Source organism: Paenibacillus sp. E222 (assembly GCF_013401555.1).
GTDB lineage: Bacteria > Bacillota > Bacilli > Paenibacillales > Paenibacillaceae > Paenibacillus.
The window spans coordinates 6,112,654-6,170,324 of record NZ_CP058552.1; the positions used below are offsets into that span (position 1 = coordinate 6,112,654).

Sequence of the window (57,671 nt, forward strand, 5' to 3'; positions counted from 1 at the left end):
GAGAAATTCACGGATACGCTCATCGTAGCCTTCATAATGTCCGCAAATAAAAATCAGATGATCTTCTTGTACAAGTTCCTCTGCTTTTTTCTGTGTGAACGTCTCACCTTGCGGACACATTAGAATAATACGTGGCGGTTTCATCGTTGCCGCAGCTTCGCCCCGCTGCTCTAATACATCTTCAACAGCAGCAAAGATGGGGTCTGGCTTTAATACCATACCTCCACCTCCACCATAAGGTGCATCGTCGACTGTATTATGTTTATTGGTCGCAAAATTCCGAAAGTTTGTTGCTCCCAGAGATACAAGCCCTTTGGTTTGGGCTTTACCCAGAATACTGGTTCCGAACACACCGTCAAACATTTCCGGGAATAGGGTTAATACATCCACTTTCATGTTACAGCAGCCCTTCCATCAGGTGAACCTTGACTTGCTTCTCTGTAACATCCACATCAAGAACAACATCATCAATAACCGGGAGCAGAATTTCTTTGCCTGCCGGCGTTTTGACAACCCATACATCATTCGCTCCAGGAGTCAAAATCTCAGAGATGGTTCCAAGTGTTTCACCCTCATCGGTGATGACAGAACACCCTACGATTTGATGGAAGTAGTATTCACCTTCCTCCAGCTCAGCCAGATTCTCTTTTAACACTTTGGCCATGCCGCCTTTAAACTTCTCTACTTCATTAATGTTGTCATACTCTTTCAGACGAAGAATATACATGTTTTTATGCAAACGTGCAGATTCCACGTTAACCATGACTGGATGATTATCGGGTGTAAAGAAAAACAACTCTGCATTTTTCGCAAAGCGCACTTCCGGGAAATCAGTTAAAGGCATGATTCTCACTTCTCCGCGAATGCCATGCGTATTGACGATTTTGCCTACATTCATAAACTCTGCCATACTTTCCTCCTACAATCCATTCATATTGGTACTCATATGTGATGATCTCCCTGCTGCCGTTCCGGTTATGGATTCATTCTTCGACTCGCTGTTATCCTAACGCTTCTTCAGTATCGATTCCATACCCTCACTACTTCCGCAGATCATCATATTTGACGAGCTATTTCAATTCTATGATTTAAGTTTCAGCATGCACGAAAAGGGGCTAGGACATGCATCCTAACCCCCTTTCGTATATCTTTAAGATATGATATCAACGGTTACCCGTTTATCCATCTTAACTGCTGCTGATGTGACGACTGTACGAAGAGACTTTGCGATTCGTCCCTGTTTACCAATCACTTTCCCAACATCGTCAGGATGAACGGTTAACTCATAAACGACAAGCCGGTCTTTCTCAACCGTCCGAACCGCCACATCTTCCGGATGATCGACCAAAGCCTTAGCAATTATGCTTACTAATTCTTCCATAGAGGACCCTCCGAATCAGCACCTTATTTAGTCAATTTAGACTCGTGGAACTTCTTCATCACGCCCGCTTTGCTCAGCAAGTTGCGGACAGTGTCAGATGCTTGTGCACCGTTTTGAAGCCATTGCAATGCTTTATCTTCATCGATCTTAACAACAGCCGGTTGTTCAACCGGGTTGTAGTAACCGATCTCCTCGATAAAACGACCGTCACGTGGGGAACGGGAATCCGATACCACTACGCGGTAGAAAGGAGCTTTGTGAGCACCCATACGTTTCAGACGAATACGAACTGCCATTTGAAAATTCACCTCCTTCAATGAAATCTGTATATCGTTCAGCTGCTCCCGGAATCAACGGAAAGGAAACTTCATTCCTTTGCCCAAACCTTTGAGCTGCTTCATCGCTTTGTTCTTGCCGCCTTTAGGTCCCATCATATCTGAGAACTGTTTCATCATGCGGCGCATCTCATCAAACTGCTTGATCAGACGGTTTACTTCGGCCAGGGATGTTCCACTACCTGTAGCAATCCGCTTCCGACGGCTATGGTTGATCATATCCGGGTTACGTTTCTCTTCGGTCGTCATGGAGTACACGATCGCTTCGATCCGGCCCATCTGTTTATCATCAACCTTCAGGTCCTTGGCTTGTTTCATCTTGCCCATACCAGGAATCATATCCATGATCTGATCAATTGGCCCCAGCTTTTTCACTTGGTCCATTTGCTCCAGGAAATCTTCGAACGTGAATTCTGCATTACGCATCTTCCGTTCCATTTCCTTGGCTTTTTCGGTATCAATGTTGGACTGTGCCTTCTCAATCAGAGAGAGCATGTCACCCATACCAAGAATACGTGAAGCCATACGTTCTGGATGGAAAGGCTCAAGTGCGTCCAGTTTCTCTCCAAGAGAAGCAAACTTAATCGGACAACCGGTGACTGCTTTAACCGAAAGCGCGGCACCACCACGAGTATCTCCATCAAGCTTAGTCAGAACCACCCCGGTCAGATCAAGCTGCTGGTTAAAGTGTTCTGCCACATTAACTGCATCCTGACCCGTCATGCTGTCTACGACAAGCAGTACTTCATCCGGGTTCACTACGCTGTGAATCTGACGAAGCTCTTCCATCAGTTCTTCATCGACATGCAGACGTCCAGCTGTATCGATAATGACGTAGTCATTACCGTTATCCTTGGCATGCTGCAGACCCTGACGTGCGATCTCTACAGGGCTTGTCTGATCTCCCAGTGTAAATACTGGCGCTTTGATCTGCTCGCCGAGCACTTGCAACTGCTTGATCGCTGCTGGACGATAAATATCTCCTGCAACAAGTAACGGTCTGCTATTTTGCTTTTGCAGCATTTTGGCCAGTTTACCGGATGTGGTCGTTTTACCCGCACCCTGCAAACCAACCATCATCAATACCGTAGGCGGTTTGTTGGCTTTGGCCAGCTTCGACTGGCTTCCACCCATCAAATCCGTCAGTTCCTTGTTTACGATGTCGATAATGACCATTCCGGGCGTGAAGCTCTCCATCACTTCTTTGCCGACAGCCTTCTCTTTCACCTTGGCGATGAATTCCTTGACCACTTTGAAGTTTACATCCGCTTCGAGCAATGCCAGACGTACCTCGCGCATCGCTTCGGCAACATCTTCATCAGACACCTTGCCTTTGCCGCGCAGCTTGCTGAACACATTCTGCAATCGGGTCGTTAATCCTTCAAATGCCATGATCCCACCTCCTTAAGCTGTAATACTGTTTTCAGGACCGATACGTTTCGTTCAACTCTTACAAACTACTCTCTGAGCTGATGAATAATATCGTTTATTTGTTGGTTGTTATCAATGGAAACGCCTGCGCGCTCCAATGCATTTTGCAAATCTTCAAGATTACGGTTGCGCCGTTCGTGCTTCTCCAGCAAGCCAAGCTTGCTTTCGTAATTTTCCAGCACTTGTTCGGCACGCTTGATATGCTCGTATACCGCCTGGCGGCTGATCTCGAACTCGGCTGCAATCTCGCCCAGCGAGAAATCATCATGAAAGTAATACTTTAGAAACGTCTGCTGTTTCTCGGTAAGCAACCGTTCATAGAAAGCAAACAGCAAGTTAATCCGGTTTGTCTTCTCAAGCCGGTTTTCTTGACTCATAACGGGGCACTCCCTTCGTCAAGGAAAAACACTTTACACTCTTGCAACGTTCCTAATAATACCTAAAACAAATCAGGTTGTCAAGCAAAAATACTTGTCACAATAAAAACGTTCATTTTGCACTCATTTTTCGTGCCTACACGGTTGATCTTAGCCATTCCTATACAGTAGAATACGACCTACTGCATCCTTTATATAGAACAAAAAACGAATGGGCCTCCACAGATGGAGCCGATTCGTTTTACGCTATCTACCGTGTTCTAGCGAAGTGGTGTCAGGTACAGCAGTACCATAAAGAAATGAAGAATACTGCCTGCTAACACAAAGAGATGCCAAATCGCATGGTGATACGGAAATCCACGCCACACATAAAAAAGCGTACCCAGTGTATACATCAGGCCTCCTGCAACCAGCAGCACGATTCCGCCTGTAGGAATGGCAGCCATAAGCGGTTGCCAGGCAATAACGATGAGCCAGCCCATCGCAATATAGAAAATCGTGGACATGAATAGAAACTTTTTCGTAAAAAACGCCTTAAAGATCACGCCGAATAATGCGATTCCCCAGATTACACCGAACAGGGTCCAACCAAGTGTGCCGCGAACAGCAATAAACAAAAGCGGAGTGTACGAACCCGCAATAAACAAATAAATGGAAGAATGGTCGAAAATCTCAAATAAATCTTTCATTTTTCCATCTTTCCATGCATGCACGAGTGTAGAGCTCGTATAGAGCAGCAGCATAGTGATCCCGTAGATCGTGAAACTGACCACATGCCAAGCCGTGCCTTTCATACTCGAAAATACAATCAACAGCACCAGTGCAGCTACACTGAGCGCAGCTCCGATTCCATGAGTCACCGCATTGGCGACTTCCTCACGGCGGGAATAGGTATAGGTATTGGCCATATCAACCGTCCTTTCTAGCCCTTTAGCCTTGCCTTCTTTATTCCCATTATACACGTATTGCCAGTGACATTACACGTGACACTTATCACGTATATCACTGGCAATACGGTTAACGCTATTCATTCATCCCACTTTATTAATGGTTCTAGGAACTGGCTTCCTCATCTTCAGCACTTTCAGCTGGCTGTTCCTGGATCAGTCCGGCAAACAACGCATGCACGAATTGCTCTGAGTCGAACGGCTGCAGATCATCAATTTTTTCACCAAGTCCGACCAGCTTCACAGGCAGATCCAACTCCTGACGAATTGCAACAACAATACCACCTTTGGCGGTACCGTCCAGCTTCGTCAGTACAAGTCCGGTTACCCCACTCTTCTCTCCGAAGAGTTTGGCCTGATTCAGTGCATTCTGACCAGTAGTTGCATCCAGCACCATTAATACTTCATGTGGTGCTTCCGGAATTTCACGTTGAATGACACGGTAAATTTTGTTGAGTTCGTCCATCAGGTTCGATTTATTTTGCAGACGGCCCGCAGTATCACAGAGCAATACATCAGCACCCCGCTGTTTCGCAGCCTGCACCGCATCATACATTACAGCGGCAGGGTCAGAACCTGATTGCTGCTTGATGACTTCCACACCGGCACGTTGTCCCCATACTTCGAGTTGCTCAATCGCTCCGGCACGGAACGTATCGCCTGCTGCCATAATGACCTTTTTACCCTGCTGTTTGAAGCGATGGGCCAGCTTACCAATCGTTGTTGTTTTACCCACACCATTAACACCGACAAACAAAATGACCGTAATGCCATCCGGATTCATTTTCAATTCATTATTCTGCTCTCCACGAAGCAAATCCGTCAGTTTCTCGGACAATACAGGCTGTAGTTCAGCCGCATCCTCAATTTTGCGTTTTTTGACTTCATCACGCAGATCTTCAATCAGTTTCATAACCGTATTGACACCTACGTCGGCTCCAATCAGAATTTCTTCTAATTCTTCATAGAATTCCTCGTCGATTTTTTTACGACGGATAACGAGATCCGACACTTTCTCTACAAGACCTTTACGCGTCTTTTCCAACCCGTCCTTGAACTGCTTGGTAACCGACTCTGTTTTGCTTGCAATGCTGTCTCTCAGCTTTTTAAAGAAACTCATAAAGCCCCTCCATCGTGTACATTTCTTAGTTTAAATGATATTAGATGAGTTCATGCGTGACCACCAACTCAAAGATTAGGCAATGACAGCTTCCTCATCTTCCAGTTTAACCGAAACGAGCTTGGATACTCCGCCCTCTTCCATCGTGACACCATACAGCACATCCGCTTCTTCCATTGTGCCTTTGCGATGTGTAACAACGATGAATTGTGTTTGTTCCGAGAACTCACGTAAATACTGGGCAAAACGCACCACGTTGGCTTCATCCAGCGCCGCTTCCACTTCATCCAGTACGCAGAACGGTACAGGCTTAACATGCAGTATAGCGAATAAGAGTGCCATTGCGGTCAACGCTCGTTCCCCACCGGATAATAGCTGCAGGTTTTGCAGCTTTTTGCCTGGTGGCTGGGCGACGATATCAATACCCGTATCGAGCAAACGCTCAGGGTCCATCAATACAAGATCCGCGCGCCCTCCGCCAAACAGCTTGGTGAAGACCGTGCCGAACTCCCGGCGAATCGCATCAAATGTTGCCTTGAATCGTTTGGCCATCTCGTCTTCCATTTCTCGAATAACCTGATATAACGTTGTTTTGGCTTCGACCAGGTCATTCTTCTGCGTGCTGAGGAACTCATATCGCTCATTAACCCGCTGGAATTCCTCGATGGCTCCCAGATTGACATCGCCGAGAGCCGCAATGCTGCGCTTCAGTTTCTGCACCTCAGCCTGTGTGCTCTCCACATCTTCCGGTACTGGATAACGCTCTTTGGCAAGTTCATAGCCGAGCTCATACTCATCCATCAGTTTGCGCAAAATGTTTTCCAACTCGACATCCAGTCTGTTCACGGAAATTTCCGTTTGTCGCATCTGTTCCTCCACAGCTTTCAGCTGTGTGCGCTGTTCCTTCGTTTCACTCTCGGCAAGCTCAAGCTTCTTCGACAGTTCGCTTCGGGCAGCACGCTTGAAGTCCAGCTCCTGTGCGGATTCCGCTTTTTTCAGCTTGTATTGGTTAAGATCTTCAATCTGTTTAACACTTTCAGTCTCTGTTTTCTTCAGATCGGCTTCCATGGAGGCCAGCAACGTACGATTTTGACGAAGATCCTTCACCAGTGAATCCACTTCGCGCTCCAGACGGCGTAATTGCTCCTCGTTGGAGAATCGCTCCTGATCCAGTTTCCCCTCTCGGACTTTCAGATCAGTGAGCTGAGTCTGCAATTCCTCCTTCGCGGATTCATTCGCTTTACGCGCAAATTCTGCCGCATGAATGGCACGATGGGTCGCCTTCTCTTCTTCCTCAAGCTGCTCCAGCTTCTTCACAGCGACATCACGGGCTGTATCCATCTCTTTGATTTCTTCAGTAAACCCGCTCTTCTCCTGCCCGGCTACGGCAACCTGTTCCAGTACGTGGCGCAGTTCATGCTCAACCTGCTTCATTTCCATTGAAGCCTGCTGTTCTGCATTCCGGGTGTCGTCTCCGGACTGACGCAGCTCGTCCAGCTTATCCTGGCACTGCTCCAGTTGGGCTTTTATATCATCCACACTGCGATGCAGTTTTACGATCTGATTTTCAGTATCCAAAATATCCTGATCCAACTGATCCAGCTGCCGTTTACGGCTGAGCAGACTACCATTTTTCTTGTGCTGGCTACCACCAGTCATGGAACCACCCGCGTTAACCACATCGCCTTCCAGGGTTACGACCCGGAAACGATATTGACAGCGAGCAGCGATCTTATTGGCATCCTCCAGCTTCTCCGCAATAATGACGTTACCGAGCAAGCTTCCAATGATCGCAGCATAACGGGATTCGTATTGTACGAGATCTGCACCAATTCCCACAAAACCATCCATGCCTTCAATCATCGAACGTTCACCCGCGCCAATGGTACGTGCACGAATAACATCCAACGGGAGGAACGTAGCTCTGCCCAATTGGCGTTGTTTCAGAAAAGCGATTGCCTGTCTGGAAACCGATTCATTTTCCATGACAACATGCTGCAGGGAAGCGCCCATCGCTGTCTCTACCGCAAGCTCGATCTTCTCAGGCACTTTAACGAGCTCTGCAACGGCTCCATGAACCCCGTTCAGTGTGCCTTTGCGTGACGCCTTAAGAACTTCTTTGACACCCAGCATGAAACCGTCAAAATCATCCTGCATCTCTTTCATTGTATCGCGACGGGAGACCTGGGCCTCACGCTTCTGCTCCCATTTACGAACAGTTCCCCGGCTTTCTTCAAGCAGCTTCTGCAGCGATTGGAGACGTTCACTTTCCGTAATATATCCACCGCGCAGATCACTGATTTCCTTGCCTAAGCGAACGACTTTCTTCTCAATCTCCGTTTTGCGGGCTTCCAGCGTTTCCTTCTGGCCTTCCCACTTGCCGGATTCCTCAGTCGCGCGATTCATTCGCCGTTCCAGCGTTTCTTTCTGTTGGTCCGCGTAACGAATTTCATTTCGTGTCTGAGCCATCTGATTCATCAGTTCCAGCAAGTTTCCCTTAAGGCTCTCCTCCTGCTGTTGGCTAATGCCACCAGTGACACCGATGAGTTTGGCCTCTTCTTCGGACAGACGGTTTCTCACGTCACTCAGTTCAAGCTCAAGCTTGGAAAACTTCTCGCGTAATGCCAGTAACTCAGCTTCACGCTCCCGATGTCTCTCTTCACTCGCTGCAAGCGTCACTTTAAGCTGTTCCTGGTTCGTCTGCAGATGACGCGAACGCTCCTTGAGCAGTTCCCCGAGGCCTTCACTTTTCTCCGTTGCTTCACTGAATTGCAATAAGGCCGATTGCAGCTGTTCGGTCTCCGTTTCCAGCGTCCGCAGTGCATTCCGGTCACTTTCCAGCTTGGCATCATGAGTGGAGACGATAGCCGCCAATCCGACTTCTTCCTGTTTCAACGATTCAAGTCGTTGGTTTGCTTTGCTCCATGAAGCGTGAATTTGTTCGATCTGATACACATACATGGAGATTTCCTGTGATTTCAACTGTCCACGCAATTCTTTGTAGTGGATTGCTTTCTCCGATTGTTCCTTTAACGGACCAATCTGGTCTTCCAACTCGGTCACCAGGTCATGAATACGCAACAAATTCTGTTCCGTCTCATCCAGTTTGCGAGTAGCATCCCGTTTGCGAGATTTATATTTAACAATACCTGATGCCTCTTCAAAGATCCCCCTGCGATCCTCTGAACGGGTACTCAGAATCTCTTCAATTCGTCCCTGTCCAATAATCGAATAAGCTTCCTTGCCGATCCCGGTATCCATAAACAATTCGGTAATATCCTTCAACCGACACGACTGCTTGTTAATAAAATATTCACTGTCTCCGCTGCGATGTACACGACGCGTCACCGTTACTTCACCAAAATCCAAAGCAAGCGCATGATCTTCATTATCCAGCGTCAACGAAACTTCACCATAATTAACAGCCTTACGTGCATCACTGCCGGCAAAAATGATATCTTCCATTTTGCCACCACGCAGTGATTTGGCGCTTTGTTCTCCAAGAACCCAGCGTATGCCGTCTGAAATGTTACTTTTTCCACTTCCGTTCGGGCCCACAACAGCGGTTATGCCACGAACGAATTCCATTTCCGTTTTGTCGGCGAATGACTTGAATCCACCCAGTTCAATCCGTTTCAAAAACATAGGGTTTCCCGTCACCTCCTCTTGCAAATTTCAATTGTTGCATTCAGCGCCTAGTTATCGAACAGGAAAAGAATATCCTGATCCTCCTTACAAAAAAAAGAGCAAAAAGCAGTCCGGCCGATAAATTCCGCCAGGCGGACCCGCGGGCTGCTCTTTGCTCTTCGTTTGTCTATGCGCTTACGGTAAAGCTCAGGCTTCCGGAAGCTTCAGTCGATCCAGTGCTGCGGATGCAGCCTGTTGCTCGGCTTCCTTTTTGGAACGTCCTGTACCTCTGCCAAGCCGTTCTTGACCCATATGGACCTCGGAGACAAACTCCCGTTCATGGGCAGGGCCCCGTTCCTCAACAATACGGTATTCCAGAGCTCCCATATTGTGATGCTGAGTGAGTTCCTGCAATTCCGTTTTGTAATCGCTCATTTGCAGCTTGCTGCCCAGAACAATTAACGGAAATACATGCTGATCCAGAAATGTCCGGACAGGCGCCAATCCCTGATCCAGATATAATGCACCGATGAAAGATTCAAACACATCCGCTAGCAAAGCCGGTCTAGTTCGTCCTCCCGTCAGTTCCTCACCTTTACCAAGAAGTACATACTGCCCAAAACCCAACGCTTCAGCAAATTTGACGAGGGAAGGCTCGCAGACAATGGATGCCCGCAGCTTAGTTAATTCACCTTCCGGCCGGTTAGGAAACAAGTGATACAAGTATTCCGACACAGTCAGTTCCAGTACCGCATCGCCCAGAAACTCCAGACGCTCGTTATCCTGATGCTGACTGAACCGGTGTTCGTTTACATAAGAAGCATGGGTAAACGCTTGTTTTAAAAGCTGCCTGTTGTCAAATTTGATTTGAAGTTTGTGTTGTAACTGCTTCAGATCTTCACTCAAACGAACTAGCCCCTTATGCTTCAAATTTTTTGAGAATAATGGTGGCATTGTGACCGCCGAACCCAAATGAATTGGACATGGCAATATTGACCTTAGTTTGACGTGGAACGTTTGGAACATAATCCAGATCACATTCCGGGTCCTGATTTTCCAGGTTGATTGTTGGAGCAAGCGTCTGATGTGTCAGCGACAATCCGCAGATTACGGCTTCCACGCCACCAGCAGCACCAAGCATATGACCTGTCATCGATTTGGTTGAACTCACCGCAAGCTTGTACGCATGATCACCAAACGCTTTTTTGATCGCAAGCGTTTCGGATCTGTCACCTACAGGTGTTGATGTACCGTGTGCATTGATATAGTCCACTTCTTCTGGTTCGATTCCCGCATTACGCAGAGCCATCTTCATGCAACGAGCTGCTCCGTCCGGATCAGGCTCCGTCATGTGATGTGCATCGCCAGTGAGACCGTAACCAATCACTTCGCCATAAATACGAGCACCACGTTTTTGAGCATGCTCAAGGGATTCAAGGATCAGAACACCCGCGCCCTCGCCCATAACAAACCCGTCACGCTCTGTATCAAAAGGACGGCTCGACTTCGCCGGATCATCATTACGTGTAGACATGGCACGCATTGCACAGAACCCAGCCAGACCAGTTGGTCTAATGGTTGCTTCCGCACCGCCACAAATCATCGCATCCGCATCACCGTTGGCAATCAGCTTGAAGGAATCTCCAATGGAGTGTGTTCCTGTAGCACATGCGGTTACCACGTTGATGTTAGGACCTTTCGCCCCGAGAGAAATCGACATTTGGCCAGAAGCCATGTTGGAGATCATCATCGGAATGAAAAATGGGCTTACGCGTTTAGGACCTTTTTGCAGCAATGCATTATGCTGGTCCTCCCAAGTACCCAATCCACCGATACCCGATCCGATGGACACACCGAAACGCTCTGCATCAATGTTCTCGTCAATTTTCAGACCACTGTCTTCAACGGCTTTGAAACCAGCTGCCACAGCGAACTGAACAAAACGGTCCATTTTACGTGCATCTTTGCGATCCATGTATTCTTCAGGGTTGAAATCCTTGATCTCGGCTGCAATTTGAGTGGTGTATTCACTTACATCAAACGCCTCAATCTGAGAGATTCCGGACTTGCCTGCCATTAAACTGCCCCAGAACGTTTCCAAATCTTTTCCGAGCGATGTCATTACGCCCATTCCGGTAATTACAACTCTTTGTTTCAAACCGACTCACCTCTATATCGACTGCATTACGCAATTATTTTGTGGGAATATCCGCAAGCAGACGTCTAGCCAAGCAGGACCCGAAGATCCGTTTGACCAGCGCCGCTTGCGGAATGAGAAAAACCAATGAATGATGAGAAGTCCCGCCTGTTCGAAAACAGGTGCGGGACTGAATTGACTTTAGGTATGAGATTGTATGTAGTTTACAACTTCACCTACGGTCGTAATTTTTTCTGCATCTTCATCAGAGATTTCCAAATCGAATTCATCTTCCAATTCCATGACCAATTCCACTACATCCAAAGAATCAGCACCCAAATCTTCTTTGAAAGATGCTTCAAGTGTAACTTCAGCTTCGTCTGCGCCCAAGCGGTCGACGACGATGCGTTTTACACGCTCCAATACATCGGACATCCGGTTCACCTCCTCCTTGGTATTATACGAGAATCGCAGGCAAAATGCCATAGAAGACATATGCGGCTCCCGGCCGGGGAACCCGGCCTTTTTCCGGCATTTCGGATCGTCCAGCGCCTGTTCCCCGACTATTGTTCAAGTCCGGGAAGAATTACATGTACATGCCACCATCAACATGCAGTGTCTGCCCTGTCATATAAGATGAAGCTTCTGAAGCCAGGAACGTGACAACACCGGCAATTTCATCCGGCTGGCCCAGACGGGACAACGGAATACCGTTCAACATGTTGTCCACGATCTCCTGGGACAATTCCTTCGTCATATCGGTCTCAATAAATCCGGGTGCAACGCAGTTAACTGTGATGCCGCGGGAGGCAAGCTCACGTGCAGATGCCTTCGTCAAACCGATGACCCCTGCCTTGGCAGCAACATAGTTTGCTTGTCCAGCATTTCCGAGCACACCCACAACAGAGGAGATATTGATAATTCTACCAGACCGTTGCTTCATCATTGGACGCGTAACCGCCTTAAGACAGTTAAACACTCCTTTGAGATTGGTTTCGATTACCTGATCAAATTCCTCTTCTTTCATACGCATGATCAGATTATCACGGGTAATTCCAGCATTGTTGACAAGAATATCAACGTTGCCCCACGCCTCAATCGTAGCTTTGACCATTTGTTCGGCTTCGTCCATCTGGCCCACATTCGCTTGAATCGTAATGGCCTCGACACCTTTGGCACGAATCGCTTCCGCTACTTCCTCAGCTGCCGCTTGACTGCCCGCATAATTCACGGCCACGTTGGCGCCAGCCTCAGCCAAAGCGAGTGCAATACTACGCCCGATACCACGGGATGCACCGGTAACGAGCGCATGTTTACCTTGTAATGGTTTAGACATAATCATTCCTCCTTTCCCCAAATCTAATCATGGTTAATCAAATTAGTGCAGCTGCTGTTGCTTCGAGCGTCTCAAGACTGTTTACATTATACAGTTTAACGGTTTTATCTGTTTTTTTAATCAAACCTGTTAGCACACTGCCAGAGCCAATCTCGATAAAGGTATCCACACCTTGCTCAATAAGCCATGTCACACTGTCTTCCCATAAAACCGGAGAATAGACCTGAGCTGTCAATAAATCCTGAACCTTACCGTCCTCCACAGGTCTTGCAGTCACATTCGCGACTACAGGGACCGACCCAGGTGAGAACGAAACAGTTTTCAATTTCTCAGCCAGCTTCTCTGCTGCATCCTTCATTAAGGAAGAATGGAACGGACCGCTTACTTCAAGTGTGATGGCGCGTTTGCCGCCTGCTTCCTTAACCCGTTCAGCGACAGCAGCTACCCCTTCCTTCACACCGGAAATCACGATTTGTCCCGGGCAGTTGATGTTGGCAAGTTCAACGGCATGACCACTTTCGGATACGTCCCGGCAAAGCACCCCCAGCGCTTCCCGATCCGCACCCAATACCGCCGCCATCGCACCCTGTCCACCAGGAACAGCCTGTTCCATGTATTGACCGCGTGCTCGCACAATGCTTACCGCGTCCGCGAACGAAAGAACGCCCGCCGCGACCAGTGCACTGTATTCACCCAGACTGTGTCCGGCCGTATAATCAGGCTGAATTCCTTTTTCTTTAAATGCCTCAAGCAATGCAATACTTGCTGTCAACAGAGCCGGTTGCGTATTTGATGTCTGTTTCAACTCGGTCTCGGGTCCCTCAAAAACAAGATTGCTCAGCGAGAAACCTAGCGTTTCATCGGCTGTGCGAAAAATCTCTGTTGCCGCAGGCACAGACTCATACGCGTCCTTGGCCATGCCTACAGTCTGCGATCCCTGTCCGGGAAATACAAATGCTATTTTACCCATCCAATTCATCTCTCCCAGCTGTCTAGTTTACCAAATGAGCACCGATGCGCCCCACGTCAATCCGCCGCCGAAACCAACCATAAGCACGGTATCTCCGGCTTTCATGCGGCCTTCTTCAGCAGCTTCTACCAGAGCAAGCGGAATGGAGGCTGCAGATGTATTGGCATATTTATCCACGTTGACTACAACTTTCTCTTCAGGAAGCTCAAGTCGCTGCATTGCAGATTGGATAATCCGGATATTGGCTTGGTGAGGAACAAACAAATCCACGTCCGTACGTTCCAGACCAGCCTTGCGCAGCACTTCGACTGTCGCTGTACCCATCACCCGTACTGCAAATTTAAACACTTCACGGCCATTCATGTAAATGTAATGTTTTTTGTTCTCAACCGTTTCTACGGATGCAGGCAGACGTGAACCCCCGCCTTCCATTTGAAGCAGGCTTCCGCCTGCACCTTCAGCTCCGAGATCAAATGATTTAAATCCACGGCCTTCCGGCACTTCACCAACGATAACCGCACCCGCGCCATCGCCAAACAGCACACAGGTATTACGGTCGGTATAGTCCGTAATGCGAGACAAGCAATCTGCACCAATAACAAGTGCATTATTGTACATGCCGCTTTGGATAAAGCTCGTTGCTGTTGCCAGACCGTATACAAAGCCGGAGCAGGCAGCAGACAAGTCAAATGCCGCAGCACCCTTGGCACCAAGCTTATCTTGCAAAATACAAGCAGTAGAAGGGAAGGAAGAATCCGGTGTAATGGTTGCCACAATAATCAGATCCAGATCACTGCCAGTCATGCCAGCCGATTCAAGTGCTTTAATAGCTGCCTCGTATGCCAGATCCGAAGTCGCCTGATCCGGTGCAGCGATATGACGCTCCTTGATCCCTGTACGACTGACAATCCACTCATCATTCGTATCAACCATTTTCTCCAAATCGCTGTTTGTCAAAATTTTCTCTGGTACATATTTACCTGTACCGATGACCCCTACCGGGCGCAAATTATTCATGTCGTCACTCACTTCCCACTAATTTCCTTAGATATGCTCTCCACCAGTTGGTTCTGTACTGCAATCCGTGCTTGGCGCACAGCATTTTTGATGGCATTGCCATCAGCCGATCCATGACTTTTCACCACAAGTCTGCTCAAACCGAGGAGCGGCGCACCGCCATGCTCGGTATAATCCAGCTTTCGTTTCAAACCGCGCAGTTCAGGCATAAGCACAGCAGCAGCCAGTTTGCTTTTGAGCGACGATGAGAATTGTTCCTTAAGCAGAGCAAAAATGGCACCTGCTGTGCCTTCGAGCGATTTGAGCAATATATTTCCGGCAAACCCATCACATACAAGTACATCACACGCACCTGTAAGCACGTCACGGGCTTCCACGTTACCAACAAAACGAATTGGAAGTTGCTCCAGCAACGGATAGGCATGTTTGGTCAACTCATTCCCCTTACCCGGCTCCGTTCCCACATTGAGCAGACCCACTCTTGGTGACGCGATCCCCTGCACTTTTTGCCGATACAAGCTTCCCATCAGACCATACTGTGCGAGGTGTTCCGGTTTGGCATCCATATTCGCGCCGAGATCAAGTGCAAGTACACCCACATCATCGATCGTGGGAATCATGGGTGCAAGCGCCGGGCGCTCAATGCCTTCCATACGGCCTACTACAAGCAAGCCGGCAGTCATCAATGCTCCGGTATTGCCCGCTGAGATCATGGCGTCTGCTTCACCTTCCTTAAGCATACGCCCCGCAACCACCATGGAGGCATCCTTCTTGCGACGGACTGCCTTCACCGGTTCATCATCCGAACCGATGACTTCGGAAGCATGCCGAATAGTCAGATTAGCAGGTTTGGCTCCTGACTGACTCAGAAGAGGTTCCAGCTTGGCTTCATCGCCGACCAGGACGATCTGTGTATCCGCCCATTCCGTAGCCGCGGCGATCGCACCTTCTACTGTTGCCGCAGGGGCATTATCGCCTCCCATGGCATCAATGACGATTTTCATCCCAAATGACCTCCTTCTACGCTGTCTTCTCCACCTGAACGGTAGATTACAAAGTTGCCTTGAAACACCATTTCTTCACCCACATAAGTGAACACTTCCACTTTGGCTTTGCCCTTTTGACCCGAGATCGATCGCACATAAGCCTTCGCAATACATTTCTCAGACAAATGGACCGAACGGACAAAACGAATGTCTGCGGAAGCCGTCAAAGCTATCTCGTCGTTAATAACGGCTACAGCCAACGAGTTGGCCTGTGCAAAAACATAGTGTCCCCTTGCAATGCCCGTTCTCGAGAATACGTGCTCTTCCTTAATCTCAAACAAGGATATCCCGCTCTTGTCCAGTTGCAGGTCCACAATATCACCGATAATCTCATGCAGGGGCAAGGAGCGCACCTGATCATAGGAACGCTCCGCCATCAGTTTCATCCGTTCCCGAAGCTCGGGAATCCCAAGCTCCAGTCTGTCGAGACGAATCGTCTGAATACTTACCTTCAATTGGCGTGTAAGTTCCTGATCCGTCACAAACGGGTTGTCTTCGATCATTTTGGTTAACTGCTGCTGCCTCTGTCTCTTCGGTACACGTTCGATGCCTGACACCCCCCGCTGTATCGTTTAAGGAACCACCTAATCCGGTCAGTTCAATATATTCTTTCACATTGCTTCTATAGTTGCATCCCTGTTCAGCAGGGGCGTTCTCACACGAATCATGGTTCATGTTTATGTAACGTCAAATCTTAGAACCTGGTACTAAACTATAGTATATCTCATCCCGTGTCAAAAAGAAAGGCTGGCAGAGCAAAAACAATCCTGCCTTGCAAAGCCCGGCTTCACAGCCCCAAACACAACCTGTAACGAGCCTTACTAAAATAGTAAAAACGTATATTGAACTTTATTCAAGAAGATAGAATACAGGTAGAAGTAGTCGTTCTTGTGATGTTATAGTTTAAAAAAAGTAGCACCTCATCGAAATGAAGTGCTACTTAATGTCTAGCTATTATTGAGAGATGATCTCTCTTGCTTTGTACGTTCCGCACACTTTGCACACGTGGTGACTAAGTTTAAGTTCGCCACATTGTTCACATTTCACCATGCCCGGTACAGCCAATTTAAAGTGAGTGCGACGTTTGTCGCGACGCGTCTTGGACGTTCTCCGTTGAGGTACTGCCATTATTCCCACCTCCTTATCAAAATCAACCTTTGCAGGTAGTTGTTACGTTCGATTTTCACTCATGCTCATTTAAAAAAATCCTTGAGCCCTGCAAGCCGCGGATCGATAACTTGGTTATCACAACCGCAGTCACCTTCGTTCAGCTCATGGCCACACTTGGGGCATAACCCTTTGCATGTATCGCTGCATAGCGGTATAAACGGAAGATCCAGCAGAAAAGCTTCCTCGGCATAACCTTTCAGATCAACGCTCTCTCCATCCACGTAGAAAGTATCATCGTCTTCGGGCAATTCCTCTGGCTGTTTCCCCTGCTTGAATTGCTCATGAAAATCAATATGAAAATGTTCATTAATCGGCTTAAGACATCGGGAGCATAACATGTCCACTCCTACTGTCAGTTTGCCATGAACATCCACAACGTCGCCCTCTCTGTGTTCTGCAGATAAATCCGCAGTCAGCGGGGTAACGGCTGTGATATCCTGTCGGTTAGAAACCAGTTCCTTGATATCCCACTGTTCATTGAACTGCAGGGGTCGGTCACTGGTAGCCACTTTGCGAAATGGCATTAACATTTCCCATCACTCCAAACGAAACCAATCTCATAATGTAAGTTAAACGCCTTACGACAGTTATACAGGTCAAGCCTGACTCTTGCAACACATCATATTCCTGACTGTATGTATTCTGACGATTCCTCGTTAAAAGTATTATGAAATTGACTTAACAAACAAAAATCATTATACCGATTTTTCAAGACGTTTGTCAACACTTTTAACTTTACACCCTTTTTGAAAATGACGAGCTAATCCGCATTCGATCTCTGAACCATTATAGGCTTACTGTAAGTTAAACTACAAGTCATGCATTTTGAGGGCGTGTTCGGGCTATATCGACCAGCAGGATTCTTTTCTTTTCCGGTGTATACACTGCGATATGATTTGAACAAAAGCATACCCATGTCCTATTATGGAACAAGATGAGCTCGTATATAATCGGGCTAGGAGTGAATGATTAAACCGCCATTGAATATTTACCGAAAGGAGCGCGTTCTCATATGAAAGCCGTTGGCGTCATTGTTGAATATAACCCTTTACATAACGGACATGTCTATCATCTAAGTGAAGCCAGACGGCTCAGTGGAGCAGACGTAGTTGTGGCTGTGATGAGCGGCCCTTTCCTCCAGCGCGGCGAACCCGCCATCGTGGGTAAAAGGGCCCGCACGGAGATGGCGCTCCATGCTGGCGCCGATCTGGTGATTGAACTGCCGGTTGCCTATGCTGTACAACCGGCCGAGTGGTTCGCCTTTGGTGCGGTGTCACTGCTGCACCGCACAGGCGTGGTGGACTCGCTCTGCTTTGGCAGCGAGTCCGGCGACCTGGACAGCCTGCAGCGCATTGCGCGCGTGCTGGCTGTGGAGCCCGCAGGGCTGCGCGAGGATATCGCGCGCCGCCTGCGGGAAGGCGCCAGCTACCCCGCCGCATACGCAGGTGCGGCGGCAGCGCTGGCGCCTGGCGGCGTCGATGCGAACGACGCCGCTGCACTGCTGGGGCAGCCCAACAATTCGCTTGGGCTGCATTACCTGATCGCGCTGCAACGGCTGGGCAGCGCGATCAAGCCCTTTACGGCGGCGCGTACCGGTGCCGCGTATCATCAGGCGACGCCCGGACCAGGGGCGATCGCCAGTGCAACCGCCGTCCGCCGCCTGCTGATGGCGGACGGGCCCGAAGCCGCCGCGCCATACGTGCCGGCGGCAACTCTTGCCATTCTGCGACGCGAATGGCAGGAAGGGCGCGCTCCCGTGCACTGGGAGCGCTTTGCACAGCCGCTGCTGCACATCGCGGCCACACGCCGTGCCTCCGAGCTGGAGCAGATCGCCGAGGTCACGGAAGGACTCGAACACAGGCTGAGCCGCACGCTCGCTCAGCTCCCGGAGCCTTCAGTCGAGGCGTTGCTGAATACACTCAAGACGAAACGCTACACCCGCACAAAGCTACAGCGCATGCTGACCCATATCCTGCTGAATCATACCAAGGCCGAATGTTCGCCCGAGAAGCTTGCTGAAGGGCCAGCATATCTTCGAGTGCTTGGGTTCAATGCACAAGGACAGGGCCTTTTGAAACAAATGAAAAAGACGGCTTCTCTGCCCGTTCTTCTGAAACCATCAACCTTTGTCCATAACCAGTTGGAGCTGGATGTACAAGCACAGGCAGCATATGCACTCGCCTGCAAACACACCAATACACGCATGATGTACAGCGACTACTATGACCCTCCTGTGAGGCTCTAACCCTACGTTCAGTCCTATCCTTAGCAGGCTCAACATAAACGATTTTTGAATTCCTCACACTATTTTATTTGGATCAACTTGTACGTTTTTTGCCTGGTGCGTGCCCAAGCTTGTATCTGGATTGATCCAATCCTGATCTGCGGGTATAAGCTTGTTCAAACTCTGTTGATCATGCGTTGTTTAATATCAATTACCCAAAACAAAATCCCCCTACTGCATACCGATTCGGCATCGTTGCAATAGGGGGATTTGACATTATTCTACTATTCTTTATTCAAGGCATACTGCTCACTAATGATAATTGTTTTAGGATTTAACAGACAAGGTTTTCAGATAAGCCAGCGCATCATCCACTGTGCTGACAGGAATGAGTTTCATTTTGGTACCAATCTGTTCAGCCTTGGCTTCGGCTTCTTTATAATTGTCCTTCGGCACAAAGAAAAACTCCGCTTCTTTCCGGTCCGCCGCAACAATTTTGTGCACAACGCCACCGATTGCACCAACCACACCTTCTTTGTTAATGGTGCCTGTGCCAGCAATCCGGTGACCTTTCGTCAAATCTCCAGGAGTCAACTGATTATAAATCTCCAGGGTGAACATCAGTCCGGCAGAGGGGCCACCAACCTGAGTATCCGTGAAGGATATCTGTTTATCCGGATCTTCTGCTTTCACCTTCTGAACCGCTCCGATCATGACACCCAGTGCCGGGCGAACTTCACCGGTTTTGCTATCTTTCACTTCAATCAATTGAACGTCGCGGCTGATGGTCTCTCCGCCTCGCTCCAATTGCATCTCAACCGTATCCCCGACCTTTTTGTTCTTTAACTGCTCAGACAACACCGTATTGTCTGGAGTTGCCGTTCCGTCCACACCCAAAATAATATCTCCGGGCTCAATATCTCCCTTAGGCTTTGGATCTTCGGACAGCCCGAATACAAAAATATGCTCAGGAACAATGGAGTATTTCACTCCCGCCTGCTCATAAGCCGCCTCCATGGCCGAGGATTGTGAATCACTCATGAACCAGACCTGTTCGGCAGAATATTCCGCTTCGCTTTTGCCGCGCAGCCGATCTTCTTTTTTATCCACTTGGGCATTTCGATTAAACAAGGAGGTTCCTAGCAAAAACACATTGGCGTATGTTGCCGACACTGTCGTCATCATAAACACACCGCGTTCTTCCTTATCCCCCTCTTTCACGGTAACCATGGGTTTTACCTCATCGGCACTGCCAGGCATATAAATGATATATGGCGTTGGCATATATACCGCAACATAGACGACTAGAGCCACCACGATCACAAAGATCGAAGCTCTGAATCCGCCAGATTTCCGAATCCGATTCATTGCTTGAGCCCCCGTTCTTTGCGTATCTTTCAATAATTATAAGTCTAACACTCTCATGCTTTTGCATACAATGGTACAGGCCGGATAGGCCGCTGTTTACAGTAGCTTATCCGGTCAAGGCCGAAGCGTCTACGGACGTCTTTCGGCCGTCCACAACTAATCCTGGCCGAGTGTATGCGGCACGATCCATATGAGGTGAAACAATGACAATGCAGAGCGAAGTTACGGGCTCAGGGCCGTTACAAACGGTACTTATGAGTACCGGCGCTTTAATGCTGGTAATTGCAGTAGTTGTATCTCCAAAAGATGCATTTGATGCCTCTATTCAAGGTTTGGACATTTGGTGGAAAATCATCTTTCCGGCCATGCTTCCATTCCTGATGTTATCCCAAATGCTGACTGCGTTCGGCTTTACTCACGCGCTCGGTGTCTTGCTTGGGCCATTGATGCAGCGCTGGTTCCGTCTGCCGGGCAAAGCCGGACTGGCTATTGCTGTCGGCATGTGCGGCGGCTTTCCGGCTGGAGCAGATACCGCCTCCCGCCTAGTGCAGGATCAACAAATTACCGCCAAACAGGCGGGCATTGTCGCTGCAGCATCTCATTTCGCCAATCCATTGATGATTATACTTGTCATTGGTGCAGCTTTTCTACACCAGCCTGTGGCCGGATATTTCCTTTTGATCGTTCACTGGGTTAGTGGCTGGATGGCCACCATGATCGGAGTACGACTCCTGCCCAAAGAATCAAAAGGGGAAAAACAATCAACTGCAAACCCTTCTTCGTCCAAACGACAGAGCCTATGGTCCCAGATGATGCTTGCAGCCCGTGCAGCCCAGGAACGTGACGGACGCGGGTTCGGCAAATTGCTTGGTGACACCGTCTCCCAAGCTGTACAAACCTTAATGATGACGGGAGGATATATGATTGTGTTTGCCGTGTTTGTTCGGCTGCTCACCCTCTATATCACCCCCGGTGCTTCAGTTGCTTTTTGGCCCTCCCTGCTGGAGCACCATCTGGGAACGTATCACCTGAGTCAGAGCCCATTAACGCCTGTTCTGCTCATGTCTTTGCTTGCAGCCGTCCTCGGCTGGGGAGGTCTATGCTCTCATCTGCAAGTTTCCGCCGTGCTGAAAGCTGCGGGACTTGCCGCAACGTCCATGATGTATTTTGCCGGAATCCGTCTGCTTCATGCATTGGTTGCAGTTTTCCTCAGTTTGCTGCTATGGCTGCCATTCAGCCGTTACAGCTCAGAAGTCTTGCCCACGTTTCAGACCAATCCAGGCAATGGTTGGGCACCATTCTTAACCAATCAATCTCTGGTAGGCATGAACACCTCCGACATTATCGAAGTCTTTTGGATTGGTTTCCCTGCTGCCTGTATCGGTCTGGCATTGCTGCTCACCGTCATGATCAGCCTGTCCGGGCTGACTTTCTGGTTTAACCGCCGGTTTTCTCGCTAATTTTCTGACGCAGCGCAGCTTCCACTTCAGGTGAGACCAGATCGGTGACATCTCCGTGGTAGTGGGCAATTTCCTTGACGATGCTGGAGCTCAGGTACGAATATTTCGGATTGGTCATCATAAAAATGGTTTCCGCATCCGGATTTAACTTGCTGTTCGTCGAAGCCAGCTGAAGCTCATACTCAAAATCCGTCACCGAGCGGATACCGCGGACGATGACCTGAGCATCTTTTTGCCTTACATAATTTGCTGTCAGATCACGGAAGCTATCCACTTCCACATTAGGCAGGTAACTCGTGACTTCTGAAATAAGACTTTTCCGTTCTTCCACCGTAAACAGTGGGTTTTTACTCATATTATTCAATACAGCCACGATGACGCGATCAAACTGCTTCGACGCGCGGGCAATAATGTCCAGATGGCCCATCGTTACGGGATCAAAACTCCCTGGATATACGGCAATTCGTTCCTGACGATGTATCATTTCACTCATGAGGAGCCTCCTCTTCCGCTGTGCTAGGTTGTCCATCTTCTGTTGCTGCAGCAGGTGCATAATGATAGATGGATACAGCTGTCTCCCCATACAATGCCTTGCGCGTTTGTTCAAACGGGCCGAATTGCTCAGGGTAATTATATTTGGATTCATATTCAAGCACGATGGTCGCTTCCGGTTCAAGCAAGCCCAGCTCGTGCATCGTAAGCATTAACTCGTCCCCATTTTTCATACGGTAGGGCGGGTCCAGAAATACGAGATCAAATTGTGTGCTTCGCTTGGCGAGCGCCTTCAATGCACGACTGGCATCATTCCGGTATATGGCCGCCTGATCTTCCAGCTTGGTTGCCTTCAGATTTGCACGAATCACTTCAATACTTTTCGATTCCAAGTCAACAAAAACAGCCTTGTCCATGCCGCGGCTCAGCGCCTCAATCCCGAGACCTCCACTGCCTGCAAACAGATCCAATGCTGTACCGCCCTCAAAATAAGGGCCAATCATACTAAACAACGCTTCCTTCACCTTGTCGGTGGTCGGCCGCGTTCCTGTGCCAGGAACAGCCTTCAGCGGTCTGCCTTTCGCACTCCCAGATACCACTCTCACTGATGAGTCACCTTTTCTCTCTATGTAAGTTTATTGATAAAGCTATCGTACCACAATCGGGTTCAGTTTGAAAAATAGTCCGTCTGCTTTCTCGCCGAAATATTGTTGACGAATTGTTGACGCATATGTATAAAAAGGAAACTTTCCGGCCATCCTGTAATTATCGACATCACAAGTGTCGTAGACAACCGCGGAGAAGACTTACGTTTCCCCATAAGCTCTTCGTCCGGTTTCTCCTCTCCCATGAAAGATAGGCCCTCGAAAGAGGGCCTATTTTTGTTGTTGGAACGTTGGTTGCTGATCATTTCCTGAATCATTTAATATGATCTACTTTTTTACGAACTGGAATCCACACTTCAGTGATGAAATCTTGCTGCTGATCATCAACCCATTCATATTTCTCGATACATGGTCCTTCCGCTTGTTCAAAACTCGTTGACGGAAACCACTCCGTGTAGATACGTTTCCAGATATTCATTATACTTAAATCAATTTCGACATCTTCAGTCATCGTCCCGCGACTGTCAAAGACCGCATAGATTTGACCAGGTACATGAAGAACGGTAAATCCATCAGGGACCTGAATACCATCTGGCACTTCTGCTCCCATTAAATAACGTTTTGAACCATCCTCATCAAAGTCAAAATGATAACCATACAGCAATGCGCCAGCATGTCTCCCTAAAAGCTTGTTAATCTGATCATGAGTACCATCTTTCCAAATTTCCTCCACAAATACAGGTATCTCTTTGTACGCATCCTTATGGACGATAACACTTTTTCCACATACAGTAGAGCCTTTTTCCTCAACCATTCGATAATTCATCTCTGTTTCCCCTCTAACCTGAATTTGAAAGGAGATTCGAGGGAAAGCTTTAAGTTTCACATTCATTTTCTTGGCTTCAAGCGGTGTTACCCCGTGCATTCTTTGAAATGCTTTCGTAAAAGCCGCCGGGCTGTCATAACCGTACTTCAGCGCAGCATCAATGACTTTACAATTCGTTCCCACTAAATCCTGTGCCGCAAGCGTAAGCCTCCTATTTCTCACGTATTGGGTCACGGTAACACCAGTTACTGCATGAAACATTCGCTGAAAATGGTATTTCGAACTCATAGCTGCCTTAGCAATGTCCTCAATCTCAATCGGCAAGTGCAGATGTTGTTCCACGTAATCAATGGACTGGCCAAGCAGTTTAAACATCTCCAGAAACTCTCATCTCCTTTCTCCTACAGTGTAAAAGAACCCCTGAATATCTTCTTGTTTAGGAATGCTCCAATTTGTCTATTCGTACAGCCAAGAGATTAACTCTCATATGTATTCGTTGCATTGTTCCATTTTGAAGATCGGAAGAACGAGAAGAGGAACTCCCCAGTCACATACCTCATGGGTAGCTGTGCGTTTCATTCTCGCCCGATTTCCACAATACAGATATTCACGATCCATACTTCTCCTTGAACTCAGCCAGCTCAGCTTCCTCTTCTATCAGTAACCATCCAATCTCCTTGAGCCAAACACCCATATCTGTAATAAATTCCTCAGTATTCAAATGCGCTATCTTGTACTTCTTTATCTTTTCACTCAAAAAAGTATAAAACGCATGGCTTAAGGCATGTCGCTGTTTGCTTACGCTCCAGGTCTTGTACTGGTCTTCACTCACCGTTTGATCAAAATAGATGACCTTCTCCGCCTTCACATGCCTGACGCTGGATTTACGTCCATAATCGTCAGGCAGGCAGCGGAATACAAAGTACAATTCAATATCACACAGAGCATACTTGTCGGCAGCTCTTTCAAAAACGGGCTGTAATTCATTTGATAGCTCCGCAACCTTGGTCAGCCCTGAAGTATCTGTTGTTTTGCCCAGAATCATAGCGTGCCCTCCTTATTCACTGCAAAGAAGCTGATTCCCGTTTAATGCGCTCTCTGTGCTTTCTATTCGAAATCCGCATATTCATTAATGGTATGATAAGGAAGACAGCAGGCAAGATCGTAGAAGATGACCACGATTTAATGCTATAAAATACAATAAATATCAAAGCAAGCCAAGTCATAATTTCTAAAATTTCGTATTTCGTCAACGTTACTTTAAACCCTTTTTTGGATATCAAACGGATTAAAAAATAAGCAAGCAAACTATAAAAAGCAAACATGCCGAGCAAAGCAAGAGCAACCAAGAAAATCATCATTCTGTATCACTCAATTCTCATTTTTTCCTTAATTTTACTATAGAAGTAGAGATATGTCTCCTCAAGTTGGTTGGCCTTGCTCTGGACCGCCCGAACACTCGTCACTTTCATCTATCTCTCAACCCTCTGCAAGCCTTTACTTCTCTTCCGTCACTACCGTTGCATTATAGATCACAATACGTTTGCCGTTCAGGTCAAACAGCACCTTGTTTCCATACTCGGTATCCTGCACATCGATCTTGCCTTCATAGGTCTGGATCAGCTCACCTGAGCTGCTGTACACCTTCACTACACGCTCCAGCCCTCCGGCATTATTGGATCTCATCGTTTTGAGTGCGCGCTCACCAGAAGCTGTATTGAAATACCAGATAAATGATCCAACAATAATGCCCAGAACGGCCAGCACCGTCAGCCACATCCCTGTTTTTGCTTTTCTGCTCATCCTGCCCCTCCTTCACCTCTTTGTTTCTGTACATTACGAGAACGAAGCGAGTACGGTTTCAATCATGCATATGCTCAGCTGCTCTGATTCACTCTTCTACACTCTCCGTTATGCAAAATAAAACAAAACAGAGGCCCTCATCATCGAGGAACCTCTGCTTCGGCTTTTGCTACAAACCATGGCATACAGACTTCATATAAGACTGTGCACCAAGTCTTATTAAGCCTCTCTCTTACAATGAACGGATGACAAATTCGAAGCTCAACTCACCATTGGAAGGAATTTGGTATTCCGGATGTACCGGAGCGCCCCAGCTGTCGTCACCGCCAACACCCATTTGTTTGCCGGCTACGGTCACTACCGTGTAGTGAACGGGCGGTAATTCATATACATGCTGCGCATTCTCCAGCTCAAATGCTGTATATGGTGACACATTCAGTTCAACCGGCGCGCCGGAAGCTTCGATCTTGAACCCACGTCCGGCATTGTCCGTCAGCTTGGCCCAGCGTACGCCCGTGCGGTTACCAGACTCCTGTGGTACAAGATACGGCGCCATCGTGTCCGCTACTTTGCTGCCATGGATGCCCAGACGTGCACCGAATGCACGATCGGAGTAGTTCTCCTCTGGTCCCATCGCCAGCCATTCCACATTTACATAGTCTGGAGACGTTCTGAACGAAAGAGCGTGGATTGGCAGGTTTGGCAGGCCCTCGGTGCCTTTGTACGTGTTATGCACATGTACACTGCCATCTGCAAGCACAGTATAAATCACTTTCACCTCTACATCTGCGGAGATGTTGAGCTTGTAAGTGAACTCAATGCGGTATTGATCCGGTTTCTGTTCATGCTTCCATTCTACACATCGCGGCAGCAGGCTGGCAGCATACCATGCGCCAAGCTCAAAGCCCATCGCTGTACCCTTATCATTGTCTGTCGTTGCACGCCAGAACAGTGGTGCGGGCGGGATTGCAATCGTTTCGCGTCCAGAGAATTTCAGGGAAACCAGTGTTCCAAATTGCTTGGAGAACAGAGCATGCGTTTGACCGATGCGAACACCGATGTTTACGTCACCTTCAACCACTTGTATATTGCTCACCAGATTTTGATCCACAGCTACAGCCGTTTGTTTGCCTTCTTGTGTGAAAACAAACTGTCCAAAGGCAACTTCCTCGCCTTTTTCTGCCCATAAAGTTGCTGCTTTTAATACAAACGCGGTATTCACTGCATATTCCCCACCAGCAAGAGATTGCACATCAAGAGGAAGTTTCACAACGGTCTCGCTTTGTGGGCCCACGTTTACCTCCAGCGTTCCACGCAGCACTTCTTGACCTTCACGATCCAGACTGTATACCAGTTCGAATTCAGACGTGTCCGCAAACAAATTACTGTTAACGATTTTCACACCTTCCCGATCCGGGAACAGCTTGATGTTTTGGTACAGGAATTTGACTTCCTGCATCTTGGCAGACACTTTGCGGTCTGCGTGCACAATGCCGTCTCCACAGAACGAATAGTCCGAAGGACGATCACCGAAATCTCCGCCATAAGCAAGGAACTCTTTGCCGTAACGATCTTTTTTGAAAATGGCTTGATCAATGTAATCCCAAATGAAGCCGCCCTGGTACATCGGATACTTGTCTTCCAGCTCCGTATACTTATGCATACCGCCAATGGAGTTACCCATGGCATGCATGTACTCACAGCTGATATATGGTTTTTCCGGATTCGCATTCAAGAATTCCTCAATGTCCGCCGGTTTGGCGTACATGCGTGATTCCATATCACTCGTCTCGTTGAAACGACGATCGTGGAACACACCTTCATAATGAACAAGACGTGTAGGATCAGCCGATTTGAAATATTGCGACACTTTATTGATCACTTCACCACCATGGGACTCGTTACCACAAGACCAGATCAGGATGGACGGATGGTTTTTGTCCCGCTCTACCATCGACACCGCACGATCCATAACAATATCATGCCACTCTGGACGATCACCAGGAATAACCCATGAAGGCTCAACTGCACCCAGTTTCTGCCATGATCCGTGCGTCTCCAGGTTCATTTCATCAATCACATACAATCCATATTCATCACACAATTCATACCATAGGCTTTGGTTTGGATAGTGAGATGTACGCACAGCGTTCATATTGTTTTGTTTAATCGTCTTCACATCCCACAGCATGTCTTCCTTGGTCACAGCACGTCCGCGACGCGGATTAAATTCGTGACGGTTTACCCCTTTGAAAACAATGCGTTTACCGTTGATGTGCATCACTTTGTCGATCATTTCAAATGTACGGAAGCCAACGGCCTGAGGTACAACTTCCAACAGCTCGCCTGCTGCATCATATACTTGAATGTACAGACGGTACAGGTAAGGAATCTCCGCGCTCCACAGGTTTACTTTGCCAATCTCCTCACGAAGACTCACCAGACCATTGGTAACTTCAATCCCACCAAATGTTTTCACCGTGTTGCCATCAGCATCCCGCAGTTCAGCCTTCACTTTGGCTCCGGCAGCGGCTTTCCCTTCAAGCTTGAGATCCACGTTTAACGTACCATGGGTATAAGACTTGTCCAGATCCGTCACAACCCGCACATCGCGAATATGCGCAGCCGGCACAGTATACAGATACACATCTCTGAAAATGCCGGAGAACCGCCAGAAATCCTGATCCTCCAACCAACTGCCTGTGCTGCGTTGATACACTTCCACAGCTAGTTTATTCTCTCCGTCCTGCAGGAATGGAGTCAGATCAAAATCGGATGGCGTAAAGCTGTCTTCCCCGTATCCGACGAACTGTCCGTTAAGCCATACATAGAATGCCGATTCTACCCCCTGAAACGAAATATATACCGGACTGTTCTGCCAGCCTGCTGGCAAATGGAATGTGCGAATATAACTGCCTACCGGGTTTTGGTCCTGCGGTAATGCAGGTGGACGCAGATCGTTTAATCCATCCCAAGGGTACTGGGTATTTACATATTGGATCTGACCATATCCTTGGAGCTGAATATGCCCCGGCACTTCAATATCATCCCAACCTGCACTGGAGAATTCCTGCTTATAAAAAGCTTCAGGGCGGCAATCCGGACGGATCGCATAATTAAATTTCCACGTACCGTTAAGGTTGTAGCGCATAGCCATTGCACCGGATGCTTTCGCTTCTTCCATAGTACGGTAATAGCGATGGTCCGAGTAAGCGTTAAGACGGTTTACTTCAAAAACGCTTACATCGCCCAGCCAGTTGATATCTGCATGTGTTGCTTTCATTCGGCTCTCTCTCCCTTTTGAAACAAATATATTTATTATTTATTCAGTACAGACGCTTGTTTTCCTTTTCCAAAAACCACAAACAATCCTTGACAAACAGAAAGGCAGAGGCACGCCTGCGGCGGCCTCCACTCTCATGCGGGAATGAATGTTATTCCATTATTTCACAGAACCAACCATTCCGGCGACAAAATGTTTCTGCATAATGAAGAATACGATTGCTGTCGGCAGCGTGGCAATAACGATCGCTGTCATAATTACGCCATAATCTGGAGCGTATCCCGAACCGAGATTGGAAATAAGCAGCGGAATCGTTTGTTGGTCAGGCGTTTGCAAAACAATCAGCGGCCACAGATAGTTGTTCCAGCTGCTCATGAATGTGATAATCGCGGCTGCTGCGTATGTGGTTCTCATCGTTGGCATGTAAATCTTCAGGAAGATTCCCAGCTCGCTCAGTCCATCAATCCGTCCAGCTTCCAGCAGATCTTTAGGGAACATTTTGGTGTTCTGACGGAAGAAGAAGATCAGAAACGCTGTCGTAATGGTTGGCAAAATGACGGATGCCATGGTGTTGATCCCGATGACCGGTGTAACACTTGAGATCGTTGCAAACATACGGTACAAAGGCACCATAATCGCTGCAAACGGAATCATCATGGATAACAGCAAGATGTTGAACACAACATCACGCGATTTCGTACGATATACCTCAAAGCCATAACCTGCCATCGAACCAATCAGCAGAGCCAGAATCGTTGAGACAATGGAGATGATAGCCGAGTTCCCCAGAGCCTGCACCAGATTGGTCGAGTCAATCAGTTTGTTGAAGTTATCAAGGAAAGCCGAACCTGGCAGCAATCTGCCTTTGGTAACATCGACAGATGCATTTGTAGAGCTGACCAGCATCCAGAAAAATGGAAAAATGGATACAAAGGCGACGATGGATAGGAAGACGTAAGTGAAAATCCGTTTTGCTTTAGCTTTAGCCATTTTTATTATCACCTGCCACTTTAAACTGGATGATGGACAATATTATGATCAAAATTACGATGGAGTAAGAAACGGTTGCCGCATATCCGAAGTCCGGTGAATATTTGAACGAAAGGTTGTAGATATATTGCGAAATGGACATGGTTGCGTTACCCGGACCACCTTTGGTAATGTTCATAATCTCATCAAAGATCTGCAAGGTACCGATGGTCGATGTAATGGATGTGAAGAGGATAATCGGTTTGAGCAAAGGTACGGTAATTTTGAAAAATTGGGTGAATGCATTCGCTCCGTCAATTCTGGCTGCTTCATAGATCGATTGATCGATATTTTGAAGAGATGACAGATAGAAAATCATGTTATATCCGGTCCAACGCCAAGTGACGGCGATTATGATCGTAATTTTAGCCCAGAACGGGTCCGTGATCCATTGAATTGGAGTGCCGATGATGTGCAAGCCCAACAATGCCTGGTTCACCATACCATCCGGTGCAAACAAATATTTGAATACAACCGAGTACGCTACGAGTGAAGTAACACAAGGCAAGAAAATAGCTGTACGGAAAAAGCTGCGGAAACGCAGTGTGCTGTCATTTAGCAATACGGAAATGAACAAACCGAGAATAATCATTATAGGTACTTGAATGATCAAGTAAATGAACGTATTTGATAGTGCTGTACGGAACGTTGTGTCAACCAACAATCTCTTGTAGTTCGCAAGGCCCGAAAATTCAAGGTTGGCACCTTTGCCAGACTTGAATGATAAGAGCAGCGCTTGAATCATCGGATAGAAGTAGAAGGCTACAATTCCGACAACAGCCAGCAAAACAAAAGCCCATCCAGTCAAATTATTTTTCTTTTGGAGACTGTCTCCTGTATTTATGGCTTTCACAGTATGGCTCCTCTCTCTCCATGGAACATGGGTAGAACCTACAGAGCCTCTCGCCTTGTCCGGTTCAGCTTGCGCCAGACAAGGGAGACGGCTCCGATGTTACTTCAGGTTCTATAAGTTACCTTGGGTATCTTAGTTTAATTGTGCTTCAGCTTGTTTTTGTGCATCGGCTAGAACGTCATCAATTGCTTTACCGTTCAGGTACGCTTGCATTTCAACAACCAGAATGTCTTCAATTGCATATGTGTTACTACCGTAGTTTACATTTGGAATTTCTTTCGTCCATGCTGCAAAATCACTAAAGATTTTTTGACCACCGAAGAACTCGTCTGGCTTGTTGTATGCATCACCATTTACAGCCGGTTTGTACGTACCGATGGCACCAATGTTCGTCAACAAGTCTTGATACAGTTGTTTGTCAGAACCAAATGTTTTTGCCAGGAAGTCAGCTGCTTGATCTGCACCAGGAACGTTATTCATAACATACCAGGAGCTACCACCCAGGTTGGATGCGTGTACAGAGTTTGGTTGGCCAGCCAGTTTTGGCATTGGAGCTACAGCCCATTTACCGGATTGGGAAGCTTCTTGACGTACAGATGGTGAGAACCAGTTGCCTGTAGGAATTGTTGCTACGCTACCGTTATTGGCATTGGCAACGAATTGGCTCCAGTCAGAGTGCAATTTAACAATGTTGGCATCCATCATTTTTTTGTACGTTTCGAAAGCTTCTTTCAATGCAGGGTTACTGCTAATGTCAGGTGTCTTGCCATCTTCTGCAGTGTACCATTTGCCTGCTGTTTGGATCATCATGCGAATGATTCCAAGATCATTCGGGTCAAGAGACAGCAGCTCTTTACCTGTTTTTGCTTTTACGTCTTTACCGATTTGGATGTAATCATCCCAAGTGATGTCTTGCAAGTCAGCAGCCTTGTAGCCCGCTTGTTCCAGCAAATCCGTTCTGTAGTACAAACCTGCTACGCCAGAGTCAAACGGTACGCCGTATTGTTTGCCTTCATACGAAGTTGGTCCAATTTTGTAATCTGCAAAATCGGAAGCTTTGATTGTGGAAGACAAATCTTTGAACGCATCAGGATATGCACTCAGGAAGCTTTGTGAACGATAGTCCTCAATCAGAACGATGTTAGGAAGACCGCTGCTTGTTCCAGAGTTCAGGCCTGTATTCAGCTTCTGAATAATCGCATCTTGAGCATTCTCAATGATGTTGATTTTCAGATCGGGATTTTGTTTCTGATATGCTTCTTTTGCTGTTTCAAGTGCAGCAACGTTAAATGCTTTGTCCCAAGCCCAGATTGTGATCTCGTTTGTTTTTTCGTCACCACCGCTAGCCGTTTTGCCTCCACCACCGGATGAACATGCGGACAACAACAGGACAGTAGCGAGCATCAATACCCACATTTTTTTCAAATCATTCAACTCCCCTTCAACCTCTTTGTGTGTAATTTGTTTGCGTTTTCTGAAAGCGGTTGCTTTCGATGTAATCATCTTATCATTCCCAAATCGCCATTCGTTAGTAATAATTTTGTGCCGATTTGTCATCTTATTGCCACAATGAAAACCTTTGCAGAAACCGCTTGCATTAATTTTGGATTATGGTAATTTCTTTTGAATTTGTACTCTCCCCATCTAAAATGTTTACCAATGATCCACTTTGCTTCATCCGATGGATATTATTTTGCATTAAAAAGAGCCCTCCTATTCTGCTACAATGCAGCGTTCGGAAGACTCTTTCGGAACGGTCTATAAAGATTCTCAGCACGTTGTGCCATTATTGAGTGATTAAAGGGAGCGTGACCGTCACTCTGGTTCCCTCGCCAGGCGTGCTCATGATCGTAACTCCATATGGCGTACCATAAAGCAGTTGAATCCGGTCGTGAACATTACGTATACCGATTCCACTAAACAGCTGTCGATTGTTCTTCGGATTGGGCAGCGACTCTCCCATGGAGAACCCCTCAATCCCGTCGCCATTGTCCATAATCTCACAGATTAGTGATTCACCTGCTCTTGACACCATCACATGAATCGTTCCTGTATCCTTCTTGATAAAGGCATGGAAGAACGCATTCTCGATAAAAGGCTGAATCACTAACTTGGGCACATGATAATGGGTACAATCCGGGGATATATAAAAAGCTGCCTTGATCCGTCCGCCGTACCTGACATGATTAATGAACACATAATTTTTTAAATTCTCCACTTCCTGCTCCACCGTGACCGTCTCGCTTACGTCGCTAATCGTATTTTGTAGGAGCGAGATCAATGCGTTGATGGTCTCGGCTGCACGATCCTTATTGCCTTGCTGTACCAATACCTTAACCGAAGCGAGTGTATTGTACAGAAAATGCGGATTAATCTGGCTTTGCAGAGCAGCAAGCTCCGCATTTCGTTGCTCACGTTGAGTCAACACCAGTTGATCCACATAATCATGCAGTTCGTCCAGCATGTAATTGTAAGCATGACTCAGTTGTCGGCTCTCATAGCTGCCACTGACCGGAATATAATTATCCAGATCACTTTTCGTAATATTGGACATCTGTTTCACCAGCCTGCGGAGCGACTTGGTAATCTGATTCGTAATAAGAAACACCAGCACAAGCGCTCCTGCAACGATAGCCGTACAGATGAGGACAATCGTCTTCATATCCAGCAGCTGCCCCATCGCCTGCTCCTTATCGACCACATTGACGATATAAAAGCGATAAATGGGTAAGTATTCCGACAGAACAACGCTATCTTGATCCATTACATGAGCGTTAACCCCTTTACTGTTATCATTGCTCATTTGTCTCGCATACGATAGCAGTTCCAATTGCCGAGTCCCGATCCAATCTTCCCGATTGGAGGAAACAATCTCCCCGTTTTCGTTCAGGATGACCACATCATTGCCCCTGCTCGTAAAGCTGCTGTAGAACTGACGGAACATACGCTCTCTCATCGTGACGTATAACATGCCATACATGCTGCCCTGGCTTCGATTGGTCAGCACTTTGGTCGCGGATATCATCTGCTCTGAACCCGAGCCCTCGTCGAGGCGATAATCGTCGAAAATCAATCGGCTGGGCAGCTTGGTCGCCTCCATCGTAATAGGCATCTGTTTCAGATCGTCGACCGACATGCTCAAGTGAGAACGATCGGTTGAATACGTGCGTCCGTTGATGCCACTGATCGTGATGCCCACCTCATACGATTCGGTGATGGTCTGAATTCGATCCATCGCCTCTCGCATATGATAGTAGGACTTCGCCATAGTAAGTGAATCGCCCTCACCTTCGGACAAAAAGCCGCGAATCGAGCCGCTCTGGCTTACGTTGTTGGCTACCGCTGCGATAGCATCATTAAAGGATTCAAAATTCGTTTTGATCTGGTTCAGCACTTTGGAATTGGTAATGCTGAACGTCTCGGTAAACAATCGGGTCGACATGTGAATGGTCGTCCACAGGATAAGTACCGACACGAGAACAATGCTGATCACCATAACCAGAAATAATTTTGGAAACAATCCAAGACGGGATAACGCATTGATCCATTTCTTCATCGTTTTGCCCTTCTGACTTCATGCCCAGAACTTGCGCCGGTATCGGCTCGGAGACAGTCCGGTAAATTTTTTGAACACCTTGCAGAAATAACTATGGTCTGAATAGCCCACCATGCTGCTGATTTCAGAGATTGTAACATGGTCCGATCGAAGAAGTTCCTCTGCCTTTTCAATCCGAATTTTATTCAAATATTCGTTAAAGCCTTCTTTTTTGTGTGAAGAGAAATAACTGGACAAGTACGATGGATTAAAATGAAAATGCTTGGCTACTTCGGCAAGTCCGAGCGGCTGATCAAAGTGCTCATGCATATATTCCAGCAGCATTTTCATATTTGGATCACTTCGTCGTCCGCCCTCTCCACTCGTGCACTCCTGCACCTCAGCCATGAACTGATCCAGTACGTTCATCGCTTCTGTCAGACTGGATGAACCATCAACATGTTTGAAATAGGCATACTTGCTCTCTTCCAACGCAGCAGACTGCACATCCATATCTGCCAGAGTAATGGTCACATTGAAGATCAGATTGCCCAGAAAGGACTTGATTTCAAACACATCGGCAATATAATCCCGTCCCAACGTAAGGGCATGCTCCTGCAAATATTCTCTTGCCGCTTCGGTTCGATTTCGCTTCACATGCTGCAAAAACATGTTCACATTGAACTGATACCCGGCAGGATGAAGAGGCGGAAGTTCGCTATACACCAGAATAGATCGGTCCTCATAATAAAAGCGATACTCCATGAGCTTGATCAGACGTGTTTGATATACGTTTCCCATCTCTTCAAATGAAGAGAAGCTGTCGCTAAGTACCCAACAAAGTCCACCCTGCCCATCCTTATTCTCGTTCGCCAACTCCTTGATCCGCTGCACCATCCATTCATCCTTGGCAGGCTCAACATTAAGGAGAACCACTGGCGAGGTTCCTTCGGCCGGAACGATTGCGCACTCCACGTCGGGGAGCAGATCACGTAATCTGGACTCCAGGTGCTCGTTATCCAGCTTGTGCACATGTGTGTGTGTATCCTGCGGCTTATATACGAGTAAGCGGAAGCAACGGTGGGGAAACGTCTCCCTTATCATATGCATCTCATTTTCCTCATCCAACGTAAATCCGGACAGCATCTTTTCCATCAGTTGTCCCAGCTTCCACCCATCATGTGAAGGCTCAAACTGCAATTCGGGGATTTTGCCAGCTGTACGCTGCAGTACTTGTAATAATTCATTGGTATCCAGTTTCGGTTTCAATATATAGTCTGCTGCCCCATTCTGGAGCGTTGAACGTACATATTCAAATTCACTGAAGCTGCTAAGAACGATAACCTCAATCTGCGGATGGCTGGCTTTTAACGTCCGTACAAATGTTTCCCCATCCATCACAGGCATCACGATGTCCGTAATGACAATATCCGGCTGTAATCGCTGTACCTGCTCAAGCCCTTCTTCCCCGTTGGAAGCTTCACCTACAATCTGAAAACCTTCAGCTTCCCAGTTCATATGGTGCTTAATGCCTTGCCTTACAAGAAACTCATCGTCAACAATCAGCACCTTACACAACCGGTTCATGACCCTTGACCCCCTTGTCTAATCTTTCATCTATGTCTGTACAGGTTATACCATTAATATATCGGATAGAATGGCCTCGCTGTGTTAGCGGTTACATTAACTTTAAAGTTTTGTACTTCTTTTTATATCTCAAAACGAACGTTTAAGCAATGGTAAGCATTTTGTATAAATCCAAAGAGCGTCTTTCAATAAGCAAGATATAGATCGAAATGCATTTATTCGTCTATGTCTTGTACCGGGAAGCGAAATGATTCGAATTATGCAAAATGCTAATGGAAACTCTCTTTAGTGTACACTATATTTCGACAAAATAAGAAGCCTCGGCCCGCCATGAATCATTTTGGCGAGCCAGGACTTCTTATCGATGCATGTTTAGATTAAGTCATACTTTCATTTCAAGTTGAAGTCTAAGGTTCAATCCCCCATTGAAGACTTCCGGCAATATATCCCGTTACCTTGGTCCATTCCGTGTAGGCTGTGTGACTTGGAGCAAACGAATAATCATCCGTCTGAGTGTAGTTGGTCCAGTCGGTTTTGGAGAAACGGGCTTGAATTTCAGTACTCTGCCCCGCTGCCAGTGAACCCGCAGAAGCCTTGAAGCCAATCTCCAGCACGGAATCTGCTCCGGTCACTGGGGTCGGCAGCGCACTAAAAGTGCCTGTAACATTGTCGTTTCCAGCTGTTGCCCAGTCACAGAAAAAGTTTTGGGTTTGAGCGCCATTGATCGTATAATAGTAACGAATTTTGACATCGGAAAGATTGATGGCCGAAGTGCCTGTATTCGTTAATTTAATCTTGGGATTAATGGAGTTCCCCGTTGCTGAAGTCGTTCCATTAAACATCTCAATTCGAATGGCTCCCGCGGGTACAGCTGTTGTGTCTTTGATCATCAGATTCAGGATCGCATCATTGCCTGCACTGAAATGGAAGGTTAACATTGCGCTTCCTTTGGACAACGAAGCCAGATAGGTTTTACTCAACACAACCTGATTGCCCGATACGGTATAATCCGTACCTGAAACCAGCGTTGTATTGCCATTCCGTATTGCGCTAAGGGTATTTCCGTTCAGTATCAACGTTACAGGAATATCTGACTGATTGCCTGTCTTTTTATCAAATTCCGCATTCACTGGTGTGATGGCTGAACTGGTCACCGGAGTCTCGCCTCCACCTTCTCCACCGCCATTGTTCCCACCAATACGGTCAGCATATAAAATGCCCCGTCCATTCGTACCCAGATACACTCTTCCATACAGACGTGGATCACCTGTAATCGTGGTCACACGTGCATATTGATGCTGATTATCGTTAATCCGTACCCAATTCGCCCCACCGTCATCGGAACGGAAAAATCCACGTGTTCCGTCGATCTTCGCAATTGTGTACAGCGCGACCACGTTCTGCCCAGGTGCCGCTTTACCAAAACCGATGCTGTCCGCTTCCTCCACATTCGCAAGCTTGGTAAAGGTCGCTCCTGAATCGTTGGAATGCCACAGACCATATGGCCCTTGCTCTTCACTGCCGCCTGCAAACCAAAGTTCACCTTCCTTACCTGGAACAGCGTCCAGATCCGCATTTCCTTCTACCGGAAGCCCGGTAGCCGCAGATGCAGTGAAGGAGGCACCACCATTGGTGCTTACATAGACTTTACCGACAGCAAATCCATAAAATTTGTTCGGATTCACCCGGTCAGAGATCACTTTTGCCTGCGCAGGTATACCTGTGCTCGCTGTCCATGAGTTGCCGCCAGTGGAATAATGCACACCCTTGTCTGACGTGCTCCATACAAGTCGGTTACCATTTGCAGAGATAGCTACAGTCCCTCCTCCGGTTGTACCGGCAGGCTCTGCGTTCGCCTTATACCACGTCGTTCCACCGTCGCTGGATAAACCAATGGATTTTGCATTCGGATCAGCACTGTAGTCTGCTTTCCCTACGCGAACCATGGTATTCGGACTTAACTCTGCAAAATCCAGACTTTCCGTAGAAGAGTAGTTTGGGCTGGTAAACATCGTAGCTGGTGCCTGATCCAGATCGTTATGACGGAATCCCGAGACATCCCCTACCCCACTTAACAAATGTGCTCCGCTTGGCGGGCTGATCAGATCCAGAACTGCGATCTCCTCGACCCCTTTGGCCATCACTGAAATATTGATTTTGTTGCCGTCATCCCAGTCTGTCAGATTTTTCGTGCCGTAGATGGTCGCACCTGTCCCATACATCATGCGGTCAGAGTCAAACGGATCTATCTCCAGATCCCCAATCATCCAGCCCAGCTTTGGAGAAACTTCAGGCGGTGCAGGATTCGTCCCGAAGGTCAACCAAGGAGCGGCCGAAATATCCTGTGTATAGCGCATTTTACGGTTTGGATATCCTTCAAATTCCCAAATGCGAGTCCAAGTAGCTCCACTGTCCGTACTACGGAACAGATTCGCGTCAGGCCACCAGGAGTTGAGGGTTGCTACCATCAGTGTACCCGGATGCTGAGCATCCACAGCCAGTCCGCCGTATCCAAAATAATTGTCCGAGCTGCTGCTTGGTACCGGACTAATGTTGGTCCATACCCCTGTCGTCGTATTTAATCTCCACAGGTCTCCCTTCTCTCCATCATAAGGGCCAGCACCATCGCTGTATGATATATAGAGATTTCCATTGGCATCCAGTTCCCCATGATGAGGCAAATAACCTGTAGGCTGTCCAGCAACAGCGCTCCACGTTGCGCCTCCATTCGTACTGCGATATATGCTTTGATTTTTGTCGGCTACCCCGACATAGATGGTCTGTGTTGCCTGTCCAGCAGAACCTGTTGATTTGTCAAACGTGATCCAGGAAAAACCTACGATATCACTGGTATACTCATTAGACGGGTCCTCCACATACGTGCCCGGATTCGGAAAGCTCGTTACTTTGTTCCAGGTTACGCCGTAATCCGTACTTTTCCAAAGTCCGTTGCCGCTACGTGCACCAAAATACAAAATGCTATTTTTATTCGGATCAACGGTCAGGCGTTCCCCCATGGAACGTCCCGGCATGTTCCCGCCGACTTTGAACGGAAGAGTGGTCGTCTGCCAAGTATCACCCCGGTCCGTTGAACGCAGTATGGAGCCGTTGTTTTTGTCCCATGAATTCGTGTACGTGCCAACAGCCATATACACTCGATTCGGATCAACCGGGTCTGTTGCCAGCGCATCGACACCGTTTTTGTTCCAGTCATCCCAGCCGACAAAATCGGTGAGCGGAATCCAACTCTCATTCGCAGGATTCCAGCGATAGGCTCCCCCGATATCCGTCCGGGCATAGATCAAATCCTTCTCTGACTCATTAAAAATAATCCCCGGCACAAAACCGCCGCCAGCTCCGGTTACGACATTTTTCCACTGGTATGAATCACTTGGAGCCGCATCTGTTGTTCCAGCGAGTACTCCCAGCGAAACTGCGGCCACGGCTACCGTCAAGCTCATCAACCGAAGCTTTCCCAAAAACGTTTTCATAATTACTCAGCCTCCTCTTCAATATGTTCATCGCATCCGGTAAACCCCGCTGTGTCATCATGTTGATGAAGTGCAGTGTCAGACATCTAATGCAGTGGAACAGGCAGCCAGCCCCACCTCCTCTCCATTTAATAAAACGCTTTCATAAATCAATTCGATAACCAAGGATTGGCTCAACCTTTCCATAAATAACATTCGATGGCAATACAAAAACCCCTCCTGCCCAAATTCTATTTTTTGTAATTTTTTTTACATCTCGCTATTGAGAACACAACAAAGGATGCTGTTTAAACCAGCACCCTTCTCCATTGATCCATAAATTATAAACGAAGAACAAAGTTCCAGTAACACGGTCCTTCATTCATTTTGTATTCGGCTGTGCTCCCCTGCCAAACGCGTAGGTTTTCTGCCCTTTCACACCCGGTCTGATTACAAATAGTGATCCAGCATTCGGCGTCTCCATCAGCCGCTCTTCCCCAATCCCAATTCGGGCAGTCGTAATATATAAGTCCTCCAAATCAGGTCCTCCGAAACAGCAGGAGGTCACTTGATCTGCAGGTATCTCGATCTGTTGCAGCAGTTCTGCTGTATGCGGATTCCAGCGAGTGACTCTTCCTCCGCCCCAGTGGGCAACCCACAGCATCCCCTCACTGTCTACAGTCATTCCATCCGGAAAGCCAAATTCCTCCGGTATAGCAATTACACTTGTGCGGTTCGATATTTCTCCAGCAGTCAGATCAAAATCAAAACGGTCAATGGATCGAGTCGGCGTATCAATGTAATACATCTTCTGTTGATCCGGGCTCCAGCCCAAGCCATTGGATGTGGATACATCCCGGAACAACGTTCGAACAGGCTGTCCTTCCTCCAGGCAATAAAATGCCCCAGCCTTGCTTTCATTGTTCATGCTCATCGTCCCTGCCCAGAAGCGGCCGAGCGCATCACATTTCCCATCATTGAAACGGTTGTTGTCCTTGCCTTTCTCCGGATCTTCAATCGGCTGCAACTCTCCTGTGAGCAAGTTATACGTGTGGAAGCCACTACGCAAAGCAACGACAACCACATCATCATGATATGGCACAACCGCACCTACATGCTCGCCAACATCATAAGTCCGATCCTCGCCTGTAGCCGGAACATATACATGGACCTTGTAACTTTCAATATCCACCCATAACAATCGATTATGTTCAGCATCCCAGCTTGGACCTTCGCCCAGCAGAGCCGGGGTATGTACCGCAATGTTCAAGTTGCCCATGCCATCACATCCTTTTTAAGATTTGACGCCGCCTGACCATTCAAAACCAATGGCATCCAGGAACGCTTTGGAAAGCACCATATGGCCTGTTGCATCAGGATGAACCCGATCGTAAGTCAGCACAGACGTATAGAAATGATCCCAGAATGGAGTAAATGCAGCCTGTGTGTCCACAAAAATAGCATCATATTCCGCGGCTACTCTGCGAACTGCTTCACCGTATATATCCATCGTAGCCCGCATCGGATCTTCCGGATTGGCTTCCAAATAATACGGAGACATCAGAACAAGTCCTTTCAAGCCAGGACGAACTGAAGCAACCAGATCACGCAGTGTGGATTCATACTCTTCCAGGAAAACTTGTGAGTCCGTAGATAACGGATTGTCAAATTGGCGCCATACATCATTGATCCCGATCATGATCGTTAACCAGTCCGGTTTGAGATCAAGCACATCCCGGTCCCAGCGCTGTTTCAAATCACGGATCGTATTCCCACTATTACCCACATTTTGAATCCGCAGCATCAATTCTGGATAGATGGAACGCAGCAAAGCATACACTTGCGCCACATAGCCATGTCCCAGTCCAGAACTCCCTTCACCAACAGGATGTTCGCGGCCACAATCTGTGATTGAATCTCCGATAAAAAGCAGCTTATCATTCTTTTGCAATTTCATTATCGTTTTCTCCTTCGCTCTCATAAGCGTTAAAATATGTGAGATCACTCGTATTCATATTTCATATTCAGAAAAGACATAGATCAGCCAGGTGCCAGGTTACCACCCTTGATTCTTAAGCCAGGTCAGGCACAGATCAGACCAGGCCCGAACGGCATGGTCATCTTCTGCCAATCCCAGACCATGTGAACCTTTTTCAAATACATGCAAGTCATAAGGAATGCCGTGTGCACCCAGGGCGAGCGCGTAACGCAAACTGTTCTCTACAGGGACCGCCTGATCATCACTCGTATGCCAGATGAATGCTTCAGGAGCGTCCGCTTTCACCTGCTGCTCTGCACTAAAGGCCTTGATCTGTTCAGCAGAAACATCTGGCCCAAGCAGATTTTCACGAGAACCGGCATGTCCATAGGACTCCATCGTGATCACTGGATAACAGAGAATTACCCGATCCGGGCGTGAACTCTCCCGTTCGATAGGGTCTTCATGATCTGGTTGACCCTCGTCATACAAGGTTCCCAACGTAGCTGTAAGATGGCCGCCCGCCGAGAAACCAAGCACGGCAATTTTGGAAGGATGAATGCCATATTGCTCGGCATGAGCCCGCACATAACGAATCGCACGCTGACCATCTGTCATGGGTGCCGGATGCCGGTGAGGCGCCACACGGTACTTCAGCACAAATGCGCTAATTCCCGCACGGTTTAACAATTCAGCGATTGGAGCTCCTTCATGATCGGCCAAAAATCCATAGCCCCCACCCGGACAGATAATGACAGCGCTCTCGGAACCGGGCTGAATAAACGGAATCAGATGCGGCATTTCATCTTCATGATCCTTGGCTGCATAAGGCGCTGCATGGTCCCACAATGGTATAGTTGTTGTCACTTCTATCATCCTCTCTAAGTTGAATGGATACGTTGATCCGTATAATCATTTTCCAATCTAAGGAATCGATATCATCATAACGGGTAGCACCCTTGCGCATCAATACCTTCCTGGCATCACTTTTTGTTCAATTTGTAACAGGTTACACGGAATTCTCATGCTTGAACAGTGTTTTATAGCACATTTATAACTCTGAATGATTAATATAACGTTCGATACTGCTCCGGAGTTAAGCCCTCAATCCGCCGAAAAGTAGCCACAAAATGACTCGCATCCCGAAAACCAACCTTCGCTGCCGTTTCCTTCACGGTTAGTTTGCTGTCCCCTGTCATCCATTCTTTTGATTTGCGAATACGGAGGAGAATGAAATAACTGTAGGCAGTCATGCCAAAGGATTGTTTGAAAAGAGTATTCAGATGCCTAGGCGTAATGCCTGGTATGGCAGCCATCTGTTCAAGGCCGATTTCGGGATCGGCATAGTGTTCATTCATAAATGAAATTAAAGGAGCCAGCCGTTCCACGGCATGGGAGATCGAAGATCGACTGCCTGTCATGCCGTGTTTTTTGAGCAAAATCAGAAACCGGTACATGTCCGCTGACGCTTCCAATCCAGATAAATCCTGGTCACTGCTGATGGAACCCAGCACTTCCCTGCCATAATATTCAAGCGGGCTCTCTGCGTCCCACTGGTGAAGTGCTGCCTCCCCCAAACCAAGCGACTCTGTAATGGCCGGGCACTGGGAGCCTCCAAATGTAATGTAAAGAGTCTCCCACTCTCCTTGCGAGCGAACATACTCGTGCGGCTCACTCGGCGGCAGCAAAATGCCGGATGTCTCCCCCAGCTGTACAGTTGAACCTGCAAATCTGAACTCTCCAGCTCCCTTCACCGTCTGAAGCCAGTGATAACAAGGATATCCGGCAGGTCTGTACACATTCTCCTGATTGCCGTTGTATCCTATGCTCTCGATGTAGAGCGGAAGCGGCTGATCCCGTGGAGTCATAAAGTAGCGCCGATGATCGGGTGTGATGAGCATAGGGGTTCTCTCCTTTGAACAAAAATCAAAATTATAGTTCCATATTCTTATATGTCTCAATACTTTTCTTATATTTTAAAAGTCATATCCATCATATAGTATAGATTTATTCTTATACAAGAGGTGAACACATTTGATTAGCAGCAAGTTACCCAAAATGTTCTACGGCGGCGATTATAACCCTGAGCAATGGGATCATGAGACTCATCTTGAAGATCTGCGCATGTTCCAATTGGCAGGTATTGATATTACGACCATCAACGTATTTTCATGGGCACTGATTCAGCCTGATGAAGTCACTTATCATTTTGAAGGACTCGACCAGTTAATTAACAGTCTCTATGAAAGCGGCGTTTACATTTGCCTCGCGACAAGCACTGCTGCCCATCCAGCGTGGATGGCGAAGAAATACCCGGATGTACTGCGTGTGGATGCCGATGGACGTAAACGCAAATTCGGTGGACGGCATAACTCCTGTCCGAACAGCCCTACCTACCGCAAATACTCCGAGAAGATTGCAGACAAGCTGGCGGAACGTTACAAGGATCATCCGGCTGTGCTTGTATGGCATATCTCCAATGAATATGGCGGCGATTGTTATTGTGATAACTGCGAGAAAGCGTTCCGTGTATACCTCAAACAACGTTATCAGACCGTGGAGCAGCTGAACAAAGCCTGGAACACTAATTTCTGGGGGCATACGTTCTACGATTGGGATGAGATTGTACTGCCAAGCAATCTGAGCGAGCACTGGGGTGACAACAATTCCACGTTCCAGGGCATCTCGCTTGATTACTCCCGCTTCAACTCCGACAGTATGCTCGATTGTTACCGTCTGGAATATGATGCGATCAAAAAACATATCCCGGATTCGGTCGTTACGACCAATCTGATGGGATTCTTCAAACAGCTGGACTATTTCAAATGGGCCAAATATATGGATATCGTCTCCTGGGACAGCTATCCGGGTCTTGCGACTCCGGTAAGTTTCACAGCTATGGCTCATGATCTGATGCGTGGATTAAAGGACGGACAGCCGTTCATGCTCATGGAGCAGACACCTAGTCAGCAGAACTGGCAGCCTTACAATTCATTGAAACGCCCCGGCGTTATGCGTCTGTGGAGCTACCAGTCCGTTGCCCATGGCGCGGATACAATCATGTTCTTCCAGCTCCGCCGTTCTGTCGGGGCCTGCGAGAAATATCACGGTGCAGTCATTGAACATGTAGGACATGAGCATACCCGTGTATTCCGGGAAGTCGCGGAGCTGGGCAAAGAATTGCAGTTGCTGGGCGACAAAACGCTGGATGCTGCTGTAGATGCCAAAGTGGCGATTGTGTTTGACTGGGATAACTGGTGGGCGATCGAGAAATCCAGCGGACCTACCGTTGCACTGAACTATGTAGATCAAATTCACAAATACTACGCTGCCTTCTTCCGCCGCAACATTCAGGTGGACATCGTTAGTGTGGATACCGATATAAGCAAATACGACATTGTGCTCGCTCCGGTACTGTATATGGTTAAACCAGGCTTTGCAGCCAAACTGGAGAAGTTCGTTGAAGCTGGCGGTACATTCCTGACAACCTTCTTCAGTGGGATCGTCAATGAAAGTGACATCGTAACAACCGGGGGATATCCGGGCGAACTTCGCAAACTGCTTGGCATCTGGGTTGAAGAAATTGATGCCCTGCTGCCGGAGCAAAAAAACAGTATTGTCCTGAAAGAGGCTTATGGCGATCTTCAAGGAGAATATGGTTGTGGCATGTTGTGTGACTTGCTGCACAGTGAAGGTGCAGAGATCATCGCCGAGTATGGAGACGACTTCTACAAAGGCATGCCTGTGGTAACGCGTAACACGTTTGGTCAAGGTGAAGCCTGGTATGTCGCTTCCGATCCGGAAGATCGATTCCTGGACGGGTTGCTGGGACAACTGGCGGCAGCCAAAAATATTGACTCTCTTCTGCATACTCCGGAAGGAGTTGAAGTGACTGCTCGTACCAAGGATGGACAACAGTACCTGTTTGTCATGAATCACAATGCTACCGCTCAATCCTATGATTTGGGCGAAACTGAGGCTCGTGATTTGCTCACAGATCGCTCCCTTTCAGGTACGATCGAGATTGAAGGCCGCGGTGTGCAGCTCCTTGAAATGAAATAATATTCGAAAATTGATGATACAACATGTTACATGGAAATCGCATTGATCTATGTTTGCCGCTTAAAAGGGTGTCAATTGTTAAAATTTGAAGTATTATATGAATGAACCTGTTTCAATCTGCTACTTCCCGTATCCGTTTAGACCGGATACGGTTTTTTGTCATTATTTGTGAGGCTCTTGGTTAGAAGGAAATACCGAGAAGCGAAGCGAATTGGACGAGACACACAATTAACGACGCCCCGCCGGGAACAGGAAGCCGCCCTTGGTATGCAGGCTCAGCGCTATATTAAATAAATAATATAATGCTGCGAAATATTGGTGACAGCCATGATGTCACTTATACACTGCTACAATGAGAGAAACACTCCAGCATCCTTTCCGGCGGCGCAACCCTCGAAACGGAGTGGCTGACATGAATAGAACAAATCGGCTTGCCGCCATCGTTATGGCATTGCAGCACGGTCACGAAACGGCACATTCACTTGCAGAGAAGTTTGAAGTTTCCCGCCGTACCATCCTGCGGGATATCCAATCACTTTCAGAGATGAATGTCCCGATCATTGCCATCTCCGGTCCCGGAGGCGGCTTCAGACTTATGGAGGGGTATGTACTGCCCCCACTGCAATTGGACCCGGTTGAAGCAGCTACTCTCATCTTTGCTCTCGAAGGCCTAAGCCATTATGCAGATACCCCTTTTCAAGAGAAACGCTGGACATTAATGGACAAAATCAAAAGCATTATTCCTGAGGATGTCAAGGCAAGGATGGATCCCATGCTCAAACAACTGAAGCATGATGTTCCCCAGCGGAACTACATCCTTCGTCATCTGGAACCGCTTCTGGCTTGTATCCCGGAACAAGGGTGGCTGCGTATGTTATACCGCTCTGCTTCCCGTCAACGCTGGCTTACGATCTGCCCCATTCGAATCTATGCTTCTGCCGGTTTCTGGTATTGTGAAGCGTATTCGGAGGAGCATGGTGAAGAGCGCCTGTTCAGGGCAGACCGTATTCTGGACGTTACGCCGGTTGAGCTGATTGAATCACAACAGCTGGCAGAACAGGCACAGCGACAGCGCAGCAAACCTCAATCTCCTGAGCGCTCTCCAACGCGCGTTACCGCACGTCTGAGTTACAGCGGAATGATCGAGGCAGAACAGGACAAGCATATTGGCGAACGGATGACCGAGATTGCTCCGGATGTCTGGGAACTGTCTTTTCTCTGCCCTCCTGGCGAGTGGGCTTGGGCCGTGCGATTCTTTTATCGACTTGGACGTGAGGCAGAAGTACTCGAACCTGAGGACCTTCGCTGCGCGATTCGCAAACATGCCGAGGAAGTATGCCAGATGTATCTGACTTCCAACAATAATCGTTGTAGCACACGCTAAAAAGGAGCTTGCAAATTCATGATGAATGAGAATGAATCTATCGTAACTTACGAAGAAGCTGTGCAGCGAATAGAGGCTGTGGGACTTCTCCCACTCGCCCCTTTATTCCCTGAATATCCTTCACTGTCCTCCATAACCCCTAAAGAAAACTGGCATAAGGATAACGCGCTTGATCCCTGGTTATGGCGTTCACGTCTGGCTGAGGAAGGGATCGCCGCCTATGGAAAATTCATTAAAAAGAAGGCAATTCTCGTCTCACGCGAGTATTTCCCATGGGTGCACCGGCTGCTAGCGGACTCCAGAGTCATGGAGGAACAGTATGATGCGGGATTGCTCTCTCGAGAAGCATTCAAACTGTATGAAATAATTGAAACGCAAGAGGGGATCGATGGACGGACGCTGCGTTCACAGGCGGGTTTCGGGGCCAAAGAGGACAAAAAGGCATTTGACCAAGGGCTGCTGGATCTCCAAAGCATTAGCGCCATAGTGATTTGCGGCACCAAAGAAAAAGAAGGCCTCGCTGAAGGCAAGGTCGCTTGGAACAGTTCTGCCTATGAAACCTCTGGCTACTGGATGAAGCGTCAAGGTATTGAACCGTTTGAGGGCAGCGTTGCAGACGCGAGCAAACTCCTGGTACAACAATTGGAGAAGCACACTTCTGCTGCCGCCCTGACCAAAATTAAAAAAGCCTTTGCGATAAAATGATTGAAATGCCTTGGAACGACAAATCCCGGAAGCCGAAAAGGGCCGCCGGGATTTTGCTGTATATACGATTACCATTCATGCAACAGGTATAAAGCAGCGAACGAGCACAATTACAGGATGACTCCGTCCTTGAATATGGCAATTTCCCGAAATCCATGCTGCTCGCTGAGCGTATGCGCCCGCCCTGAAGCGATATCGATCAGCTGGCTGAACAGCTGTACTTTCACGTCTTCCATCGTCTTACCTTCCAGCAGTTGACCTGCGTTAAAATCAATCCAGTGTTTTTTTCGATTAGCAAGGTCGGATTGGGTAGCAATTTTAACGGTAGGTACCGGGCCTCCAAACGGCGTTCCGCGACCTGTCGTGAAAAGAACAATGTGCGCACCCGCAGCAGACAGTGCCGTAACAGACACGAGATCATTCCCCGGAGCCTCCACGATGTTCAGGCCGGTTTGAGTGACACGTTTGCCGTAACGAAGCACATCAACTACGGAAGAACGCCCTCCCTTTTGCGTACATCCCAAAGACTTTTCTTCCAGTGTGGTAATTCCGCCTGCTTTGTTCCCTGGTGAAGGATTTTCATATATATTCTGACCATGGTTCACAAAGTATTGCTTGAAACCGTTCACCAAGTCTACCAAATCATCAAATACCTGCTCATTGGCCGCCCGATTCATCAGAATGGTCTCTGCACCAAACATCTCGGGAACTTCGGTCAATATGGCCGTACCTCCGGCAGCAACCAGCATATCCGCAACGGAGCCAACGAGCGGGTTCGCCGTAATCCCGGACAGACCGTCCGAACCGCCGCATTTCAATCCAATTTTGAGCTTGCTCAGGGGCAGCGGCTGACGCTGTTCATGTTCGACGAGCTCCACGAGCTCTTCCATCAGACGCAGTCCTTCCTCAAGCTCGTCATCCGTTTCCTGCGCTTTGAGAAAACGGACCTTCCCCTGGTATTCCGGTGCGATACATTCGCGGAACTGGTCAACCTGATTATTTTCACAACCCAGACCAATGACCAGTACACCGCCGGCATTCGGGTGTTCCACCAGGGAAGCCAGTACCTGCTGCGTATATTTCAGGTCATCTCCCAGCTGCGAGCAGCCGAACGGGTGCGGAAAATGATAAACACCATCCACCCTGCTGCCGAACTGTGACTGGCCCATCCGAGCCAAAGCCTCACATACTTTATTAATGCATCCGACCGTATTTACAATCCAGATTTCATTACGGATACCTGCTTCACCGTTAGGGCGCAAATACCCATTAAATGAACGCAGATGTTCTGGAGGCATGTCCGTCTGAACAGGTGGTCCTGGCTGATACTGATATTCAAGTAATCCGTGAAGTCCTGTTTTCAGATTGTGACTGTGAATCCAGCTCCCCTGCTCAATCTGTTCTTTGGCAATCCCAATGGAAAAACCATATTTCATCACATCCGCGCCCGGGGCGAGGGTGTGCACAGCAATTTTATGGCCCTTGGGCACATCATCCCTTAATGTAAAAGAGCTGCTGTCTGGCAGGGTAATGCTTTCCCCTTTTACATATTCCCGAAGGGCTATAATAACATCATCCTGCGGTTGAATCGCAATCCAGTCATTGACTGTACGTGTTGTGTTCATGAACTCTCACCCTCCAGCAAACCAATTTCGCGAATGAGAGCTTCGCGAAGCCCCTCTCGATCATCCAAATTGTCTCCCCAGATGGATACATCCGATAATACAGCAGCGACACTCTGTTCTAGTTGCTGCTTCTCCCTATTCAGAGGATCATAACTCTCCCAATGCTTGGCGAGTGAAGCCAATACATCGGCATCATCCCGAAGCAGGACGGACTCACCGTTCAGTCGCTGTGCCATATAACCATCCGCCGTAGCCACTGGACGATACAGACACAATAATCCCGCGAATCCCTTTACGAGCCGGGCAGGCCAAGTCCCCTGATTTTGTTCATAGGCCAAAAGGGTAGGCAGTACACGAACCTTGAACTTTCCTACTGTATTTAATGCAATATCTTGCAGCTTGTGATTAATATACGGATTGAGAAAACGTTCAAACACTTCGGCTGCGTACTGATCCAAATGATGATCGGGCATATCCAGCGCAGGTATGATCTCCTGATGTACCGCTTCTCTGACCCATGAGCCAAACTGCGGGTCTTCCATCGTCTCTCTTACCAGTTCCTTGCCTTGCAAAATGCCAAGCGAAGACATGAGGGTATGAGCACCATTCAGAATACGAACCTTGCGCAGCTGAAAAGGTTTCAAATCCTTCACCCAATGTACGTTCAATCCTGCCTGTTTCAGGGGGAGTTTCTTGTCCAGGGCTTCATCTGCCTGAATGGCCCAGAAATGATATGGTTCAGCCGTATTGACCAGTTGATCCTCGTATCCCCAGCGATTGGTCAGGGAATCGGCTTCTTCCTTCGTCGGTGCACCCGTCACGATCCGGTCAACCAGATTGTTCAGGAATAAGTTATGGTTCTCAACCCATGAACGGAAGCCTTCAGAATACCCAAAATCTTCAATATGACGCAGCACACAACTGCGCAGAACATCCCCGTTGCCCTCAAGCAACTCACACGGCAGATGAATCAAACCTCGCGATGGGTCCCCATCAAAGCGCAGATAACGTTGATGCAAGAAGACCGTCAGTTTACCCGGAAATGATTGTACAGGTTCACCCTGTGTGTATTCTGCATACGTATATTTCAATCCCGACTCGGTTGTATTGGAGATGACAAACTCCAGGGAGGGCAATTCCGCAAGCTTCAGAAAATTCTGCCATTCTTCATACGGATTAATACACTGTGAAAAAATGGAGATCAATTCCGTACGTTCCACCGCTTTTCCCTGTGACAGCCCCCGGGTAATCATCGTATACAATCCGTCCTGATCACGAATTTGTTCCAGCTTTGCCTTTCCCCCAGGCCGAGGCTGGGTCACCGCAACACTGCCATGGAATTTGCCTTGTCTGGCACTCTCATGAAGCATCCAGTCTGCAAACCCACGCAAAAAGTTGCCTTCTCCAATCTGTAGTACCTTAACGGGACGTTCCATCACTTCTTTGCACTTGCGCTGGCTATCACTTCCGAGCAGATTCAGCTTTAGCCTTGGTCTTTTCGTGCTCGCCGACATGAACACTCACCTCATCGTTTGATTTATCAACATCAGATGTCCCGCTGTACGGCACACAGCCGCTTACACTTCCATTGAAAACGCTTTAAATTCATTGTATCATCAATAAAAGGAAATTTAATTGCTTATATTGCGGTAAATGTACTCTTTCATGATCAGATGTAACCCCTTTTTTGTAAGCACTGTTTTGAAAGGAGATCGAATGGAACGTTCGCCCGTTCGTACAACCATTCAGGCGGAATCGGGGATTCCCTTTCGTCTGGTGTATGCAGATACCAAGTCCCCCCAGAACGAGTTGCCGGATCATCTTCATGACTGGCATGAAATTATTTATGTATATCGGGGTCAGGGCACCATTTTTATTGATACCGGTCTTGAAGACATGCAGGAGGGTGATTTGTTCATCATCCCTGGCAGCACGGTGCATCGTGCATTGCCGGATGCCGGGAATCCGGTGACTTCGTCGGCCTTGTTCTTCAGTCCAGGATTATTGGCCTCCACAGCGGGAGGCAATGCGTCAGCCATGCTCTCGCTGTTTGAACGCTGCCGCAAACGCAGAGTGTACAAGAGGCATCTGGAGGCCAAGGAACAAGCCCAGGTGGCTGCGCTTATAGACGACATCCATGCAGAATTCCAATTAGGACATCACCTGAGTGCCCACGCCGCTCTGCTGAGGTTGCAGCTCTTACTCATTTATCTGGAGCGATTGGAGGCAGTCGGTCCGGCAAGTCCTGCCAGAACTGTTCCTGGACCCGACTGGCTCTCCTATACGCTGACTCATATGGATGAAGAGCTGCGCAGTAACCTTTCCTTGCCGGAACTGGCCCGGAAGGCAGCCGTATCCCCGGCTCACTTCAGCCGTGCGTTCAAAAGGTATACCGGCATGACGCTAACGGACTATGCATTGGCCCGCCGGGTCATTATGGCAAAAGAGCATCTGCTGCGAAGTAACGAGACGATGGCCGTTGTTGCCGATGCCTGCGGCTTTGAGAGCCTACCCCATTTTTATCGACAATTCAAGAAATTGACGGGCACCACACCCGCTGCCTACCGTAAAACCATGAAGAATCAGGATCAAACGTGATTGTCACGACATCCTGAACTGTAGAGATTTGTCTGTGTGTAACATATTCTTCCATACTATTCGTGTGGTATGTTATAATACTGAATTACAATGTCGGAAACGATGCGTTTCTGCTGCCAGAGGAGCCTTACATCCCATGTTAAACGAATTGAATCGCAGAAATATCGGCATCTTCGCACACGTCGATGCAGGGAAAACAACAACGACAGAACATATGTTATTTCAAAGCGGTGTTGTACGTACTCCAGGTCGCGTGGATGACGGAACAACAGCAACAGACTCTCTGGATATTGAAAAGGAACGAGGCATTTCCGTGCAGGCGGCTATGACTTCTTTGATCTGGAAAGATACGATTATTGATCTGATTGATACGCCGGGACATATCGATTTCAGCTCTGAGGTAGAGCGATCCCTGCGTGTTATGGACGGAGCCGTTCTGATTCTGTCCGCCGTGGAAGGGGTTCAATCCCAAAGCGAGACCATCTGGCATGCTCTCCGCTCGCTTGGAATACCTACCCTGATTTATATTAACAAAATGGATCGGGTTGGCGCCTCTGCTGAGACGGTTATCGATCAGGTCCGCTCCAGTCTCTCTCCCTTCGTATGCGAAATCCAATCCTTTCGTATGAATGAAGAGGTGTTCGAGGGCATTGACTCCTTATGGAATGAGAGCCAAAAGCAAGTAAAGGGTCCCCCCTCATCCATCCCCGGGCTTTTTGAATTATTGGCCGAACTCGATGAAGATCTGATGGAAGCCTACATTAATGGTGAAACACTTCCTGCTGAACAGTTAGATGAAGCATTTCGCAAAAAGGTGCATCGTGGCGAAGTGTTCCCTATTTGTTATGGTGCTTCTGGCAAAGGGATCGGCGTAACGGAGCTGCTGGATGCCATCATCGAATTTCTTCCTGCACCCGCACAACCTCAAGAACCTTCAGTATCCGGGGTTGTATTCAAAATTGAACGGGATAAAACGATGGGCCGTACAGCCTATGTTCGCATGTATGGTGGCAGCGTGCATAATCGGGATACGATCTATAACTCCACTCGGAAGCTGGAAGAGAAAGTGACTCAGATTCGCCGAATGGATGGTCGGAAATGGGCGGATACCGGTGCTGTTCATGCCGGACAGATCGCCGCACTGTATGGACTAAGCGAAACCCATGTTGGTGATATTATTGGCAGCCCCGAAGGTGTGCCTCCTGTACCCCAGATGGCTGTTCCCTTGTTGACTGTGCAAGTCCATGGTAAAGACACGGCTCGTTACCCTGACCTTGTAGCGGCATTGCAAGAGCTGACGGATGAAGATCCCCTGCTCGATTTGCAATGGTTGCCTGAAGAACGGGAACTGCATCTTAAAGTGATGGGAACCATTCAGCTTGAGATTCTGTCCAGTCTGCTGATGAGTCGTTTCGGACTGGATGTCGTATTCGACCCGCCGTCCGTCATTTATAAGGAAACTCCTGCTTCTTCCGGAGAAGGATTTATCGCGTATACGATGCCCAAGCCCTGCTGGGCCATTCTACGATTCAGCATTGAGCCTTTGCCACGTGGCAGTGGTCTGATCTACTCATCCACGGTCCGAACGGATCATCTCCTGCTTCGATATCAGAATGAAGTGGAGCGACGCATTCCCGAAGCGCTATCTCAAGGGTTGTTGGGCTGGGAGGTTACCGACCTGCGCATTACGCTAATTGAAGGAGAGCACCATGTCTGGCATACCCATCCACTGGATTTTGTGGTAGCTACGCCGATGGGGATCATGGATGGGTTGGCAAGCACAGGCACAACCCTGCTGGAACCCATTCTGAATTTCCGGTTAACGGTTCCGGAGGAGTACGGCGGCAAAGCGCTTAGTGATCTAGTACATATGCGGGCAACCTTTGAAGCCCCGATCATCGGAGGCGGGCGATGCATCGTTGAAGGACGTATGCCTCTGGCAAGCTCCATGGATTATCCGGTGAAACTCCGCTCAGAGACGAGCGGGCGAGGGTTGCTCACGACTTCTTTTGCCGGGTACGAGGATTGTCCTTCGGATCAGACCCATACGCGGAAACGCAAAGGGGTTAACCCGCTGGACCAATCCAAATATATTTTAAGTGTTCGAAATGCGATTACATCATAATTGGAGTTGACTTTGTCGTGCTGATTAAATTTCTAATCTTTGGCCTGCTGTGGCGGATTGTAGGCAATCCGTTCTTGGCAGTTATTATTTTCCTCATCATTCTGTATTTCCTGGATCGTCGCTATGTTGGGGTGATGCCAAGCTTCATGAAGCCACTTAAACGCATGCGTAACATCTCACGGCTTCGGCAGCAGCTTGCCATGAGTCCGAATGAAGTCTCTTCCAAGCTGGATCTGGCCCGTCTGTTGATTGAACGCAAACGTTATAGCGAAGCTCATGCCTTGCTGCTGGAACTGGAGCGTCCTTACGAGCAATCAGCCGAATATTGGGAGGCGCTAGGCACAACTGAACTTCATCTGGGCCAAACGGAAGAAGGCGAGCGTCATATTTTGCAGGCACTGGATATTAATCCAAGAGTGAAATATGGGCGCCCTTATCTGACACTTGCAGGTGCGTTCAAGGATACTCACCGGGACAAAGCGCTGGCATATGTTCAGCAATTCCAGGAGATTCATTCCTCATCCAGTGAAGCATATTATCTGCTCGGCTCCGTGTACCGCTCCCTTGGACGTACTGCTGATGCAAAGCAAGCCTACGAGCAATCCCTTAACGTATATCGCTCCCTGCCCAAATATAAGAAGCGCCAGGAGCGTCGCTGGGCTGTACGCAGCTGGTTCCGCAAGCGTGGACTATAAAGCTGTTTGGTTACGTTAGATTGAGCATTGAATTGGATGTCGTGATTTGAAATGTACGCATCCATCCATCTATCTATCCATTCGGGATAAACGACTTCACCACATACAAAGTGCACTGATTTTTGCCTCAAGGCGGAAATCAGTGCACTTTTGGTATACATCCCATGTTGCAGAGCTACATCAGCAGCTCACGCAGCCGTTCCTCATTACCTTTCATCCAGTCTACCCGTTCTCTCAGCTTCCTGATTTGCTGTACAGCCACTTCAGGCTCATCTGTACCTTCGAACAATCGACTGATAAAATGCATCACCACATCCAGGCTTCGAAGCAAAATAAGCGTTGGAATCACGCTCAGCTCCTCTGGCTCCAGGCTGACCTGCTGCCTGAATCCCTGGATCAGTCCCTCCAAAGCCTCCCACATCCATGCCTGCTCCTTGTCCATCGTCAGCAGGTCCGACATGGGCACAGCGAGCTCCATTACCCGCAGATCCCATGTGGCGAATTCAAAATCCAAAATGGCACATATGATATCCTGAGAGTCTGCCAATACATTGGATGCATTTAAGTCCCCATGGACCAGTTGATGCGGCAAATCCTCCATACCTCGCAGCGTATTGAATAAGTCTGGCAATACTTCCTTCAGCTTCTGCAGGTCATCTGCACATGCCATCAGCGTATCCGGGGGTGAGGTGCATAGTTGTAACAGTTTCTTCGGCGAACAGAGCGGGTAAGCCTCCTGAATCTGATAATAGGGCGGATAAACGGGAGACAGGGATATAGGAAGGCGCGCCATAACGGAAGACAACATGCCCGCCGCCCTGCCCAGTCCACTCAGCTGCTCGGGTGTATTCCACACAGGATTATGACCCTCACGATAATGGAACAACGTCACGATTTTGCTCTGGCCCGAGGAACGATCCTGCACCGCAAGAAATGTTGCATGCTTATCATCAGGAAGGCTAACGGGCACAGGCACATCAAGCTCAAACTCTGAACGTGACAAGGCAGACAGCACCTCATGTTCAAAAGCAATTTTCATTTGATCATTATGCGTTTCATACTGCCTCAGCACGTAACATTCTTCGTTGATCTCTACCATGAAGGTAGAGTTATTCATGCCACCCTTTCCACGCTGGGCTTTCCAGTTGGACGAGAAGCCATATGAGGATAAAACGGTGGATATGAGCTGCTTTTCTGAATCCTTTAGGGAACCTGAATCGATGATGTGCACCAAAAATAACTCCTTTATCTCACATAATACAACCTCTATATGTCCTCATCTTAACGGAAGTATTTCTTTCGGTCTAGTCGGCTCCGAGGTAGTAGTCATGCTAAGCTTCACGGACTGCTGATCAGGCAAATGGATAGTATCCTGTGCGATTCAGCTGTTCTGCAATCACGCGATAGCCTTTGGCATTTGGATGAACCCTGTCCCAAAATAACAGTTCACGTTCTCGCCCTTCAAACCGGTCATAGACCTGGGCACAGGCATAGTTCCCCGATCCTGCGCCATTCAGAAAGGAATTATATTGCCGCACCCAATATGCAGCTTCCGCTGCTTGCGGATACGGGTTGTACAACCCAATCGTACGGACCATATATACACTGTTTCCTTTCAACTGCCGGATGTGCCTCATAATCTGGGATACGTTACTGCGAGTATCTCCAAGCACCTGTGTCATCTTACTTGCATTTGGAATCCCGCCACTCGCTTTGAATGTACGAATCAGATCATTGCCACCAATCGACAACGTAATAATATCCGCTTCACGCAGCGATTGCCGTACTCTTGGATTGTTGGATATCATCTGCAGCATTTCCCCTGAGGTAAGTCCATTCACACCCAAATTATCCATCGATACAAACGTACGCACATTCGTTTCTGCCATTCTCCGATATAAAGGAACAAAGCCGGTGCCCAGCAGCGCTCCTGTACCTACCGTTAATGAATCTCCTATAGCCACATATCGATATACCATCCCGCCGCCCCTCTCTGCTGTGTTATAAACTATTCCAGATCCAATTCCTATATATCGTATGAGAGGAACGGAGACAAGGCGCGGGATGGTGTCCGTAGGCATACACATTTATTTGTCCGTTTCATTGATGATTTGCACAAAACCATACAGAAAGCCCCGCCGGGAATCCAGCGGGGCTGTTCATATATCATTTAATTACATGCCTATGTTACGATCCGAATCAACGGAATCTGCCTGTTCCTTGTTCGGGAATGGCCACCAGTTGGCACGGCCAAACATTTTCACCATTACTGGAACGAAGAATGGCAGGAACAGCAGAGAATACAAGATCAGTCCGCTGAGTACAACCGTCGCAATCTGCATCATCGAAAGAACTCCCGATGGATACATTGCAGCGAAGGTACCACTCAGAATGACGGCTGCAGACAGGATGACCGTACCCATGTTTTTCATGGCATACAGCATGGCATCCTGGACTCTCATACCTTTGTTCTCATTGAAACGGTCCATCAGGAAGATGCTGTAATCCACTCCCAGTGCAATCAGCATGACAAAGCCGAAGAACGGCGTAACCCAACTGATACCCGAGAACCCGAGTATATTCACAAAGATCGCTTCAGTCAGGGCCATCGATGTGAAATACGCCAGCAGCAACGAGACGATCAGATACAGCGGCATAATAACCGAACGGAGCAGCAGGACCAGAATGATAAACGTTCCTGCAAGCATCAGCATAACCGTGCGCGTGTAGTCGTTGTTGGAGACTTCCTGCAGATCTGCAAACGTGCTGGTTACCCCGCCAATGGCAATATCCGCTTTTTCAAGCGCACTTCCCTGCACCGCACGATGTACCGCAGCTTCAATATCCGGAACACGATCAATCGCTTCGGTTCCGTATGGATTCTCCGCAAAAATAACGTCAATCGTCATCGTTTTCCGATCTTTGGACAGATACGTATCGAATACCTGTGTGAAGTCCTTACTATTCAGTGCTTCTTCAGGAACATACCAGCCTGCCAGATCGGAATCAGGCGAGTTCTGCAATTGTGTCAGGTAATCCTGTGCTGAATCGAGTCCACCGGAAACCTGTT

General features: G+C 48.0%; 49 protein-coding genes (2 of these 49 only partly in view). 8 read left to right on the plus strand and 41 right to left on the minus strand.

All coding sequences use genetic code 11. From position 1 onward, the window contains the following. The 19 genes from trmD to HW560_RS27200 all read right to left on the minus strand — a co-directional run. Window positions 1-396 carry the 5' portion of a tRNA (guanosine(37)-N1)-methyltransferase TrmD gene (gene trmD, locus HW560_RS27110; protein ID WP_090895903.1) on the minus strand. It extends 372 nt beyond the left edge of the window, so only the first 396 of its 768 coding nucleotides appear in the window; its start codon is at window positions 394-396; the stop codon falls past the left edge of the window. A 1-nt stretch (window position 397) separates the two neighbouring features. Further along, on the minus strand, window positions 398-910 hold the full coding sequence (gene rimM / locus HW560_RS27115; protein WP_179265170.1) for a ribosome maturation factor RimM: 513 nt from the start codon (window positions 908-910) through the stop codon (window positions 398-400). A gap of 240 nt (window positions 911-1,150) precedes the next feature. Continuing rightward, entirely contained in the window at window positions 1,151-1,381 is a 231-nt protein-coding gene (locus HW560_RS27120) for a KH domain-containing protein (protein ID WP_024630185.1), read from the minus strand. Between the two features lie 23 nt (window positions 1,382-1,404). Beyond that, window positions 1,405-1,677, minus strand: coding sequence for a 30S ribosomal protein S16 (rpsP, locus tag HW560_RS27125; RefSeq protein WP_024630184.1), 273 nt, complete (start codon window positions 1,675-1,677; stop codon window positions 1,405-1,407). A 54-nt stretch (window positions 1,678-1,731) separates the two neighbouring features. Continuing rightward, entirely contained in the window at window positions 1,732-3,108 is a 1,377-nt protein-coding gene (gene ffh / locus HW560_RS27130; RefSeq protein WP_024630183.1) for a signal recognition particle protein, read from the minus strand. A gap of 65 nt (window positions 3,109-3,173) precedes the next feature. After that, entirely contained in the window at window positions 3,174-3,524 is a 351-nt protein-coding gene (locus tag HW560_RS27135; RefSeq protein ID WP_063564663.1) for a putative DNA-binding protein, read from the minus strand. A 260-nt stretch (window positions 3,525-3,784) separates the two neighbouring features. Next, window positions 3,785-4,432, minus strand: coding sequence for a PAQR family membrane homeostasis protein TrhA (locus HW560_RS27140; protein ID WP_090895901.1), 648 nt, complete (start codon window positions 4,430-4,432; stop codon window positions 3,785-3,787). A 145-nt stretch (window positions 4,433-4,577) separates the two neighbouring features. After that, a complete protein-coding gene (ftsY, locus tag HW560_RS27145) occupies window positions 4,578-5,591 on the minus strand; it encodes a signal recognition particle-docking protein FtsY (RefSeq protein ID WP_090895899.1) in 1,014 nt (337 codons plus the stop codon). Between the two features lie 75 nt (window positions 5,592-5,666). Then, complete coding sequence (gene smc, locus HW560_RS27150) at window positions 5,667-9,236, minus strand: chromosome segregation protein SMC (protein WP_179265171.1); 3,570 nt, start codon at window positions 9,234-9,236, stop codon at window positions 5,667-5,669. Window positions 9,237-9,425: 189 nt separating this feature from the next. After that, on the minus strand, window positions 9,426-10,124 hold the full coding sequence (gene rnc, locus HW560_RS27155; RefSeq protein ID WP_024630178.1) for a ribonuclease III: 699 nt from the start codon (window positions 10,122-10,124) through the stop codon (window positions 9,426-9,428). A gap of 13 nt (window positions 10,125-10,137) precedes the next feature. Next, window positions 10,138-11,376 carry a beta-ketoacyl-ACP synthase II gene (fabF, locus tag HW560_RS27160; RefSeq protein WP_024630177.1) on the minus strand — a complete coding sequence of 413 codons (1,239 nt, stop codon included), beginning with the start codon at window positions 11,374-11,376 and terminating at the stop codon, window positions 10,138-10,140. A 180-nt stretch (window positions 11,377-11,556) separates the two neighbouring features. After that, window positions 11,557-11,790, minus strand: coding sequence for an acyl carrier protein (gene acpP, locus HW560_RS27165; RefSeq protein WP_024630176.1), 234 nt, complete (start codon window positions 11,788-11,790; stop codon window positions 11,557-11,559). A gap of 151 nt (window positions 11,791-11,941) precedes the next feature. Continuing rightward, a complete protein-coding gene (gene fabG, locus HW560_RS27170; protein ID WP_179265172.1) occupies window positions 11,942-12,691 on the minus strand; it encodes a 3-oxoacyl-[acyl-carrier-protein] reductase in 750 nt (249 codons plus the stop codon). Window positions 12,692-12,728: 37 nt separating this feature from the next. Next, entirely contained in the window at window positions 12,729-13,661 is a 933-nt protein-coding gene (fabD, locus tag HW560_RS27175) for an ACP S-malonyltransferase (RefSeq protein WP_090895892.1), read from the minus strand. Window positions 13,662-13,688: 27 nt separating this feature from the next. Next, window positions 13,689-14,678, minus strand: coding sequence for a beta-ketoacyl-ACP synthase III (locus tag HW560_RS27180; protein ID WP_179265173.1), 990 nt, complete (start codon window positions 14,676-14,678; stop codon window positions 13,689-13,691). A gap of 8 nt (window positions 14,679-14,686) precedes the next feature. Further along, a complete protein-coding gene (gene plsX, locus HW560_RS27185; protein ID WP_064639094.1) occupies window positions 14,687-15,682 on the minus strand; it encodes a phosphate acyltransferase PlsX in 996 nt (331 codons plus the stop codon). Continuing rightward, window positions 15,679-16,227 carry a transcription factor FapR gene (fapR, locus tag HW560_RS27190; protein ID WP_205525006.1) on the minus strand — a complete coding sequence of 183 codons (549 nt, stop codon included), beginning with the start codon at window positions 16,225-16,227 and terminating at the stop codon, window positions 15,679-15,681. Before fapR ends, plsX begins: the two co-directional genes overlap by 4 nt. A 451-nt stretch (window positions 16,228-16,678) precedes the next feature. Next, window positions 16,679-16,852 (minus strand): 50S ribosomal protein L32, encoded by a 174-nt coding sequence (rpmF, locus tag HW560_RS27195; RefSeq protein WP_017689233.1) that lies wholly within the window; start codon window positions 16,850-16,852, stop codon window positions 16,679-16,681. A gap of 65 nt (window positions 16,853-16,917) precedes the next feature. Then, window positions 16,918-17,424 (minus strand): YceD family protein, encoded by a 507-nt coding sequence (locus HW560_RS27200; protein ID WP_090895887.1) that lies wholly within the window; start codon window positions 17,422-17,424, stop codon window positions 16,918-16,920. A 482-nt stretch (window positions 17,425-17,906) separates the two neighbouring features. Here HW560_RS27200 and HW560_RS27205 point away from each other — a divergent pair, with 482 nt between their 5' ends. Next, window positions 17,907-19,139, plus strand: a complete 1,233-nt coding sequence (locus HW560_RS27205) for a nucleotidyltransferase (RefSeq protein ID WP_179265174.1) — start codon at window positions 17,907-17,909, stop codon at window positions 19,137-19,139. 306 nt (window positions 19,140-19,445) lie between these two features. Here HW560_RS27205 and HW560_RS27210 read toward each other — a convergent pair whose 3' ends face one another. Continuing rightward, on the minus strand, window positions 19,446-20,486 hold the full coding sequence (locus tag HW560_RS27210) for a SepM family pheromone-processing serine protease (protein WP_090895881.1): 1,041 nt from the start codon (window positions 20,484-20,486) through the stop codon (window positions 19,446-19,448). A gap of 203 nt (window positions 20,487-20,689) precedes the next feature. On the opposite strand from HW560_RS27210, the gene HW560_RS27215 reads away from it, so the two are divergent. Then, the gene (locus HW560_RS27215) at window positions 20,690-21,946 is read left to right on the plus strand and encodes a nucleoside recognition domain-containing protein (protein WP_179265175.1); all 1,257 of its coding nucleotides are present in this window, start codon (window positions 20,690-20,692) and stop codon (window positions 21,944-21,946) included. Here the strand turns inward: HW560_RS27215 and coaD are convergent. The 16 genes from coaD to HW560_RS27295 all read right to left on the minus strand — a co-directional run bounded on the left by coaD (window position 21,924) and on the right by HW560_RS27295 (window position 43,308). Continuing rightward, window positions 21,924-22,430: a pantetheine-phosphate adenylyltransferase gene (gene coaD / locus HW560_RS27220; protein WP_090902131.1), complete on the minus strand. Its 507-nt coding sequence runs from the start codon at window positions 22,428-22,430 to the stop codon at window positions 21,924-21,926. The genes HW560_RS27215 and coaD overlap by 23 nt on opposite strands. Before the next feature lies 1 nt (window position 22,431). Next, window positions 22,432-23,043, minus strand: coding sequence for a 16S rRNA (guanine(966)-N(2))-methyltransferase RsmD (gene rsmD / locus HW560_RS27225; RefSeq protein ID WP_090895876.1), 612 nt, complete (start codon window positions 23,041-23,043; stop codon window positions 22,432-22,434). A gap of 313 nt (window positions 23,044-23,356) precedes the next feature. Next, window positions 23,357-24,244: an AraC family transcriptional regulator gene (locus tag HW560_RS27230; RefSeq protein WP_257031452.1), complete on the minus strand. Its 888-nt coding sequence runs from the start codon at window positions 24,242-24,244 to the stop codon at window positions 23,357-23,359. 232 nt (window positions 24,245-24,476) lie between these two features. Beyond that, a complete protein-coding gene (locus HW560_RS27235) occupies window positions 24,477-24,914 on the minus strand; it encodes a hypothetical protein (RefSeq protein ID WP_179265176.1) in 438 nt (145 codons plus the stop codon). A 452-nt stretch (window positions 24,915-25,366) separates the two neighbouring features. Next, window positions 25,367-25,672: a hypothetical protein gene (locus HW560_RS27240; protein WP_090895865.1), complete on the minus strand. Its 306-nt coding sequence runs from the start codon at window positions 25,670-25,672 to the stop codon at window positions 25,367-25,369. Between the two features lie 232 nt (window positions 25,673-25,904). Continuing rightward, on the minus strand, window positions 25,905-28,955 hold the full coding sequence (locus HW560_RS27245) for a beta-galactosidase, LacZ type (protein ID WP_179265177.1): 3,051 nt from the start codon (window positions 28,953-28,955) through the stop codon (window positions 25,905-25,907). 159 nt (window positions 28,956-29,114) lie between these two features. After that, a complete protein-coding gene (locus HW560_RS27250; protein WP_179265178.1) occupies window positions 29,115-29,945 on the minus strand; it encodes a carbohydrate ABC transporter permease in 831 nt (276 codons plus the stop codon). Continuing rightward, the gene (locus tag HW560_RS27255) at window positions 29,938-30,837 is read right to left on the minus strand and encodes a carbohydrate ABC transporter permease (protein ID WP_090895858.1); all 900 of its coding nucleotides are present in this window, start codon (window positions 30,835-30,837) and stop codon (window positions 29,938-29,940) included. The genes HW560_RS27250 and HW560_RS27255 overlap by 8 nt, the downstream gene beginning before the upstream one ends. Before the next feature lie 132 nt (window positions 30,838-30,969). Further along, window positions 30,970-32,262, minus strand: coding sequence for an ABC transporter substrate-binding protein (locus tag HW560_RS27260; RefSeq protein WP_090902127.1), 1,293 nt, complete (start codon window positions 32,260-32,262; stop codon window positions 30,970-30,972). A gap of 361 nt (window positions 32,263-32,623) precedes the next feature. Beyond that, window positions 32,624-34,393 carry a cache domain-containing sensor histidine kinase gene (locus HW560_RS27265; protein ID WP_179265179.1) on the minus strand — a complete coding sequence of 590 codons (1,770 nt, stop codon included), beginning with the start codon at window positions 34,391-34,393 and terminating at the stop codon, window positions 32,624-32,626. 18 nt (window positions 34,394-34,411) lie between these two features. Beyond that, window positions 34,412-35,959: a response regulator transcription factor gene (locus tag HW560_RS27270; RefSeq protein WP_179265180.1), complete on the minus strand. Its 1,548-nt coding sequence runs from the start codon at window positions 35,957-35,959 to the stop codon at window positions 34,412-34,414. A 407-nt stretch (window positions 35,960-36,366) separates the two neighbouring features. After that, a complete protein-coding gene (locus tag HW560_RS27275; protein WP_179265181.1) occupies window positions 36,367-39,450 on the minus strand; it encodes a X2-like carbohydrate binding domain-containing protein in 3,084 nt (1,027 codons plus the stop codon). Window positions 39,451-39,811: 361 nt separating this feature from the next. Continuing rightward, window positions 39,812-40,708 carry an SMP-30/gluconolactonase/LRE family protein gene (locus tag HW560_RS27280; RefSeq protein WP_179265182.1) on the minus strand — a complete coding sequence of 299 codons (897 nt, stop codon included), beginning with the start codon at window positions 40,706-40,708 and terminating at the stop codon, window positions 39,812-39,814. A gap of 15 nt (window positions 40,709-40,723) precedes the next feature. Beyond that, complete coding sequence (locus HW560_RS27285) at window positions 40,724-41,386, minus strand: SGNH/GDSL hydrolase family protein (RefSeq protein ID WP_090895847.1); 663 nt, start codon at window positions 41,384-41,386, stop codon at window positions 40,724-40,726. A 99-nt stretch (window positions 41,387-41,485) separates the two neighbouring features. Beyond that, the gene (locus tag HW560_RS27290) at window positions 41,486-42,274 is read right to left on the minus strand and encodes an alpha/beta hydrolase (RefSeq protein WP_179265183.1); all 789 of its coding nucleotides are present in this window, start codon (window positions 42,272-42,274) and stop codon (window positions 41,486-41,488) included. Between the two features lie 200 nt (window positions 42,275-42,474). Beyond that, the gene (locus tag HW560_RS27295; RefSeq protein WP_179265184.1) at window positions 42,475-43,308 is read right to left on the minus strand and encodes an AraC family transcriptional regulator; all 834 of its coding nucleotides are present in this window, start codon (window positions 43,306-43,308) and stop codon (window positions 42,475-42,477) included. Between the two features lie 133 nt (window positions 43,309-43,441). On the opposite strand from HW560_RS27295, the gene HW560_RS27300 reads away from it, so the two are divergent. The 3 genes from HW560_RS27300 to HW560_RS27310 all read left to right on the plus strand — a co-directional run bounded on the left by HW560_RS27300 (window position 43,442) and on the right by HW560_RS27310 (window position 47,558). Continuing rightward, a complete protein-coding gene (locus HW560_RS27300) occupies window positions 43,442-45,469 on the plus strand; it encodes a beta-galactosidase (RefSeq protein ID WP_179265185.1) in 2,028 nt (675 codons plus the stop codon). A gap of 412 nt (window positions 45,470-45,881) precedes the next feature. Beyond that, complete coding sequence (locus HW560_RS27305; protein ID WP_179265186.1) at window positions 45,882-46,853, plus strand: helix-turn-helix transcriptional regulator; 972 nt, start codon at window positions 45,882-45,884, stop codon at window positions 46,851-46,853. An 18-nt stretch (window positions 46,854-46,871) separates the two neighbouring features. After that, complete coding sequence (locus HW560_RS27310; RefSeq protein WP_257031453.1) at window positions 46,872-47,558, plus strand: AlkZ-related protein; 687 nt, start codon at window positions 46,872-46,874, stop codon at window positions 47,556-47,558. A 110-nt stretch (window positions 47,559-47,668) separates the two neighbouring features. On the opposite strand, the gene HW560_RS27315 is transcribed toward HW560_RS27310, so the two are convergent. Both HW560_RS27315 and HW560_RS27320 read right to left on the minus strand, forming a co-directional pair. Beyond that, window positions 47,669-49,183: a UxaA family hydrolase gene (locus tag HW560_RS27315; protein WP_179265187.1), complete on the minus strand. Its 1,515-nt coding sequence runs from the start codon at window positions 49,181-49,183 to the stop codon at window positions 47,669-47,671. Next, the gene (locus HW560_RS27320; protein ID WP_179265188.1) at window positions 49,180-50,697 is read right to left on the minus strand and encodes a tagaturonate reductase; all 1,518 of its coding nucleotides are present in this window, start codon (window positions 50,695-50,697) and stop codon (window positions 49,180-49,182) included. Before HW560_RS27320 ends, HW560_RS27315 begins: the two co-directional genes overlap by 4 nt. Before the next feature lie 202 nt (window positions 50,698-50,899). Between HW560_RS27320 and HW560_RS27325 the strand changes: the two genes are divergently transcribed. The 3 genes from HW560_RS27325 (at window position 50,900) to HW560_RS27335 (ending at window position 54,601) form a co-directional block, all read left to right on the plus strand. Then, on the plus strand, window positions 50,900-51,781 hold the full coding sequence (locus HW560_RS27325) for an AraC family transcriptional regulator (protein ID WP_179265189.1): 882 nt from the start codon (window positions 50,900-50,902) through the stop codon (window positions 51,779-51,781). Window positions 51,782-51,917: 136 nt separating this feature from the next. After that, window positions 51,918-53,906, plus strand: a complete 1,989-nt coding sequence (locus HW560_RS27330; protein ID WP_179265190.1) for an elongation factor G — start codon at window positions 51,918-51,920, stop codon at window positions 53,904-53,906. Between the two features lie 17 nt (window positions 53,907-53,923). Next, on the plus strand, window positions 53,924-54,601 hold the full coding sequence (locus HW560_RS27335) for a tetratricopeptide repeat protein (RefSeq protein ID WP_063564693.1): 678 nt from the start codon (window positions 53,924-53,926) through the stop codon (window positions 54,599-54,601). A 175-nt stretch (window positions 54,602-54,776) separates the two neighbouring features. On the opposite strand, the gene HW560_RS27340 is transcribed toward HW560_RS27335, so the two are convergent. The 3 genes from HW560_RS27340 to HW560_RS27350 all read right to left on the minus strand — a co-directional run. Next, a complete protein-coding gene (locus HW560_RS27340; RefSeq protein WP_179265191.1) occupies window positions 54,777-55,832 on the minus strand; it encodes a phosphotransferase in 1,056 nt (351 codons plus the stop codon). A gap of 121 nt (window positions 55,833-55,953) precedes the next feature. Beyond that, entirely contained in the window at window positions 55,954-56,580 is a 627-nt protein-coding gene (locus HW560_RS27345) for a GDSL-type esterase/lipase family protein (protein ID WP_179265192.1), read from the minus strand. A gap of 195 nt (window positions 56,581-56,775) precedes the next feature. After that, window positions 56,776-57,671: the final stretch of an MMPL family transporter gene (locus HW560_RS27350; protein WP_179265193.1), read on the minus strand. The gene runs 2,272 nt beyond the window's last position; only the last 896 of its 3,168 coding nucleotides appear in the window; the start codon falls outside the window, past its right edge; its stop codon occupies window positions 56,776-56,778.

Excerpts from the sequence above, each read along its gene's own strand:
- HW560_RS27230 (WP_257031452.1), bottom strand. The coding sequence starts at position 24,244 with ATGTTTAAACTGCTTGGCCAGTCCATTGATTACGTGGAACAACATCTG.
- HW560_RS27140 (WP_090895901.1), bottom strand. The coding sequence starts at position 4,432 with ATGGCCAATACCTATACCTATTCCCGCCGTGAGGAAGTCGCCAATGCG.
- HW560_RS27235 (WP_179265176.1), bottom strand. The coding sequence starts at position 24,914 with ATGATTCTGGGCAAAACAACAGATACTTCAGGGCTGACCAAGGTTGCG.
- plsX (WP_064639094.1), bottom strand. The coding sequence starts at position 15,682 with ATGAAAATCGTCATTGATGCCATGGGAGGCGATAATGCCCCTGCGGCA.
- HW560_RS27245 (WP_179265177.1), bottom strand. The coding sequence starts at position 28,955 with ATGAAAGCAACACATGCAGATATCAACTGGCTGGGCGATGTAAGCGTT.
- HW560_RS27325 (WP_179265189.1), top strand. The coding sequence starts at position 50,900 with ATGGAACGTTCGCCCGTTCGTACAACCATTCAGGCGGAATCGGGGATT.
- fabD (WP_090895892.1), bottom strand. The coding sequence starts at position 13,661 with ATGGGTAAAATAGCATTTGTATTTCCCGGACAGGGATCGCAGACTGTA.
- HW560_RS27135 (WP_063564663.1), bottom strand. The coding sequence starts at position 3,524 with ATGAGTCAAGAAAACCGGCTTGAGAAGACAAACCGGATTAACTTGCTG.
- HW560_RS27240 (WP_090895865.1), bottom strand. The coding sequence starts at position 25,672 with ATGAGCAGAAAAGCAAAAACAGGGATGTGGCTGACGGTGCTGGCCGTT.
- HW560_RS27320 (WP_179265188.1), bottom strand. The coding sequence starts at position 50,697 with ATGTCGGCGAGCACGAAAAGACCAAGGCTAAAGCTGAATCTGCTCGGA.
- HW560_RS27200 (WP_090895887.1), bottom strand. The coding sequence starts at position 17,424 with ATGTTAATGCCATTTCGCAAAGTGGCTACCAGTGACCGACCCCTGCAG.
- HW560_RS27295 (WP_179265184.1), bottom strand. The coding sequence starts at position 43,308 with ATGCTCATCACACCCGATCATCGGCGCTACTTTATGACTCCACGGGAT.
- HW560_RS27265 (WP_179265179.1), bottom strand. The coding sequence starts at position 34,393 with ATGAAGAAATGGATCAATGCGTTATCCCGTCTTGGATTGTTTCCAAAA.
- HW560_RS27310 (WP_257031453.1), top strand. The coding sequence starts at position 46,872 with ATGATGAATGAGAATGAATCTATCGTAACTTACGAAGAAGCTGTGCAG.
- HW560_RS27270 (WP_179265180.1), bottom strand. The coding sequence starts at position 35,959 with ATGAACCGGTTGTGTAAGGTGCTGATTGTTGACGATGAGTTTCTTGTA.
- fapR (WP_205525006.1), bottom strand. The coding sequence starts at position 16,227 with ATGATCGAAGACAACCCGTTTGTGACGGATCAGGAACTTACACGCCAA.
- acpP (WP_024630176.1), bottom strand. The coding sequence starts at position 11,790 with ATGTCCGATGTATTGGAGCGTGTAAAACGCATCGTCGTCGACCGCTTG.
- HW560_RS27285 (WP_090895847.1), bottom strand. The coding sequence starts at position 41,386 with ATGAAATTGCAAAAGAATGATAAGCTGCTTTTTATCGGAGATTCAATC.
- HW560_RS27315 (WP_179265187.1), bottom strand. The coding sequence starts at position 49,183 with ATGAACACAACACGTACAGTCAATGACTGGATTGCGATTCAACCGCAG.
- HW560_RS27330 (WP_179265190.1), top strand. The coding sequence starts at position 51,918 with ATGTTAAACGAATTGAATCGCAGAAATATCGGCATCTTCGCACACGTC.
- rpsP (WP_024630184.1), bottom strand. The coding sequence starts at position 1,677 with ATGGCAGTTCGTATTCGTCTGAAACGTATGGGTGCTCACAAAGCTCCT.
- HW560_RS27275 (WP_179265181.1), bottom strand. The coding sequence starts at position 39,450 with ATGAAAACGTTTTTGGGAAAGCTTCGGTTGATGAGCTTGACGGTAGCC.
- rimM (WP_179265170.1), bottom strand. The coding sequence starts at position 910 with ATGGCAGAGTTTATGAATGTAGGCAAAATCGTCAATACGCATGGCATT.
- ffh (WP_024630183.1), bottom strand. The coding sequence starts at position 3,108 with ATGGCATTTGAAGGATTAACGACCCGATTGCAGAATGTGTTCAGCAAG.
- coaD (WP_090902131.1), bottom strand. The coding sequence starts at position 22,430 with ATGATACATCGTCAGGAACGAATTGCCGTATATCCAGGGAGTTTTGAT.
- HW560_RS27250 (WP_179265178.1), bottom strand. The coding sequence starts at position 29,945 with ATGGCTAAAGCTAAAGCAAAACGGATTTTCACTTACGTCTTCCTATCC.
- HW560_RS27205 (WP_179265174.1), top strand. The coding sequence starts at position 17,907 with ATGAAAGCCGTTGGCGTCATTGTTGAATATAACCCTTTACATAACGGA.
- fabG (WP_179265172.1), bottom strand. The coding sequence starts at position 12,691 with ATGTCTAAACCATTACAAGGTAAACATGCGCTCGTTACCGGTGCATCC.
- ftsY (WP_090895899.1), bottom strand. The coding sequence starts at position 5,591 with ATGAGTTTCTTTAAAAAGCTGAGAGACAGCATTGCAAGCAAAACAGAG.
- HW560_RS27280 (WP_179265182.1), bottom strand. The coding sequence starts at position 40,708 with ATGGGCAACTTGAACATTGCGGTACATACCCCGGCTCTGCTGGGCGAA.
- HW560_RS27215 (WP_179265175.1), top strand. The coding sequence starts at position 20,690 with ATGACAATGCAGAGCGAAGTTACGGGCTCAGGGCCGTTACAAACGGTA.
- HW560_RS27305 (WP_179265186.1), top strand. The coding sequence starts at position 45,882 with ATGAATAGAACAAATCGGCTTGCCGCCATCGTTATGGCATTGCAGCAC.
- HW560_RS27345 (WP_179265192.1), bottom strand. The coding sequence starts at position 56,580 with ATGGTATATCGATATGTGGCTATAGGAGATTCATTAACGGTAGGTACA.
- smc (WP_179265171.1), bottom strand. The coding sequence starts at position 9,236 with ATGTTTTTGAAACGGATTGAACTGGGTGGATTCAAGTCATTCGCCGAC.
- rpmF (WP_017689233.1), bottom strand. The coding sequence starts at position 16,852 with ATGGCAGTACCTCAACGGAGAACGTCCAAGACGCGTCGCGACAAACGT.
- HW560_RS27180 (WP_179265173.1), bottom strand. The coding sequence starts at position 14,678 with ATGAATAATTTGCGCCCGGTAGGGGTCATCGGTACAGGTAAATATGTA.
- HW560_RS27210 (WP_090895881.1), bottom strand. The coding sequence starts at position 20,486 with ATGAATCGGATTCGGAAATCTGGCGGATTCAGAGCTTCGATCTTTGTG.
- HW560_RS27120 (WP_024630185.1), bottom strand. The coding sequence starts at position 1,381 with ATGGAAGAATTAGTAAGCATAATTGCTAAGGCTTTGGTCGATCATCCG.